Annotated in this window: 48 protein-coding genes and 3 pseudogenes (2 of these 51 running past the window's edge); 21 read left to right on the forward strand and 30 right to left on the reverse strand. The window is 71.4% G+C overall.

The window, feature by feature from the left end:
* Positions 1–1,323, forward strand: partial view of an HAD-IC family P-type ATPase gene (locus AS857_RS29470; protein WP_058046221.1) — the 3' end only. The gene continues 1,386 nt to the left of window position 1, outside the view; 1,323 of the gene's 2,709 nt are visible here — the last part of the coding sequence; the start codon falls outside the window, past its left edge; its stop codon occupies positions 1,321–1,323.
* 104 nt (positions 1,324–1,427) lie between these two features.
* Here the strand turns inward: AS857_RS29470 and sodN are convergent, their stop codons facing one another.
* Entirely contained in the window at positions 1,428–1,823 is a 396-nt protein-coding gene (gene sodN / locus AS857_RS29475) for a superoxide dismutase, Ni (RefSeq protein WP_058046222.1), read from the reverse strand.
* A 146-nt stretch (positions 1,824–1,969) separates the two neighbouring features.
* Here sodN and sodX point away from each other — a divergent pair, with 146 nt between their 5' ends.
* Positions 1,970–2,440 carry a nickel-type superoxide dismutase maturation protease gene (sodX, locus tag AS857_RS29480; RefSeq protein WP_058046223.1) on the forward strand — a complete coding sequence of 157 codons (471 nt, stop codon included), beginning with the start codon at positions 1,970–1,972 and terminating at the stop codon, positions 2,438–2,440.
* Here the strand turns inward: sodX and AS857_RS29485 are convergent.
* Positions 2,326–2,973, reverse strand: a complete 648-nt coding sequence (locus AS857_RS29485; protein WP_079110715.1) for a CGNR zinc finger domain-containing protein — start codon at positions 2,971–2,973, stop codon at positions 2,326–2,328. The two genes, sodX and AS857_RS29485, sit on opposite strands and share 115 nt — an antisense overlap.
* A 101-nt stretch (positions 2,974–3,074) precedes the next feature.
* Here AS857_RS29485 and AS857_RS29490 point away from each other — a divergent pair.
* Positions 3,075–3,449: pseudogene (locus tag AS857_RS29490) on the forward strand (class I SAM-dependent methyltransferase); the annotation flags it as partial.
* A 132-nt stretch (positions 3,450–3,581) separates the two neighbouring features.
* On the opposite strand, the gene AS857_RS29495 reads toward AS857_RS29490, so the two are convergent.
* The 4 genes from AS857_RS29495 to AS857_RS29505 form a co-directional block, all read right to left on the reverse strand.
* Positions 3,582–3,779: a hypothetical protein gene (locus tag AS857_RS29495; protein WP_058046224.1), complete on the reverse strand. Its 198-nt coding sequence runs from the start codon at positions 3,777–3,779 to the stop codon at positions 3,582–3,584.
* Positions 3,780–4,451: 672 nt separating this feature from the next.
* Positions 4,452–4,688 carry a hypothetical protein gene (locus AS857_RS39685; RefSeq protein ID WP_144440903.1) on the reverse strand — a complete coding sequence of 79 codons (237 nt, stop codon included), beginning with the start codon at positions 4,686–4,688 and terminating at the stop codon, positions 4,452–4,454.
* Between the two features lie 79 nt (positions 4,689–4,767).
* On the reverse strand, positions 4,768–5,040 hold the full coding sequence (locus AS857_RS29500) for a hypothetical protein (RefSeq protein WP_058046225.1): 273 nt from the start codon (positions 5,038–5,040) through the stop codon (positions 4,768–4,770).
* A gap of 205 nt (positions 5,041–5,245) precedes the next feature.
* Positions 5,246–5,464 carry a hypothetical protein gene (locus AS857_RS29505; RefSeq protein ID WP_144440904.1) on the reverse strand — a complete coding sequence of 73 codons (219 nt, stop codon included), beginning with the start codon at positions 5,462–5,464 and terminating at the stop codon, positions 5,246–5,248.
* A 281-nt stretch (positions 5,465–5,745) separates the two neighbouring features.
* On the opposite strand from AS857_RS29505, the gene AS857_RS38185 reads away from it, so the two are divergent.
* The gene (locus AS857_RS38185; RefSeq protein ID WP_245700569.1) at positions 5,746–6,717 is read left to right on the forward strand and encodes a helix-turn-helix domain-containing protein; all 972 of its coding nucleotides are present in this window, start codon (positions 5,746–5,748) and stop codon (positions 6,715–6,717) included.
* A 70-nt stretch (positions 6,718–6,787) separates the two neighbouring features.
* Here the strand turns inward: AS857_RS38185 and AS857_RS29510 are convergent, their stop codons facing one another.
* The 5 genes from AS857_RS29510 to AS857_RS29525 all read right to left on the reverse strand — a co-directional run bounded on the left by AS857_RS29510 (position 6,788) and on the right by AS857_RS29525 (position 12,840).
* Positions 6,788–7,285: a phage terminase small subunit P27 family gene (locus AS857_RS29510; protein WP_173864819.1), complete on the reverse strand. Its 498-nt coding sequence runs from the start codon at positions 7,283–7,285 to the stop codon at positions 6,788–6,790.
* A gap of 1,326 nt (positions 7,286–8,611) precedes the next feature.
* A complete protein-coding gene (locus AS857_RS39255) occupies positions 8,612–8,710 on the reverse strand; it encodes an HNH endonuclease (RefSeq protein WP_107105678.1) in 99 nt (32 codons plus the stop codon).
* A 347-nt stretch (positions 8,711–9,057) separates the two neighbouring features.
* On the reverse strand, positions 9,058–9,555 hold the full coding sequence (locus AS857_RS29515; protein WP_058046227.1) for a hypothetical protein: 498 nt from the start codon (positions 9,553–9,555) through the stop codon (positions 9,058–9,060).
* Between the two features lie 2 nt (positions 9,556–9,557).
* The gene (locus tag AS857_RS29520; protein ID WP_063804378.1) at positions 9,558–9,794 is read right to left on the reverse strand and encodes a hypothetical protein; all 237 of its coding nucleotides are present in this window, start codon (positions 9,792–9,794) and stop codon (positions 9,558–9,560) included.
* 1,462 nt (positions 9,795–11,256) lie between these two features.
* The gene (locus tag AS857_RS29525) at positions 11,257–12,840 is read right to left on the reverse strand and encodes a recombinase family protein (RefSeq protein ID WP_058047147.1); all 1,584 of its coding nucleotides are present in this window, start codon (positions 12,838–12,840) and stop codon (positions 11,257–11,259) included.
* A 59-nt stretch (positions 12,841–12,899) separates the two neighbouring features.
* Between AS857_RS29525 and AS857_RS29530 the strand changes: the two are divergent.
* Positions 12,900–13,301: pseudogene (locus AS857_RS29530) on the forward strand (SAM-dependent methyltransferase); the annotation flags it as partial.
* A gap of 63 nt (positions 13,302–13,364) precedes the next feature.
* Here AS857_RS29530 and AS857_RS29535 read toward each other — a convergent pair.
* The 3 genes and pseudogenes from AS857_RS29535 to AS857_RS29545 all read right to left on the reverse strand — a co-directional run bounded on the left by AS857_RS29535 (position 13,365) and on the right by AS857_RS29545 (position 16,582).
* On the reverse strand, positions 13,365–14,126 hold the full coding sequence (locus AS857_RS29535; protein WP_058046229.1) for an amino acid ABC transporter ATP-binding protein: 762 nt from the start codon (positions 14,124–14,126) through the stop codon (positions 13,365–13,367).
* Positions 14,123–15,088, reverse strand: a pseudogene (locus AS857_RS39260) (amino acid ABC transporter permease); the annotation flags it as partial. The gene AS857_RS29535 and the pseudogene AS857_RS39260, both read right to left, overlap by 4 nt.
* 528 nt (positions 15,089–15,616) lie before the next feature.
* Positions 15,617–16,582, reverse strand: a complete 966-nt coding sequence (locus AS857_RS29545; RefSeq protein ID WP_058046230.1) for an ABC transporter substrate-binding protein — start codon at positions 16,580–16,582, stop codon at positions 15,617–15,619.
* Positions 16,583–17,201: 619 nt separating this feature from the next.
* Between AS857_RS29545 and AS857_RS29550 the strand changes: the two genes are divergently transcribed.
* Complete coding sequence (locus AS857_RS29550) at positions 17,202–18,413, forward strand: NAD(P)-dependent malic enzyme (RefSeq protein WP_058046231.1); 1,212 nt, start codon at positions 17,202–17,204, stop codon at positions 18,411–18,413.
* 71 nt (positions 18,414–18,484) lie between these two features.
* On the opposite strand, the gene AS857_RS29555 is transcribed toward AS857_RS29550, so the two are convergent.
* A complete protein-coding gene (locus AS857_RS29555; RefSeq protein ID WP_144440905.1) occupies positions 18,485–19,915 on the reverse strand; it encodes a TolB family protein in 1,431 nt (476 codons plus the stop codon).
* 213 nt (positions 19,916–20,128) lie between these two features.
* On the opposite strand from AS857_RS29555, the gene AS857_RS29560 reads away from it, so the two are divergent.
* Entirely contained in the window at positions 20,129–21,091 is a 963-nt protein-coding gene (locus AS857_RS29560; RefSeq protein ID WP_058046233.1) for a zinc-binding dehydrogenase, read from the forward strand.
* A gap of 30 nt (positions 21,092–21,121) precedes the next feature.
* Here the strand turns inward: AS857_RS29560 and AS857_RS29565 are convergent, their stop codons facing one another.
* On the reverse strand, positions 21,122–22,312 hold the full coding sequence (locus AS857_RS29565; RefSeq protein ID WP_058047148.1) for an RNA-guided endonuclease InsQ/TnpB family protein: 1,191 nt from the start codon (positions 22,310–22,312) through the stop codon (positions 21,122–21,124).
* 159 nt (positions 22,313–22,471) lie between these two features.
* Here AS857_RS29565 and AS857_RS29570 point away from each other — a divergent pair, with 159 nt between their 5' ends.
* Positions 22,472–23,914, forward strand: a complete 1,443-nt coding sequence (locus AS857_RS29570; RefSeq protein WP_058047149.1) for a cellulase family glycosylhydrolase — start codon at positions 22,472–22,474, stop codon at positions 23,912–23,914.
* Positions 23,915–23,997: 83 nt separating this feature from the next.
* On the opposite strand, the gene AS857_RS29575 is transcribed toward AS857_RS29570, so the two are convergent.
* Positions 23,998–25,005, reverse strand: a complete 1,008-nt coding sequence (locus AS857_RS29575) for a PadR family transcriptional regulator (protein ID WP_058046234.1) — start codon at positions 25,003–25,005, stop codon at positions 23,998–24,000.
* Positions 25,005–25,889 carry a DUF4097 family beta strand repeat-containing protein gene (locus AS857_RS29580; RefSeq protein WP_058046235.1) on the reverse strand — a complete coding sequence of 295 codons (885 nt, stop codon included), beginning with the start codon at positions 25,887–25,889 and terminating at the stop codon, positions 25,005–25,007. The genes AS857_RS29575 and AS857_RS29580 overlap by 1 nt, the downstream gene beginning before the upstream one ends.
* Before the next feature lie 120 nt (positions 25,890–26,009).
* On the opposite strand from AS857_RS29580, the gene AS857_RS29585 reads away from it, so the two are divergent.
* Positions 26,010–26,828, forward strand: coding sequence for a hypothetical protein (locus AS857_RS29585; RefSeq protein WP_058046236.1), 819 nt, complete (start codon positions 26,010–26,012; stop codon positions 26,826–26,828).
* Between the two features lie 109 nt (positions 26,829–26,937).
* Here the strand turns inward: AS857_RS29585 and AS857_RS29590 are convergent, their stop codons facing one another.
* The 5 genes from AS857_RS29590 to AS857_RS29610 form a co-directional block, all read right to left on the reverse strand.
* Complete coding sequence (locus AS857_RS29590; RefSeq protein WP_004937694.1) at positions 26,938–27,117, reverse strand: DUF6104 family protein; 180 nt, start codon at positions 27,115–27,117, stop codon at positions 26,938–26,940.
* A 133-nt stretch (positions 27,118–27,250) separates the two neighbouring features.
* Positions 27,251–31,030: a multifunctional oxoglutarate decarboxylase/oxoglutarate dehydrogenase thiamine pyrophosphate-binding subunit/dihydrolipoyllysine-residue succinyltransferase subunit gene (locus tag AS857_RS29595; protein ID WP_058046237.1), complete on the reverse strand. Its 3,780-nt coding sequence runs from the start codon at positions 31,028–31,030 to the stop codon at positions 27,251–27,253.
* A gap of 240 nt (positions 31,031–31,270) precedes the next feature.
* Positions 31,271–32,461 carry a HAMP domain-containing sensor histidine kinase gene (locus tag AS857_RS29600; RefSeq protein ID WP_245700571.1) on the reverse strand — a complete coding sequence of 397 codons (1,191 nt, stop codon included), beginning with the start codon at positions 32,459–32,461 and terminating at the stop codon, positions 31,271–31,273.
* Positions 32,458–33,195, reverse strand: coding sequence for a response regulator transcription factor (locus AS857_RS29605; protein WP_030366311.1), 738 nt, complete (start codon positions 33,193–33,195; stop codon positions 32,458–32,460). The genes AS857_RS29600 and AS857_RS29605 overlap by 4 nt, the downstream gene beginning before the upstream one ends.
* Before the next feature lie 92 nt (positions 33,196–33,287).
* Positions 33,288–34,001, reverse strand: coding sequence for a spermidine synthase family protein (locus AS857_RS29610; protein WP_058046238.1), 714 nt, complete (start codon positions 33,999–34,001; stop codon positions 33,288–33,290).
* Positions 34,002–34,196: 195 nt separating this feature from the next.
* Here AS857_RS29610 and AS857_RS42145 point away from each other — a divergent pair, with 195 nt between their 5' ends.
* Entirely contained in the window at positions 34,197–35,249 is a 1,053-nt protein-coding gene (locus AS857_RS42145; protein ID WP_216824016.1) for a rhomboid-like protein, read from the forward strand.
* Between the two features lie 542 nt (positions 35,250–35,791).
* Positions 35,792–38,191 carry an endopeptidase La gene (gene lon / locus AS857_RS29620; RefSeq protein WP_058046239.1) on the forward strand — a complete coding sequence of 800 codons (2,400 nt, stop codon included), beginning with the start codon at positions 35,792–35,794 and terminating at the stop codon, positions 38,189–38,191.
* A gap of 74 nt (positions 38,192–38,265) precedes the next feature.
* On the opposite strand, the gene AS857_RS29625 is transcribed toward lon, so the two are convergent.
* On the reverse strand, positions 38,266–38,691 hold the full coding sequence (locus tag AS857_RS29625) for a MarR family winged helix-turn-helix transcriptional regulator (RefSeq protein WP_079110869.1): 426 nt from the start codon (positions 38,689–38,691) through the stop codon (positions 38,266–38,268).
* 122 nt (positions 38,692–38,813) lie between these two features.
* On the opposite strand from AS857_RS29625, the gene AS857_RS29630 reads away from it, so the two are divergent.
* Positions 38,814–39,671, forward strand: coding sequence for an MBL fold metallo-hydrolase (locus tag AS857_RS29630; RefSeq protein ID WP_173864820.1), 858 nt, complete (start codon positions 38,814–38,816; stop codon positions 39,669–39,671).
* Between the two features lie 194 nt (positions 39,672–39,865).
* On the forward strand, positions 39,866–42,739 hold the full coding sequence (locus AS857_RS29635) for a M4 family metallopeptidase (RefSeq protein ID WP_420823976.1): 2,874 nt from the start codon (positions 39,866–39,868) through the stop codon (positions 42,737–42,739).
* A 102-nt stretch (positions 42,740–42,841) separates the two neighbouring features.
* On the opposite strand, the gene AS857_RS29640 is transcribed toward AS857_RS29635, so the two are convergent.
* On the reverse strand, positions 42,842–43,717 hold the full coding sequence (locus AS857_RS29640; protein WP_058046241.1) for a lysozyme: 876 nt from the start codon (positions 43,715–43,717) through the stop codon (positions 42,842–42,844).
* 290 nt (positions 43,718–44,007) lie between these two features.
* Here AS857_RS29640 and AS857_RS29645 point away from each other — a divergent pair, with 290 nt between their 5' ends.
* Positions 44,008–44,439: a MarR family winged helix-turn-helix transcriptional regulator gene (locus AS857_RS29645; protein WP_058046242.1), complete on the forward strand. Its 432-nt coding sequence runs from the start codon at positions 44,008–44,010 to the stop codon at positions 44,437–44,439.
* A gap of 30 nt (positions 44,440–44,469) precedes the next feature.
* Here the strand turns inward: AS857_RS29645 and AS857_RS29650 are convergent, their stop codons facing one another.
* Positions 44,470–45,234 carry a protein phosphatase 2C domain-containing protein gene (locus AS857_RS29650; RefSeq protein WP_058047153.1) on the reverse strand — a complete coding sequence of 255 codons (765 nt, stop codon included), beginning with the start codon at positions 45,232–45,234 and terminating at the stop codon, positions 44,470–44,472.
* Between the two features lie 248 nt (positions 45,235–45,482).
* Here AS857_RS29650 and AS857_RS42010 point away from each other — a divergent pair, with 248 nt between their 5' ends.
* From AS857_RS42010 to AS857_RS29675, 5 genes are all read left to right on the forward strand, one after another.
* Positions 45,483–48,128: a sensor histidine kinase gene (locus tag AS857_RS42010; RefSeq protein ID WP_063804380.1), complete on the forward strand. Its 2,646-nt coding sequence runs from the start codon at positions 45,483–45,485 to the stop codon at positions 48,126–48,128.
* The gene (locus AS857_RS29660; RefSeq protein WP_058046244.1) at positions 48,125–48,634 is read left to right on the forward strand and encodes a roadblock/LC7 domain-containing protein; all 510 of its coding nucleotides are present in this window, start codon (positions 48,125–48,127) and stop codon (positions 48,632–48,634) included. Before AS857_RS42010 ends, AS857_RS29660 begins: the two co-directional genes overlap by 4 nt.
* The gene (locus AS857_RS29665; protein WP_058046245.1) at positions 48,631–49,026 is read left to right on the forward strand and encodes a DUF742 domain-containing protein; all 396 of its coding nucleotides are present in this window, start codon (positions 48,631–48,633) and stop codon (positions 49,024–49,026) included. Before AS857_RS29660 ends, AS857_RS29665 begins: the two co-directional genes overlap by 4 nt.
* A gap of 340 nt (positions 49,027–49,366) precedes the next feature.
* Complete coding sequence (locus AS857_RS41680; RefSeq protein WP_245700734.1) at positions 49,367–49,894, forward strand: GTP-binding protein; 528 nt, start codon at positions 49,367–49,369, stop codon at positions 49,892–49,894.
* A 10-nt stretch (positions 49,895–49,904) separates the two neighbouring features.
* Complete coding sequence (locus AS857_RS29675; RefSeq protein ID WP_058046246.1) at positions 49,905–51,158, forward strand: styrene monooxygenase/indole monooxygenase family protein; 1,254 nt, start codon at positions 49,905–49,907, stop codon at positions 51,156–51,158.
* Positions 51,159–51,180: 22 nt separating this feature from the next.
* Here AS857_RS29675 and AS857_RS29680 read toward each other — a convergent pair whose 3' ends face one another.
* The 4 genes from AS857_RS29680 to AS857_RS29695 all read right to left on the reverse strand — a co-directional run bounded on the left by AS857_RS29680 (position 51,181) and on the right by AS857_RS29695 (position 54,665).
* On the reverse strand, positions 51,181–52,347 hold the full coding sequence (locus tag AS857_RS29680) for a C40 family peptidase (protein WP_079110719.1): 1,167 nt from the start codon (positions 52,345–52,347) through the stop codon (positions 51,181–51,183).
* A 192-nt stretch (positions 52,348–52,539) separates the two neighbouring features.
* Positions 52,540–52,827, reverse strand: coding sequence for a hypothetical protein (locus AS857_RS29685; protein WP_058046248.1), 288 nt, complete (start codon positions 52,825–52,827; stop codon positions 52,540–52,542).
* A gap of 48 nt (positions 52,828–52,875) precedes the next feature.
* Positions 52,876–53,628, reverse strand: coding sequence for a TetR/AcrR family transcriptional regulator (locus AS857_RS29690; protein WP_058046249.1), 753 nt, complete (start codon positions 53,626–53,628; stop codon positions 52,876–52,878).
* A 104-nt stretch (positions 53,629–53,732) separates the two neighbouring features.
* Positions 53,733–54,665: an AurF N-oxygenase family protein gene (locus AS857_RS29695; RefSeq protein WP_058046250.1), complete on the reverse strand. Its 933-nt coding sequence runs from the start codon at positions 54,663–54,665 to the stop codon at positions 53,733–53,735.
* Between the two features lie 126 nt (positions 54,666–54,791).
* Here AS857_RS29695 and AS857_RS29700 point away from each other — a divergent pair, with 126 nt between their 5' ends.
* Both AS857_RS29700 and AS857_RS29705 read left to right on the forward strand, forming a co-directional pair.
* Complete coding sequence (locus tag AS857_RS29700) at positions 54,792–55,919, forward strand: ferritin-like domain-containing protein (RefSeq protein ID WP_058046251.1); 1,128 nt, start codon at positions 54,792–54,794, stop codon at positions 55,917–55,919.
* Between the two features lie 155 nt (positions 55,920–56,074).
* Positions 56,075–56,897 carry the 5' portion of a polysaccharide deacetylase family protein gene (locus AS857_RS29705; protein ID WP_245700573.1) on the forward strand. It continues 5 nt past the right edge of the window, so only the first 823 of its 828 coding nucleotides appear in the window; it begins with the start codon at positions 56,075–56,077; its stop codon lies beyond the right edge, outside the window.

Here is a 56,897-nt window from a genome sequence, read left to right on the forward strand (position 1 = left end):
CCGGACGCCGCCGCCCCCGCGGGCCGGTACGTGCTCGTGGTGAAGGGCGCCGCGGAGGACGTCCTGGAGCGGTGCACGCGCGTGAGCGAGGGAGGTCACGCCCGGGTCATCGGCCCTGCCGACCGCACCCGCCTCGCAGCCCGGGCGGACGCCCTCGCCGGGAGCGGCCTGCGGGTGCTCGCCGTCGCCCTCGCCGAGCGGCCCGCGAGCGCGAGCCCGTACGCCCCCGAGGACGAGCAGGAGCTCACCCTCGTCGGCTTCGTCGGACTGCAGGACGCCCTCGCGCCCACCGCCGAGGAGGCCCTGGCCGTTCTCGCCGGCCGCGGCGTGACCGTCAAGGTCCTCACCGGCGACCACCCGGGCACGGCCGCCCGGGCCTGCCGGGACCTGGGGCTCGACCCCGGCGAACCCCTCACGGCCGCCCGGATCGACGCGGCCGACGACGCCGAACTCGCCCGGCTCGCCGCCCGCACCACCGTCTTCGCCCGCTGCGCACCCGAGCACAAGGCCCGCGTCGTCCGCGCCCTGCGCACCTCCGGCGCCACGACCGGCTTCCTCGGCGACGGCGTCAACGACCTCGCCGCGCTGCACGCCGCCGACGTGGGCATCTGCCCGCGCGACGGGGTGGCCGTGGCACGCGAGGCGGCCGACGTCGTGCTCGCCTCGAAGGACCTCACCGCCCTCGACCGGGCCGTCGTCGCGGGCCGCCGCAGCACCGGCAACATCGCCGCCTACCTGCGCATCACGCTCTCGTCCAACCTCGGCAACGTCATCGCGATGCTGGCCGCGGGCCTGCTGCTGCCGTTCCTGCCGATGCTGCCCGCGCAGGTGCTCGTGCAGAACCTGTGCTTCGACGCGGCCCAGCTCGCCCTCGCCTTCGACCGGCCCGGAGCCACGGCCCACCTGCGCCCCGTGGTGCTGCGCCCGCGCGCCCTGTTCCGCTTCATGACGGGCTTCGGCCTGCTGAACGCCACCGCCGACCTCGCGACCTTCGGGGTGCTGGCCCTGACCGTGCACCCCGGCGGCGGCGCCGGGGGACAGGCCGCCTTCCACGCGGGCTGGTTCACGGAGAACCTGCTGACCCAGGCCCTGGTCATCCTCCTGCTCCGTGCCGGCAGGGACGCGGCCGAGCGCCGGGCCCCGATACCGGTCCGCCTGGCGGCCGCCGCCCTCGCCGTCACGGGCCTGCTCCTGCCCTTGTCCCCCCTGGGCCCCGCCCTGGGCATGACGGCCCTGCCGCCGCTCTACTACGGCCTGATGACCGTCGTGCTGACGCTGTACGGGGCGGCGTTGGTGCTAGCACGCAGGAAAGCCCGTACGTAGCGCAGCCCGTACGCGGAAGAGCCCGTAAACAGCAGCGCACCCGGTCCATCCGGCCTCCCTCACGGGGGCCGGGGACCGGGTGCGGACAGCGCCATGCCGCCTGATCAGGCCTTCTTCGTCTCCCAGAAGATGCGGTCGATCTCGGCGATGTAGTCCAGCGCCTTCTGGCCCGTCTTCGGGTCGTTGGACGCCTTGGCCGCGCTCAGGGCCTTCAGGGTGTCGTTGACCAGCTGGTGCAGCTCGGGGTACTTCTCGAAGTGCGGCGGCTTGAAGTAGTCGCTCCAGAGCACCGAGACGTGGTGCTTGGCGAGCTCCGCGCGCTGCTCCTTGATGATGAGCGCACGGGCGCGGAAGTCCGCGTCCTCGTTCGCCTGGTACTTCTCCTGGACGGCCTTGACCGACTCTGCCTCGATGCGCGCCTGGGCGGGGTCGTAGACACCGCAGGGCAGGTCGCAGTGGGCGCTGACTCGCACCTTGGGTGCGAACAGGCGGGAGAGCATAAGAGCTGTCCTTCCTCGTGATCGTCTTCTCAGGTGCGAGATTACTCGGTGTGGGAAGGCTTTTCTCGGGTGCCCCGGGGGGCTTAGGACAAAAGTCCGGTGTCAGTCTGGGACTGGTGGAGGATTACGGACCGGGAGGTGCCGCGGTGCAGGAGCAGGTGGACGAGCGCGGGCAGGAGCTGGACCGTGAGCGTCGCGGACTGCTGCGGATCGGGCTGGCGGAGGTCTACAACCCGTCGATGGTGCCGACCCTGAACCCCGGGGACCAGCTGGTCGTCCAGTACGGAGCGGTGGTGCGGCCGGGTGACGTGGTGGTGCTGCGCCACCCGTTCCGGCAGGATCTGCTCATCGTCAAGCGCGCCGTGGAGCTGCGCGAGGGCGGCTGGTGGGTCCGCGGGGACAACCCGCTGGTGGAGAACGACAGCCGGGAGTTCGGGGTGGTGCCGCAGGAGCTCGTCGTGGCCCGCGCGCTGGTGCGGCTGCGGCGGCCCCCGCAGGCGGGTCAGCGCTCGGCGGGCGCGCTGCTGTCGTGGCTGGCCTCGGCGCTCAGGCCGGTGCGGTCGCTGCCCGCCGGGGCCTCGGCCGCGCGGCTCTCCAGGCGCTTGCGGGCGCGGTAGGCGGCGACGTTGGCGCGGGTGGCGCAGCGGTCGGAGCAGTAGCGGCGCGAGCGGTTGGTCGAGGTGTCGAGGTAGGCGTGGCGGCAGGGCGACGCCTGGCAGATGCCGAGCCGGTCGACGCCGTACTCCGTCAGGTGCACGGCGAGGCCCATGCAGGCGGTGGCGGCGTACGAGGCACCGGCGTTGGCCGCGTGGTCGGCGATGTGCATGTGCCACTTGGGGCGGCCGTCCTCGTCGCGGTACTCGTGCCCGGAGACCTGCGGGCTGACCGGGTACTCCATCAGCAGGGCGTTGAGCAGGTCCACGGCGCGCACTTCGTCGCCCTCGGCGGCGGCCTCGAAGACGGCGCGCAGCCGGGCCCGGACGGCCCTCAGCCGGGTGACGTCGCTGTCGCCCGCCCGCCGGGCCCCCTGGGCGCTGGGCCCGAAGAGCTCGCGCACGGCTTCGACGGAGGTCAGCGTGTCCGTGCCGCGGCCGGGCTCCTCGCTGTTGACCAGCCGCACAGCGAAGTCCGAGTAATAGGCCAGTTCCACTTGTGGTCCTTACGCAGGGCGGTCTAAGGTCGGCGCACCGGCCTGTAATGGTCGGTGTAGGACCGAGGGTATTACACGGTATGACCCGTTGGAGGAACCTCATGACCGAGGCCGTCGTCGGCACGGACTGGAACGCCTGGCAGGACAGCTGGGACCGGCAGCAGGAGTGGTACCTGCCCGACCGCGAGGAGCGGTTCCGGGTGATGCTCGACATGGTCGAGGCCCTCGCGGGCCCCACGCCCCGCGTGCTCGACCTCGCCTGCGGCACCGGCACCATCACCGCCCGCCTGCTGGACCGCTTCCCCGGAGCCGTCTCCACCGGCGTCGACCTGGACCCCGCCCTGCTGACCATCGCCCGCGGCACCTTCGCCGGCGACGACCGCGTCCGGTTCGTCACCGCGGACCTCAAGGACCCGGACTGGACCGCACGGCTGCCCCACGAGCACTACGACGCCGTACTCACCAGGAACTCCCTCTAAACACACACCCTACCCACGGGGACCAGGTGGCAGAAGGGTCCTCTTCGGATGCGTGATCTAGGTGGACGTGCGGAAGCCCCGCCCGCACGCCTCGAAGTGAGGGCACGGACGGGGCGTGAGTGCGGCTGACTACGGCTGGTTCTTGCTCTCTTCCCGCACGCAGTCAAGACAGACCCATCCCTTGCGGACCACGAGCTGAGTCCGTTCCTTCGGGTGCTTGCCGCACCACTCGGAGGGTCCGGGCTGGTCGGGTAGATCGCGCTTGATCAGCATGCCGATCCGGGCCCGGTTGCTCAGCGGCTCGTCCGGGAATGGGGTGTCACTCATCAGTCATCGTCGCCTTCCTGAGTGTCCGGCTCCGGCTCCGACGCGGTGACGATCTCCTCTTCGAACACGTCGTATCCGTTGACTTCATCCTTGCCACCCATGGTGGGACTCCATTCGTCGGGTGTTGCGGGAACCCGCCGGGCTGCTGACCTTCGTGGGCCTAGCACTGGGGCGACCGGGCGGGGGTCCGGGTGCCTCAGTACCTTCCGGCCCTGCGGCTGATGCCGCTCTTGCTGACGTGCCAGTAGGGACACCAGTTGCAGTCGTAAGCGCGGTACGGCAGCGGCCTGTCGGCAGGGGCGTCGCGCCCGACCGTTGCGATGAACAGCCGCGCGTCGCTCTCGTCTTCAAAGCTGGCTTTGCGGGTGCGTGGACAGCGCGGTAAGTCGTGGTGGGTCACTTGTTCTTACGCTCTTCCTTCGCAGCCTTGCGACGCTCCGCCCGGTTCCCCTCGGGGTCGGCCTGCGTCGGTCGGTTCGGCACCTTGACGACGTGAGACCCGCCCTGCGGGGTTCTGGCGCCCTTTTTGACCATGTCGTGTCCTTTCTATGGCGGTGGTACACCCGCCCGGCCGCCTCACATCGGGCGGTGTCCGTCACTCAGACGATCGGGCGGAGGTTCGGCCTGCCCCCACCGACTGGCGGAAGGGCAGGAATCTGGGGCCCTAGCGATCTACGGTTTGCGCTCGCGTTCCTGCTTCCTGCGCCATCGAATGACGGCAGCCTCCGACCGGCCGCGGATGCGTACGCCGCGCTCAACCAATGCTGCGCGTAGCCAGATGTGACCGACACCGAGGCTGGCGGCAAGATCGCTCATGGACTCTTCACCGTCGTTGTAGCGATTTATGACGGTGGGCATCTGCGAGAGAACCCGGGCTCGGGCTTCCTCCGCCGCCGCACTGGGCTTCATGAACCTGTCTCCTGGTAGGGCCCGCCCCTGTGCTAGGCCCCTCGGGGGTGCGGGGTCGTCTGGCAGAGGGGCGGACGGTCTAGGGGGTGCCCTGCCGAGGCGGCATGCAGGATGCCTTGAAGTACTCGGTAGCGGCGAGCAGAGCGGCGGCGTCCCGGGTCTCTTGCCGCAGCTCTTCTATGCGCTCGTCAACCGCCGCCCTCAGCACGTCCCGGAACTGCGGCGTGCGGTACACGGCCGGGTTATAGGCGGGTACCAGGGCCTCAGGCCTCGGCGAGTTCGAAGCGGCAGCCCCGTCCGGGGTGATGACCAGGACCGGGCGTACGTCGTCGGCGGGGTGCTGCTCGATCACGCGACCACCACCCATCGGCGGCACTTCGCGAGGTGCCGCAGGAGTCGGGCGCGTGCCACGAGCATCCCCAAGTCGTCGCCACCGTCGTGGGCCTCGCGTAGATCAGCGCCCAGTGCAACGCATTCACGGCACGGGGGCGACGAGGGAGGGTCGGGCGCCATCCACTTCCCGGCGCAGTGCGGTAGGGAGAACGGAGGAGTGGGCATTAGTCCACGCTCCGGGGTCCGAGCCCGAGCGCCCGGCGCTCCTCATTGGTCGCGATACGCAATCGGTCCATGCTGCGGACCGTCCACCGGCCGCCGCTCCCGTCAACCGGCGCGATCGGGTAGCCGTCCTCTGTGCGCGCCTGCATCACGCCCATGCGGTCGGTGTCCCTGTCCACAACCAGGGCACCGGAGCGGTAGCCGGCCCAGTGCGTTGCCATCGTCTCCACGATGGTGTGCCGCACGGGGGGCAAATCCCGGGCGGGCGCGTGATCAGGCCCGAATCTGCCTAGATCGATTCCTGCACCAGCGCCTGTCCTGGACTGCTCCCGCCTATGCTCTCTCATGGCTGCCTGCCTCTTTCAGGTGGTCCACGGCCCCCGGACGTTCACCGCGTCGCGGGGGTACTTGCATCGGTCCATACTTCGACGTGCAGTGCTAACACGGGAGTTGACCAGGGTTGACTACTCTGGAAGCACCACCAGTCAACCCTCAGAGGTTCATGATGAGTGACTTTGCTGATCTTGCCCGCAGGGCGCTCCGGGATAGCGGCTATTCCATGAAGGCTGCCGCACGCGCCATGGAATACGACGTCGCCTACCTCTCCCGAGTGCTCAACGGCAAGCAGAACCCGTCGGCGAAGCTCGCAGAATTGATGGATGATCTCGTTGGGGCGGGAGGTGCATTGGCCGCGACCGTGCTCAGCGACGACGAAAAGTCGAGGGTTTCCCGCAGTGCCGCCAACCCTTCCCGTCTGGACGCCGGAACTGTGGACGCACTTGCCGATGTCTTGGCCGCTTACCGGCGGCTGGACGATACGGCGAAGCCAGAGTCGGTGATCCCGGCAACCGTGGCGCAGACGAAAGAGGTCACCCGAATGCTCAGGGGTGCCCGGGGGCCCCACAGGGACCGATTGGCGGAAGTCGCCTCCGAGTGGGTTCAATTCTCGGGATGGATGCTCGCCCAAGTCCGCAAGGACAGCCAAGCGGTCGGACTTCTCAACGATGCTTTAGAGTTGGCAGACGAAATCGGTAACGGCACCCTTGCGGCCCAAGCCTTGAATTTCAAGGGCTACATTGCCCGACAGCAAGGCAGGCCTCAGGGCATTGCTCGATGGTTCCTTGCCGCAGCCACCGCACCAGGTGCACACCCCGCCCAGCGAATCGGAGACCTCCTCCAAGCGGCAGCGGGGATGGCGGCTATGGGCGAACTCGACGCGGCATTGCGTATGGTGGAGAAAGCTGAAGGATTGACAGATAAAGCGGCCTCCCTCCCTCCGCCGGACACGGCCTACTGGTTGACTCCCGCGTTCAACCGCCTGAATATGGGAATTTGCACACTCGCACTCGGGCGTTACAGTGAAGCTGTCGACCATTTGACCTCCGGGCTCGCCGGACTACCGGAGGAACTGCGAGACGCCCCCTGGTCATGGGAACACAAGGATGCGCTACGCCGGGCCGTAGAGGCTGCCTAGAGCGCACAGGAACCCGCCAGTTCCCTGCCTTATTCCCTTGCCCGGAAGGCACGGAAGCAGTCGAGCTGCGTCAGTCCCATATATCCGAGTCTTCATCCTCGGGCCCTGACACTGAGATTGCTGCGCGGGCGCTCGGAGATAGCCCCAACTCTCGGATATACCGGGCGAGCTGTGTGCGGTACTGCCCCGCGATCGTGGCGGCCCCGTTCTTCACAGTGCCCCGCTCGGCAGTGACCATCAGCCCACGTTCGGACAGGTCCCGCTCGGCCTGGTCGATGCGAGCGACACACACGCACAGATCCTTGACCGTGGCGTGATCCACGTCGCCGATACCGGCGGACACCTCCAGAACAGGGACGACGCGCCGCCACTCTGTTGACGCAACCTCCCGACACCGAACGTTCGCCGATTCAACGGCGGGATCGGGTGAAGTCTTGAAGATCTCGGACCATTCCGGCTCGGCGAGAATCGCGCGCGGCACGATCACCCCCTCTCGGATTGCGGTCTTCGAAGGGTTACCTTCGCGCGCCCGCTGGATTGCAGGTTTAGGCCTATATCTGTCTGCCATGCATTCTCCTACCTGGAATTCGAACCTGCCCGAGGGATCCCAAACTCTGCTCCAGCCCCGGCGCGTTTTTCTAATCTCCCTGCCGCTCAGCGTCGGAGGGGGCAGGGGGTACCCCCCTGGTCAGAACGGCGGACGCTCGGCCTCACGCCGTGATCGAGCCTCAGCGGCCCATCCACCCGGTTGCCGCTTGGCCGTCTCCCGGTTGTGGCAGCCGACGCACAGCGGACGCAGATGCTTCGCCGCATCAGGATCCGTCTCGCCCCGAGCGAGCAACTCCCGTCGACTCAGAGGGAAGTGATCGGCAACACGAGCCGCTCGACCGCACAGCACGCACCAGGGATGGGCGTACAGGTAGGCCCGTCGGCGACGCTGCCAACGGGTGTCATACACGGCACCACCACCTGAAGCACGGTCCCGCTCAGCCTCACGCTGGTGCCGCTCACAGCGCCCGCCGGCACGGGTCAGCTCAGGACACCCGGGGGTAGAGCACGGGGGGCGGGGTCTTCGAGGCACGGGGGATCACCTCACGGGGATCGGGCTTGTTGCTACTCCATAGGCGTGCAGAACTGAGGCCAACGCCTTCATGGCCGGAAGCCCGGATAGCTTGCCAAGTAAAGCGCCCTACCTGCACCGATTCCCCTCAGCATGGTTCGGGCCAGAATCGCCCAAGAGTGGACAATCGTTCCGTCAGACTTCGTATGAGTGACGCGATGCGTCAGAGCAGGAAGGTGTGAGTAGATCCCCTCCGGTTCAACACCCAGCAGCGAATAGGAGGAGGCCCCAGATGCGTGCTCGTTGCCGAACTGCCGCCATCACGGCAGTCGCCGCCCTTACGTTCTCCCTGACAACCCCGGCTCAGGCGGATACGCCGAAGCCAGGGCAGGTACTTGCCGATCTGATTGGCGCTATCGAGAGGGGGGCGGCGCGCAGTACCACTGTCATCGTCGTTAACGACACGGACTGCGAATTTGCCGACCTTGACTTTAAAGCCTCACCCGACGGAAATCTGCCTGCAGGCGGGCTCGTCTCTCCGAGGAGTACCTCCGTATTCGCCTACAGTAGGTCAAGCGGGCTTTCAGGAACGCGTGGCTCAGTAACACTTGGGGTCGCAGGCACCGGTGGGACCTGTCCTGACCATCTTCGCGGTGAAGATGACCCAATCACTACAGGCGTCTCAATCTCCTGGGGTAACCCTCTGGTTGGCTCTAACAAGTACAGCATTTCATCAAGCGATAGAGCGCTCGTCGCTTGGCAGGTAGGAGACGGGAAAGGTAATAACGCCCGATTTACGGTCCGTATCGTAACTGCTATCGAATAGACAGCCGATCACGGCACGGCAGCAGCCCCAAACTCCGTGCTCGTCTTCAGCGCGTGGCACTCGCGGCACAGCACCTGAACGTTGCTGTCCGTGTCGGGCCCTCCCATCGCGGGGGCCGCACATGATCCACGTCGACCAGGCCCGCGGGGCGAGCCTCCTCAAATGAGACGACACGCCCCGCACTGGCCTGCTACGCAGCCACTACCGCTCTGGCGGGACCACCGGAGGAACAATCGGCGTCCCGTCAGGCAGCCGCGGAGTCGCGTCCACGAGCACCAGCCGACCGGGGTCTGCAGGGTCTCGCATCTGCTGAACCCCACGCGGCATGGGCGCCCCACCATTCATCACGGGAAGACCAGTAGGGGAGTCGGCCCACACGGGCCGCCCCATGGCATCCCGAGGGAAGTACGGGTAGTCCCCGTTCGGCCCGGGGTCGAGTGCATCCACAGCCATGTCAGTCCGTCCCTGAAATGTAGGCTTCCCGCCGGTCGTACAGCTCCTGGTCGAACTCGGTAGCGAGCTCGGCCGCCATCCTGTCAGCGTGCGCCACGATGTCTTCCAGCAGTAGGGCGTCATACCAGCGCTGCTCAGGAACAGTGACCACTTCACCCAACGCATTCTGTGCCCGGTGCGCCTCAGTCAGCACATGACCGCGCTTGTGCCGCGCTGCCCGGTACTCGACATACGCGGCAAACCACGGCTCCGAAGCAAGGGCCTCATGGAACCGTTCCCGTGCGGCGTCACCGGAGTCTCCCGCCTCTTCAGCCCGTTCCTGCCACGTCTCGACAACCTTGCGGTTGTACGTCTCTGCACGCGCGGCACGTCGCGCCGCTTCCGCCTCTTCTGCAGCCTGCAACTGGGCCTCTGCGTCAGCGAGTGGACCCGATGCCTTCACCACCTGCGCCCGCAGCTTCGCAACCCGCTCGGCAGCCTTTTCAATCTCAGTAGCCATCGTCACTTACCACCCTTGTTGACGTTGCGCCCGTACTTCGCGGCGGCGGTCTTGTCGTTCTCGTAGTAGCCAAGACTCATGCGGGTAGTGACCCCTATGCGCTCGAACATCTCAGGGTTGGAATCCCGGAGGGCGGCAAGGCGCTCCATGCCCTCGTCCCACTTCCACGCCTCTGCGCGCATGCGTTCCTTGTCGCGTCGTCCATCCAGGAAGGACGCTCGGTTCAAGCTGTCACTCATGATCGCTCCATCTGTCGCTGTGTTCAGATACGAAAAAGCGCCCCGATGAGTCATCCAGGGGCGCAAGTGGGGCAGTGTTCTGCTGGTGCAGTATCAGCAGGAAGTCTGTCGTCCGCGCGCAAACCTCCCCTACTCATACGTGGAGGGCGAACCTATCCCGCAACAGAGCCTTCGCGGGTGGACCGTGCCTGAACCGCGAGGACACGGCTGACCCTCTCCCTGGTTGTAGTGGAAGGCGGAGGTTTCCCGGCCGTTGCCGGACGGCTGTCCTTCTCTGTCCTCCCCAGTAGTGGGGGGCGAAGGTTTCCCGGACCACGCTCGGTGGCGCAGTGCCGCTTGAGACGCCAACCTCTCTTCTTCTTAGTTTTTTTTATGTGTTTCTAAAAAAGCGGTGTAAACCGTCACCCCAACACTGCTTCGGTCCGCTGTAGGACGCCCAGCCGACGGGTAGCTAGGCGCCCGTGCACGGGCAACGCTCGTTCCGAGAGTCGGGCACTCAGTCCGCCGATGTCCCATCCGGAGGTGCGCGGTAATCCCGCTCTCTGTGCTGTGAGCAGTAGGGACCGACGAGTTCCCGAACCGGAAGGACTGTAAGGATCACTGTTCCTGCGTTCGCAAGTGGTAGGGGAGGACGAGTTCCAAGCCAGTCACCGTGGCTGCAGTGCCCGGCGCGGTCTCGTCGCGCCCCGCTTCCGGGATCTGTAGGGACGGACAGATTCCTGCCGGGACTGCTCCCAGGTGGCGCGGTGCCGTTTGGGGTAGCGATCTCTCTTTCTCTGTATTTTTTCTATGTGTTCTAAAAAAGTGGTGGTAACCACCACTCCAACACCGCTTCGGTCCGCTGTAGGGCGGTCTCGGCCTGAGCTCGGGGCCCGTGGAGAGGCAGAAAAGCTCTGTAAGTCCATCTGCAGGCATGGGGTCGCCCCTAGAGGCAGGAGCTATCCGGGCCGCTGCCATGACGGCAGAGAGCTGTTACGCGGTTTCAGTGATGGCAGGTTGAGCGATGCGGACACGGGCACCCGGGGCAGGAGCGGTCTCCGGCCGGTCCTCTGTAGCAACGTCGTCCGCAACGCTGCTGTTCTCCTCGATCGTGGGGTCAAGCCCCCCCGTGATCGTGAACTCGACGCGCCGGACATCGAGCGTGCGCCATCCGCCGCGGGTGCCGCACTTGAAGGGAGCAGCTTCTCTCCCGGGATATAGGGGAGAGCAAGCCTTGCCCACGGGACTGTCCGATGACGCAGTGCCGTTTGAGACACCAACTTCCTTTCCTCTTAGATTTTTCGATGTGCTCCTAAAAGAGTGTTGTAAACCGTCACCCCAACACCGCTTCGGTCCGCTGTAGGGCACCCGGTCGGCGGGTGGCTGGCGTCGGCTCCCAGCGATGTCCTGCAAGCCCGCGTGCGGGCATGGGAACGCCCCGGTCAGTCTCATTGACTAACCGGGGCGTGGCGTACTGATCAGCTCATCGGAGCGCCTCTGCGTCCTCCTCCAAGGAAGCTAGGGCATTTGCTTCGGCATGCTCCTCCGCGGCCCTTTGGTTCGCTGCACGGTGCTCCGGGTTGAGCCCGGTCCTATGGACGCGCTGTTTGGCGCCCTGAGGATGGAGCGTTACTCGCACGTCGAACTCGGTAAGGATCTCTCGGCGGGCAGCGTCGTCCGGGGCTGCCGTCCAGCTGGCCTCAATGGTTCGACCGATCGGCACCAATCGCATCCCGGCCGGTCGCTCGGGGAGCTTCTTCAGCTCCTCGATTTCCCGCGTCATCCGGGTGTACTCGGTCCGGTACCACTCAGTATCGGCCTCGGATTCGTAGAGGCCCGCCTGACGGTCTCCTCGGAGGCGCGTACGGTCTGCGTCGATTTCAGCGATGCGAGCGGCGTACCCCGTGCCAGGGTCGAATTCCTTGCGCATGACTTGATGACTTCCGTACTCGTCGAGAAACCAGTCCGTCACCTCCTTGTCCAGCCGAGGAACGGACATGCTGGGGGCGGGCTTGCACTTGGCCGATGACGGGATGCCGCGTGTACGCGCTGTGCAGCCGTAGGAGGGGTTCTGGCCGGTTCGAGCCATCATGTACAGCCGTTGTCCGCACACGCCGCAGAACGCGATTCCTGAGAGCAGACGGACGCCCTTGGGAGCGCGCTTTCCGGTCCACTGCGGGGCCGTCTTCTTGACCAGCGCATCGCGGGTTGCGTGGTCCCATAGTGGCTCAGCGATGCGTACAGCGTGTCCGTCCGCGCCGATGACAGGCCGCTCGTCGTGCATCAGATAGCCCAAGGACGCTTCGCTGACCAACATCCGCTTGAGGGCTTTAGCGTTCCAGAGCGTCCCCTTGGGCTTGCGTCCGTACATCACGGAACGGTGATCGGCGGGCGACAGTACCCCCGCGCGGTTGAGGCGTGCTGCCTCCGTGTGCACGGTCACCGTGCCCGTCTCGTCGGCGAGGATGCGCTCCGCCACGTCGCGGAGGATGAGGGACGCCACAGGGTCCAACTCGACGTGATCCACCTTGCCGGTAGGGATCAGCCGGACGAACCGGTATCCGTACCGGTTCTTCTGCTTGGGCTGCCCGGCGTCCCGCGCCCGCTTCGTCTCGTCGCGGTTGCGCTTCTGGATCGCGCGCAGCTCCATCTGTGCGCCGAAGGATTCCATGGACAACCGCATCTCGTCGGCCGGGTCATCCAGGTTCCATGGCCCGGCGTGCCCGTACGTGATGAGTAGACGGCCGGACTCGTGGACCAGGTACGCCGTGTTCAGGACGTCACGCTGATTGCGGCCGATCCGGTCCACGGCCGATCCGGCGATGCCGTCGTACGGCCCCATCTCGTTCCGGAGCCACGGGCCGAGCTTCGGGCGGGTCATCGGGTCGGTAGCGCCGGAGACCTCCCAGTCGTCCGCCCACGCGATGACGTGCCCGCCCACCGCCTCAACGGCGCTGAGCACCTGGCCCAACTGCTTCTCGGGGCTGTTGGTCGAGTCTGTCTTTCGAGAGAGGCGACGCACCCCCACCAGGCACTTTCCGCACCCGTCGTACTCACTCGTGATCATGTGATCCATCTTGCGTGAACTCCGCTCTCGCACGCATGTGCGTTTAGCGGGAGTTCCCGACCGCCACCGCCCTCCACTGGCTGCACTCGGACTCCCTGCACACCCTCTACGGGCAGCTTGCCGGAGTCGTCCGCGAGGGTGGTGTCTTCCTCAACGCCGACCACATGCCGGACGCCGGCACGCCCCGCATCAACGAGGCCGAACGCGCGCTGCGCCACGCGCGCATGGACCGCGCCAAGGCAGAAGGCGCGCTCGACTGGCGCGCGTGGTGGGAGCTCGCCGCCGCCGACCCGGTGCTCGCCGGGCCGACCGCCGAGCGCTTCGAGATCTACGGGGAGCACGCCGACGGCGACACCCCCTCCGCCGAGTGGCACGCGCGGACGCTGCGCGAGGCGGGCTTCGCCGAGGCCCGGACGGTCTGGAGCTCGCCCTCGGACGCGATGGTGCTCGCGCTCAAGTAGCAAGCGGCAGGGGGCGGTACGGGTCCCGGACCCGTACCGCCCCCTGCGCAGGGATTCGATTCGCTACAGCACCTTCGACAGGAACGCCTTCGTCCGGTCGTGCTGCGGGTTGGTGAGCACGTCGCGCGGGTTGCCCGACTCGACCACCACGCCCTGGTCCATGAAGACCACCGAGTCGCCGACCTCGCGGGCGAAGCCCATCTCGTGGGTCACCACGATCATGGTCATGCCGTCCTCGGCCAGGCCCCGCATGACGTCCAGGACGTCACCGACGAGCTCCGGGTCGAGCGCCGAGGTGGGCTCGTCGAAGAGCATCAGCTTCGGCTCCATCGCCAGGGCCCGCGCGATCGCGACGCGCTGCTGCTGGCCGCCGGAGAGCTGCGTGGGGTAGTTGTCGGCCTTGTCGCCGAGGCCGACCCGGTCGAGCAGCTTCTTCGCCCGCTCCCGGGCGACCGCCTTCGTCTCGCCCTTGACCTGGACCGGCGCCTCCATGACGTTCGCGAGCGCCGTCATGTGCGGGAAGAGGTTGAAGCGCTGGAACACCATGCCGATGTCCCGGCGGTTCTTGGCTACCTCGCTGTCCTTGAGCTCGTAGAGCTTGCCGCCCTGCTCGCGGTAGCCCACCAGGCGGCCGTCGACGTACAGCCGGCCGGCGTTCACCTGCTCCAGGTGGTTGATGCACCGCAGGAAGGTGGACTTGCCGGAGCCGGAGGGGCCGATGAGGCAGAACACCTCGCGCGGGGCGACCTCGAGGTCGATGCCCTTGAGGACCTGCACGGCGCCGTAGGACTTGTGGACGCCCTCGGCCTTCACCATCGCGTTCATGCGCTGACGCCTCCCTTGGGACGGTTGCTGAAGGAGGACAGGTTGGCCTTGACCTTCTGCCACGGGGTGAGCGGCAGGGTCCGCAGGGAACCGCGGGCGTAACGCCGCTCCAGGTAGAACTGGCCGACGCTGAAGATGCTGGTGAGGATCAGGTACCAGGTGGCCGCGAGGAAGAGCATCTCCACCGGGGCGCCGGTGGTCTGCCCGATGTCGGAGGTGGAGCGCAGTAGCTCCAGATACTGGGCCGCCGCCGCTGCCAGCGACGAGGTCTTGAGCATGTTGATGAACTCGTTGCCGGTCGGCGGCACGATGACCCGCATCGCCTGCGGCAGCACGATCCGGCGCAGCGTCCGGGCCTGGCTCATGCCGAGCGCGTGCGCGGCCTCCGTCTGGCCCTCGTCGACCGACTTGATGCCGGCCCGCACGATCTCGGACATGTAGGCGGCCTCGTTGAGCCCCAGGCCGAGCAGCGCGGCCATGAACGGCGTCATGAAGTCGCTCATCTCGTCCCGGTAGATGGGGCCGAGGTTGATGTACGGGAAGATCAGCGCGAGGTTGAACCACAGCAGCAGCTGGACGTAGACCGGGGTGCCCCGGAAGAACCAGATGTAGGCCCAGGAGACCGATGACGTCACCGGGTTCTTCGACAGCCGCATCACCGCGAGCAGGATGCCGCCCACGAGGCCCAGCACCATGGCGAGCACCGAGATCAGGACCGTCTTGCCGAGGCCCTCGACGACCGTCGAGTCGAAGAGGTAGTCCGGGATGGTGCTGTAGTGGATCTTCGCCGAGGCGAACGCGTTGACCAGCAGCCCGAGGAGGGCGAGGACGACGACGCCGGAGATCCAGCGGCCGTAGTGCCGGACGGGGATGGCCTTGACCGCCTCGGGGACGGTCGCGGTGGCGGTCGCGGCCTTCTTGGCGGCGTCCTCGCCCTTGGCGGGACCGGCCGGCTTGTCGTCACCGGCGCCCTTGTCGGCCTTTTCGGCCTTCTCGGCCTTTCCGGAGTCGCCGGACTTGGCGAGCTTGTCGGACTTGTCCGCGCCCGCGGACTTGTCGGCGCCGTCGGCCTTTTCGGCGTCGGCGTCCTTACCGGCCGCGGCGGCGCCGGCGGCCTCGTCGGCGTCCGAGGGCTTGTCGGTCTTGCCGGCGTCGGCCGGCTCGTCCGAGTCGGCAGCCTTCGCGTCGTCGGCGGGCTTGTCCGCATCCGACGGCTCGGCGGCCTCGGAGGCCTTGTCCGCGTCCGCGGACTCCGCGGCCGCGTCCTTGCCGGTTTCGGCGGCCTCGGCCGCCTTCGCCGACTTCGCGGCGTCAGCCGACTTCGCGGCCTCGGCCGCCTCCGCAGGCTTGGTGGGTTCCTTCCCGTCGGGCTTGTCGGGCGACGGGGAGTCAGGGGAAGAAGTCACGGGGAGTGCCTTTCAGCAGATCCGTACGAGGGTGAGGGGGACGGGGGAAGCCGCGGCGGGACGCGCCCGCGCGGCGGCGACTCGTCAGGAACCGCCGTTGATCCTGGCTTCCTTGACCGCACCTGCGTCGACGCCCCAGGTCGTGATGACCTTCTCGTACGCACCGTTCTTGATGATCGCTTCGAGCGCCGCCTTCAGGGCGTCCCGCAGCTGGGTGTTCTCCTTCGCAACGGCGATGCCGTACGGCGCGGCCTCGACCTGGTCGCCGACCGTCTCGAAGTCGTTGCCGCCGCCCGAGGTCTTGACCGCGTACGCCGCGACCGGGAAGTCGCTGGAGACGGCGTCGACGCCGCCGGCCTTCAGCCGGGTCTGGGCCTCGAGGTCGGTGTCGAAGGCCTCGATGGAGATGGAGTCCTTCTCGTCCTTCTCGCACTTCTCGGACTGGGACTTGCCCAGGTCGTGCGAGACCGTGCCGCGCTGGACCGCGATCTTCTTGCCGCAGAGGTCGTCCCAGCCCTTGATGTCCTTGGTGTCGCCCTTCTTGGTGTAGAGCGAGACGCCGGCGTTGAAATAGTCGACGAAGTCGACTCCCTCGCCGACCTTCTTCTTGGTCTTGGGGTCCACGCCGTCCTGGCGGTCCTTGGTGTCGGTCATCGCGGACATCGCGATGTCGTAACGCTTGGATCGCAGACCGGTCAGCAGCGCGTCGAACGTGCCGTTGTTGAACTCGACCCTCACGCCGAGTTCCTTGCCGAGGGCGGCGGCGATGTCGGGGTCGATGCCGACGACCTTGCCGTCCTTCTTGAATTCCACCGGCGGGTAGGCGATGTCCGAACCGACCTTGATGACGCCGGAGTCCTGGATCTTCTTCGGCAGCTTGTCGAAGAGGGGGGCCTTGGAACCCTGGGCGCTCTGGCCGGCCTCGTTGCCGGTCTTGTCCCGCTGGTCGCCGCAGCCGGTGAGCAGCAGGGCGCCGGCGACCGCGATCGCGCCGGCGGCGGCCAAACGACTCCTGGCGGCAGCCGTGCGAGGGGTGGTGCTTGCGGTCATTGCTGGTTCCTCCTGCGGGTGAGGGGGTGGCCCAAGGAGCCGACTGTTGGACAGACACAGAACAAACACAGGAAAACGCTGATGACGCACGAGGCCCGGAGCACACACCCTTGGATGTCGCGACCTCGTGTGATTGGGGCATCTTGCCATCCGGACTGCACCATTCGGGGGCCTCGCTATGTCAAAATCGGATAACGGGCGATCCCCGTGCCGCATCGGGTCGGTACCAGGTCGGTCCGGAGTAACGGACTCAAGGGTTCCTCTTCTGTGAGCCGCCGGGCGAGACGTATGTCACGCGCGCTCTGTCTCAGTCCGTGGACTTATGCCCCCAGTTGACACCGTTCCGACCCGCGAACGGGGCCCGCTCCCGGCCGTGCCGCGACAAGTCAGCGGGAACTCACTCGTAGGCCGTAGCGCTCATTTGATAGAAATGCCAGCCACACCCCGCACCAGGGGCGAGGGCGCGTGTGCGGCGCGCCCGGCATACGGATCCGTAACGCGCGGCACCACCCCCCGCGCGCAGGTCATCTCGGTGGCCGGACACGGACGTGAAGCCCGACCCGCCCCGCAACCCAGGGCGGATACCCTCGACGGACATTCGACAAAGGGGTCAAATAAAGTGGCAGCGGAGATCGTGAATCCTCGCAGCGACAGCGGTCCGGACGATACTCGCGACGAGTTCTTCGATCCGGCGTTCGCGCTGCACCGGGGCGGCAAGATGGCCGTCCAGGCGACCGTGCCCGTGCGCGACCGGGACGATCTGTCCCTCGCCTACACGCCCGGCGTGGCCAAGGTGTGCAGCGCCATCGCGGAGCAGCCGGAGCTCGTCCACGACTACACCTGGAAGTCCCAGGTCGTCGCCGTGGTCACGGACGGCAGCGCGGTGCTCGGGCTCGGTGACATCGGCCCGGAGGCCTCCTTGCCCGTGATGGAGGGCAAGGCGATCCTCTTCAAGCAGTTCGGCGGCGTCGACGCCGTCCCCATCGCCCTCGACTGCCGCGGTGTCGACGAGATCGTCGACACCGTCGCGCGCCTCGCGCCCTCCTTCGGCGGCATCAACCTGGAGGACATCTCCGCGCCGCGCTGCTTCGAGGTCGAGCGCAAGCTCCAGGAGCGGCTGGACATCCCCGTCTTCCACGACGACCAGCACGGCACCGCCGTCGTCACCCTCGCCGCCCTGCGCAACGCGGCCGAGCTCACCGGCCGGACGCTCGGCGAGCTGCGCGCCGTGATCTCCGGCGCGGGCGCGGCCGGCGTCGCGATCGCCAGGTTCCTGGTGGAAGCGGGCATCGGCGACGTGGCCGTCTGCGACCGCAAGGGCATCGTCTCCGGCGACCGGGAGGACCTGACCGAGGTCAAGCGCGACCTCGCCGGCTTCACCAACAAGGCCGGGCTCACGGGCCCCCTGGCCGTGGCCCTGGACGGCGCGGACGTCTTCATCGGCGTCTCCGGCGGCACCGTCCCGGAGGAGGCCGTGGCCACGATGGCGAAGGACGCCCTGATCTTCGCGATGGCCAACCCCACCCCGGAGATCCACCCGGACGTCGCCCACAAGTACGCGGCCGTCGTCGCCACCGGCCGCAGCGACTACCCGAACCAGATCAACAACGTCCTGGCCTTCCCGGGCATCTTCGCGGGCGCCCTGCAGGTGCGGGCCTCCCGCATCACGGAGGGCATGAAGCTCGCTGCCGCCGAGGCCCTCGCGGCCGTCGTCGCGGACGAGCTGAGCGCCGAGTGCGTCATCCCGTCGCCGTTCGACGAGCGGGTCGCCCCGGCCGTGACGGCCGCCGTCGCGGCCGCCGCGCGCGCGGAGGGCGTGGCCCGGCGCTGACGCCGGCGCCCGACGCCGTACGCCTATGAGGGCCGTACGCCGTACGCCTACGAGAGCCGTACGCCGCACGCCTACGAGACCGGGCCGCACCTCCTGCCGGGGGTGCGGCCCGGTCGCCGTATCAGCCGAGCCTCAGCCGAGCCTGAGCCGAGCCGCCGGACGAACACGTCGCCCGTGCCGTTGGTGTCGCCGGGCACCAGGTTGCCGCCCCAGCTGTTGAAGACGGCGGTCCGGCCGAGCAGGTCGGTCCTGACCTCGCCCGCGTTCCCGTCGTCCTGGGTGCCGTCGGCGGCGACGTTGAGCCGCTCCACGGCGCCCGTCCGCAGGTTCCGTACGAACACGTCCTGCCGGTCGTTGGTGTCCCCGGGCACCAGGTTGCCGGCGTCGGAGGCGAAGAACACCCGCTCGTTGTCGACGCTCATCGCGGCACCCCCGTAGGAGGCGCCGTCGGCCTGCGAGCCGTCGGCGGCGAGGCTCAGGCGCCGGGTGGTCCCGGTCCGCAGGTCCTTGGCGTAGACGTCCTGGGCGCCGTTGGTGTCGTCCGCCACGACCTGCTCGGGGCTGGAGAAGAGGGCGTAGCGGCCGTCGGGGCTGAGCCCGGTGCCGCCGGTGACCAGCGCCTGCAGGCCGTCGTACGTCTCGGCCGCGCGCTCGGTGCGCCCCGTGCGCAGCTCGTGCACGTAGAAGCCGTAGAGGCCGGGCCGCGCGAGCTCCCCGGCGGACTTCCGCGACCCGGGCTTCTCCGGCTTCCCCGCCGTCTGCGGGGCCAGGTTCCGGGCCGCCGTCCGGAAGCCGATCCGGCTGCCGTCCGCGCTGATCACGGGGTGGCCGGACATGCCGTCGGCCTCGGTGCCGTCGCTCGCGACGCTCACCCGCTGCGTGGTGCCGCGCCGGCGGTCGAGGACGAAGACGTCCTCCCGCTGGTTGGTGTCGCCGGGCACGAGGTCGTCGCGGCCGGAGACGAAGGCGACGTAGCGGCCGCTGGTGCTGATGGCGGCCGAGTGGTTCGAGCCGCTGCCGCCGGTGCGGTTCGCGACGAGCACCTCGGTGCGCCCGGTCCGGCGGTCGCGGACGAAGACGTCGGAGCCGTTCGGGTTGCTGCCGGGAGCGAGGTCGGCCCCCGAGTCGAAGACGACGTACCGCCCGTCGCCGCTGATCGACGGCGACGAGGACCAGGTGTCGGCCGGGGTGCCGTCGCTCGCCGCGCTGATCAGCTCGGTCCTCCCGGTCTGCAGGTCCCTCACGAAGACGTGCCCGGTGGGCCCGGCGCCGGGCGCGAGCGTTCCGGCCCGGGACAGGAAGACCACGGTGCGGCCGTCGGCGCTGAGCGAGGCGCCGTGGGACTCCGCGTCTGCCTGGGTGCCGTCGCTCGCGACGCTCACCCGTTCGATGCGCGGGGCGGGGCGCGGGGCCGCCGCGGAGGCGGCTCCGGCTGCGGGCAGGAGGGCTGCGCAGGTTCCTGCGACGGCCGCGGCGACGACGGCCCGTCTGAGATGACGCATGATCGTCTGAACCCCCTCGGTGACGGCCCGCGCCGGCGCGGCACGGGGCAACCGAAGCCAACCCCCGGGCCTCACGCCTGGTCAACGAGGAGGCGCAGTCTCCGCCGCGGATACGGCCGTTGCGACAGGGGGGACTGGACGGGAAGCGCGGCGCGGCGCGCGTCACACCGCGGCGTGGTTTCGCCCGGCAGGCGGCGGGGCTAGGTTCGGATCATGTTCGCCGCCTACGCCGCACGCATCGACCGTGACCAGCCGCTCACCGGACTCGAGTTGGGCCAGCGCCCGGAGCCGGAGGCGCCTCCGGGGTGGACGGTCGTCCACGTCAAGGCCGCCTCGCTCAACCACCACGACCTGTGGTCGCTGCGCGGGGTGGGCCTCGGCGAGGAGACGCTGCCGATGATCCTCGGCTGCGACGCCGCCGGGGTCGACGAGTACGGCAACGACGTCGTCGTCCACTCCGTCATCGGCCAGACCGGCCACGGCGTGGGCCCGACGGAGCCGCGCTCCATCCTCACCGAGCGCTACCAGGGCACCTTCGCCGAGCGCGTCGCCGTGCCCGCGTGGAACGTGCTGCCCAAGCCCAAGGAGCTCAGCTACGAGGAGGCAGCCTGTCTGCCGACCGCGTGGCTGACCGCGTACCGCATGCTGTTCACCAACGCGGACGTGCGCCCCGGCCAGAGCGTCCTGGTGCAGGGCGCGGGCGGCGGCGTGGCCACCGCCGCGATCGTCCTCGGCGCCGCGGCCGGCCTGCGCGTCTTCGCGACCAGCCGCGACGCGGCCAAGCGCGAGCGCGCCGTGGAACTGGGCGCCGAGGGCGCGTACGAGCCGGGGGCGCGGCTGCCGCACCGGGTGGACGCCGTCATCGAGACGGTCGGCGCCGCCACCTGGTCGCACTCGGTCAAGTCCCTCAAGCCCGGCGGCACCCTGGTGATCTCCGGCGCGACCAGCGGGCCGAACCCGCCGGCCGCCGAGCTCAACCGCATCTTCTTCCTGGAGCTGAAGGTCGTCGGCTCGACGATGGGCTCCAAGGAGGAGCTGGCGGACCTGCTGAGCTTCTGCGCGGCGCACGGCGTACGGCCCGTGATCGACTCGGTCCTGCCGCTGGACCGGGCGCGCGAGGGATTCGAGAAGATGGCCGGTGGCGACCTGTTCGGCAAGGTCGTCCTGACGGTTTGACCTCCTCCCCCTCGTAAACGAGGGGGAGTCCTACGGCTCGCGCCGTGGGGTTTTCTGCTTCGTCGCCGATGGCCCGCCCGGAGTTCTCCGTTGAGGTCTTACGCCGGCTCCACAGACAGACACCGCCAGCCCGGCGGCCCGAAGGTTCTTCGCTGCATTCATGTCCCGGTCGTGGGTCATCCCGCAGCTTTGACATGTCCAGGTTCGGACGCTGAGCGGCATCCTGTCCTGCAAGGTGCCGCAGGCGGAGCACAGCCTGGAGGAGGGGAAGAAGCGGTCCACCGCGATCACTTCCCGCCCGTACCAGGCGGCCTTGTACTCCAGCATGCTCCGGAACTCCGACCACGCGGCGTCGCTGATGGCGCGGGCCAGGTTCCGGTTCTTGACCATGTTGCGTACGGTCAGGTCCTCGATGACGAGCGTTTGGTTTTCACGCACGAGTCGGGTGGTGAGCTTGTGGAGGTGGTCCCGCCTGCGGTCGCTGATCCTGGCGTGGATCTTTGCGACCTTCAACCGGGCTTTGCGTCGGTTGGCGCCGTCACCCTTGGCCTTACGGGACAGCTTTCGCTGTGCCTTGGCGAGGCGGGCACGGTCGCGGCGTTCATGCCTCGGGTTGGCGATCTTCTCTCCGGTGGAGAGGGTCGTCAGGTGGTTCAGGCCGACATCGATCCCGACCGCCGAATCGGTGGCGGGGAGAGGCTTTATGCCGGGATCCTCACACGGCATCGAGACGAACCAGCGACCCGCCGCATCCTGCGACACGGTCACCGTGGTTGGCTGCGCCCCCTCAGGGAGAGGCCGCGACCATACGATGTTCAGCGGGTTTTTCATCTTGGCCAGATACAGACGGCCGTCCCGGAACCCGAACGCCGACCTGGTGTACTCGGCGGACTTCCGCGACTTCTTCCGGGACTTGAAGCGCGGATACTTGGCCCGCTTCTCCCAGAACGCCACGAACGCCCCTTGCAGGTGCCGCAGGCACTGCTGCAGCGGCACGGAAGACACCTCGGACAGATAGGCCAGTTCCTCGGCCTTCTTCCAAGCCGTCAGCATCGCCGAGGTGGCGTTGTAGTTGACCCGCTCGCCTCTCGCCCATGCTTCGGTGCGGGCAGCGAGCGCCATGTTGTAGACCTTGCGCACGCACCCGAACGTCCGGGCAAGCTCAGCAGCCTGCTCGGACGTCGGATAGAAGCGGTACCTGAAGGCCCGCTTCGCACACATGGCCACGAGCCACAAGCCAGCACCTCAACTTGTGAGTCTTCACGGATAGTTGGCCGCCTGGATCGATCCACCCCTTGCGGCCGGTTCGTTTGACCTGCCGCGCCGGAGTTTGATTCCCTCCCCGCCTCAGGCGGGACTCCTCGGAGGTACCGGATGATCATGTGCTCACCGAAGAGACGCTTACGCAAGGCGGCGTTCCTCGCCGCTGCCGCCCTCCTGCTGCTCCTGACGCCCGGGGCCCCGGCGGAGGCCCGTACGGACCCGGGCGCCGCCCCGGGCCCGGGCACCCCGGCCGCGGGCATCCCTCCGCTGACCGACGAGCAGGGCCGGGCCCTCACCCTGCGGGGCTGGAACCTCGCGGACAAGGAGCACCGCGGCGACGAGGCCCTCGCGGACATCACGGAGCGCTCCCTGCGCGACATGGCCGCGCAGGGCTTCAACCTCGCCCGCCTCGCGGTCTTCTGGGACGACCTGGAGCCGCGGCCCGGCCACTACAGCACGTCCTACCTCCGCAAGATCGAACGCGTGCTGGACTGGGCGCACAAGTACCGCGTGCGCGTCGTCATCGACGCCCACCAGGACGTCTACGGGCCCGCCTTCGGCAGCCACCGCGGCATCCCCGCCTGGGCCACCCGCACCGACGGCCTGCCCTACCGGCCCCACCCCGACGACTGGTTCGCCGAGTACTTCGAACCGGCCGTCCAGGCCGCCTTCGAACACCTCTACCAGGACGAGGACCTGCGCCGCGCCCAGGCCCGCATGTGGCAGGTCCTCGCGGGGCGGCTCGCGGGCCACCCCGCCGTGTTCGGCTACGACCTGATCAACGAACCGATGGGCCGGATGCGTCCTGGCGAGAGCATCCCCGACGCGGCCCGCCGCATCGAATCCACGCAGATCACCCCCATGTACCGGCGCATCGCCGAGGCGATCCGGCGCGTCGACCGCCGCCACTGGCTGTTCGTCGAGCCCACCCCCGCCGCCGGCGAGGGCGTCCCCACCGGCCTCGGCCGCATCCACGACCCCAAGGTCGTCTACGCCCCGCACTTCTACAACGCCGCCATGGAGGCCGGGCGCGACTACGACCCGGGGGCAGGCTGGCTGACCGCGTACGAGGCCGCCGTCGTCCACTACCCGCGCGCCATGGGCATCCCCGTCTTCATCGGCGAGTGGGGCCCGCTCGACAGCTCCCTGCCGAACATGGGCCGCTTCTACGAGGACGCCCTCACCTCCATGTCCCGCTACGCGACCGGCTGGGCGAGCTGGCAGTGGTGCTACGGCGGCGGCTACTGCGCCCTGGACGAAAACGGCATCTTCCAGGCCAACAAGTCCCGGACGGCGGAGCCGTACGCGGCGGCCGTTGCGGGGACGGTGCGGTCCGCGTTCTACAGCCCGGTGGTGGGCGTCTACCGCCTGACGTACGCGCCGACGCGGCACGGCACGACGGAACTGGTCCTGCCGCCGGCGCCGCGCGGCTGGCACGTCAAGGTGACGGGCCCGGCCCGGGCGGACACCACGCGGGTTCCGGCGGCGGAGCGGGCTACGGTGCGGGTGACGGCGGGCGCCGGAGTCGGTGAGGCCGGGGTGACGGTGACGGCGGACTGACGCAGGCGCCGCGCGCCGGGCCCGTCCCCGCCGGGGGGCGTAAGAGGATGGCCAGCCACCAAGCCGTGGAACTTGTCGGCACCTCAGCCCCCCGGGCGCAGCAGGGCCGTGATGCGGGCTGCGGCGTCGGCCAAGTGGTTGCGGGACGCGTCCAGTTGGGACTGGGTCACGCCGTGGTCGCGGGCCGCGTCGCGGATGTCGTCGCGGAAGCGGTCCAGGAGGCGGTCCAGGTCGCGGGCCGGGTCCGCGGAGGGGGTGTCGCCGGCCTCGGCCCACTCGGGGGCGGGGCCTGCGGGCGGCTCGGGGTGCCGGGTGCCGGCCGCGTCCCTCGTACCGGCCGCGTCCCTCGTGCCGGCCGTGCCCTCCCGGCCCGCCGCGCCGGCCGGGCCTGTGGCGCCCGTCGTGCGGGCCGTGAACGCGCCGAACTCCTTCGCCAGGGCGCTGACGCCTTCCGCGACGCCCGTCGGCCAGTCGCCGCGGCGCAGGTGTTCCTCCACCTGCTCCTGGACGTGCCGGGTGGCGCGCCGAACCTCCTCGTGGGCCCACTGCTGGGCCTCCCGGGCCTGGTGGCGGGCCTGCTGGGCGTCCTGGCGGGCGCGCCGGCTCTCCTCCTTGGCCCGCCGGGCCTGTTCCTTCCACTGCTCCTTCGCCCGGCGGAAGTCCTCCCTCGCGCTGTCGAAGGAAGTCGAGTCTCCCGTCGCCGCCCGGGTCTGCCGGGCGGCTTCGCGCACCTGCCGCCGCAGGTCGCCCGCCGCGCCCCGGACCTCCTCGCGGATGTCGGCGGCGAGCGCGGCGACGGACTCGCGGATCTCCAGTTCCAGCTCGGCCAGTTCGCCCTGCCGGCCGGCGAGTTCGGCCCGCCCGGCGGCGGTGATGGCGTAGACCTTGCGGCCGCCCTCGGTGGTGTGGGCGATCAGGCCCTCGGCCTCCAGTTTGGCCAGGCGCGGGTAGACGGTGCCGGCGGAGGGCGCGTACAGGCCCTGGAAGCGCTCCTCCAGCAGCCGGATGATCTCGTAGCCGTGGCGGGGCGCCTCGTCGAGCAGCTTGAGCAGGTAGAGGCGGAGCCGGCCGTGGGCGAAGACGGGGGGCATCAGAGGACCTTTCCCTGGGCGGGGGCTTCGGCGGGGCCGTCGGCCCGGTCGTCGTCGGCCCAGTCGTCGGCGTCCGGGCCGCGCAGCAGGGCGACGGCGCCGGAGACGGTGGTGATCTTGATCCGGCCGTGGCCGCTGCCGAGCCGGCCGGTGATGTTCCGCGCACCGAACTGGTCCTGGACCTGCAGCTCGCCGAAGGCGCAGGAGACGGGGCCGACCGTGGTGCCCGCCTCCACCGTCGCGTCCGCCGTGTCGGGCAGCCGGACGGCGATCTCGCCGGAGACGGAGGTGACCGCGAGGTCGGTGCCCGGCGCGGCCGGCGACAGGTCGATCACGACGTTGCCGTTGACCGAGTCGGCCTTGATCCGGCCGCCCGTGCACTCGACGAGCGTGAGGTCGCCGGAGACGGTGTTGCAGCGGACGTCGCCGCCGAGGTGCTGGGCCTCCACGCGGCCCGAGACCGTCTCGGTGCTGACGTCTCCGGTGAGGCCGACCAGCGTGGTGTCGCCGGAGACGCCCTGGACCTTCGCGCTGCCCGCGATCCCGGAGACCACGGTGACCGCCCCGACGACGGCGACCGTGACGCCGGCCGCCGTGGGCACGGTGAGGGTCACGTCCGCCGAGCGGTTCCAGTCCTTGCGGGAGAACCAGTTGCGGAAGGTCTTCGGCGACAGGTCCTCGTACCCGACGGTCAGCGTGCCGCGCAGGTGACCGACCTTCAGCGGCGGCCCCTCGATCGCCGTCAGCTCCAGGCGGGCCGGGCCGCCGTCCGCGCCGACGACGTTGACCGTGCCGTTCACCAGGCGCACGTCCAGCGAGACGACCGCCTCCTCGAAGGTGATGTTCCGTGGTGCGGACAGTGACCATTCGGACTCGACGGGCATGCCGGGACCCCTTCTGCATCAGGACGGCGGAACGAGACGCAACCTATCGCGTCTTCCGTGAAACACGATATATCGCGGTCCGGCGAAGTCAAGCACTCCCGGTTGGCATAGCGTTGTCGCATGTCCGCTACTGATCACAGCCGCGCGGCGGGGGTCCTGCTGCTCTGCCGGGCCGAGCCCGGCCGCGTCCGGCCCTCCGCCCAGCTCCTGAACGAACCGCTCCTCCTGGTCCCGGCCGGGGAGGGCTGGAGCGCGCTGGTCCCCGGCAAGGACTCCTGGCGCACCGAGGGCACCGACCTCGCCACCGCCGCCGCCGGCTGGGCGCACGCCCTGGCCGTCGCCGAGCAGTGGCCCGTCGTGGGTCTGTGGTGGGATGCGCGCGGGGCGGGATTCGTGGTCGCGGCGGGCTTCCGGCGGACCGTGGGGTACGCATGGCTCGGCGACGGCACCCCGCTCGGCGAAGAGGCGGCCATGACCGCGCTGCGGGCCCGCACCGGACTCGACCCGGTGCTCGACGGGGCCGCGCTCGACGGGCTCACCCGGCCGGATGCGGACGCCGACGCCGCGTCCCGGGTCCTCGGGCTGATCGCCGTCCTCTCCCGGACGGGCCTGGATCTCGCGCCGGGCCTCGCCCCGGGCGTCCCGGCCGACGGGCTGCGCGCCGCCGCGGGCGCGCACCCCCTGGCCGAGGCGGTCGACTGGCCGGGCTGGCGCGAGGCGGTGCGGACGGGGCTGCTGGAGGCGGAGAGCGGGCGGCTCGGCGGCTGGACGCGCGGGCCGCGCGCCCGCGCCCTCGGCGCCGCGGAGATCGCGGCCGGGGCGTCGCTGGCCCTCTGGGGGCGGCGCAGCGGGCGGCGGGGCGTGACGGCTGCCGGGGTCACGCTTCTCGCGGACGGTGTGCTGACGCTCGCCTACGACTGGTGGCGGGCTCGCGGCTGAGCGCCCCTGCGGGCCGTCGGGGGCTCGTCGCGCCCACGCGGCGGAGCCGCGGATCGACACTGCCCCGCGCCCCTGACGGGGCGCAGCGACCCGCGCTTCCGGCGGAGGACTACTCGTCGTCCTCGTCGTCCAGTCGCGCCAGCCACGTGGCCAGGCGCTCGACCGGGACCTCGAAGTCCGGGTTCAGGTCGACGAAGGTCCGCAGCTGCTCGGCCACCCAGCCGAGCGTGACCTCCTCCTCGCCACGCCGGTTCTCCAGCTCCTCGATGCCGCGGTCGGTGAAGTACAACGTTCTCTCCGTTGGATGAAGGGTGCGGACGCCGGTGGATGCGCCACGCCAAGGATAGGCCGGGCACGGATACGGGAACGGGCCCCCTCCGCCTCGCAGCGGTGGGGGCCCGTTCCCGTACGGGACGCGTCCGTCAGGCGTCGAACACCTCGTTGATCAGCGTCTGCTGCTCGGCCTGGTGGCGCTTGGCCGAGCCGACCGCCGGGGACGAGGAGTGCGGACGGGAGATCCGCCGCAGCCGCTCGCGGGCCGGGACGTCGGCGCCGACGGCCAGGTCCAGGTGGTCGATCAGGTTCAGCGCGATGAACGGCCAGGCACCCTGGTTCGCCGGCTCCTCCTGCGCCCAGATGTACTTCTCGGCGTTCGGGAACTTGGCGATCTCGGCCTGGAGCTCCTCGCCCGGCAGCGGGTAGAGGCGCTCGATGCGGACGATGGCCGTGTCCGTGGCACCGCGCTTGGCGCGCTCGGCGGCCAGGTCGTAGTAGACCTTGCCGGAGCAGAAGACGACCTTGCGGACGTCCGCCGCGGCGACGGTGTCGTCACCGATGACCGGACGGAACTCGCCGCTGGTGAACTCCTCCGCCTTCGACGCCGCGGCCTTCAGACGCAGCATCGACTTCGGGGTGAAGACGATCAGCGGCTTGTGGTGCGGGTTGTGGACCTGCCAGCGCAGCAGGTGGAAGTAGTTCGACGGCAGCGTCGGCATGGCGACCGTCATGTTGTTCTGCGCGCAGAGCTGCAGGAAGCGCTCGACGCGGGCCGAGGAGTGGTCCGGGCCCTGGCCCTCGTAGCCGTGCGGCAGGAGCAGCGTGACACCAGAGGTCTGGTTCCACTTCTGCTCGGAGGAGGAGATGAACTCGTCGACGATGCTCTGGGCGCCGTTGACGAAGTCACCGAACTGGGCCTCCCACAGCACCAGCGCGTCCGGGCGGGCCAGCGAGTAGCCGTACTCGAAGCCCATCGCCGCGTACTCGCTGAGGAGCGAGTCGTAGACGTTGAAGCGGGCCTGGTCGTCGGACAGGTAGAGCAGCGGGGTGTAGTCCTCGCCGGTCTCGCGGTCGACGAGCACCGCGTGGCGCTGGCCGAAGGTGCCGCGGCGGGAGTCCTGGCCGGCGAGCCGGACCGGGGTGCCCTCCATCAGCAGCGAGCCGAAGGCGAGGGTCTCGCCCATGCCCCAGTCGATCGTGCCGTCCTCGATGCTGGCGGCGCGGCGCTGCAGCTGCGGCACCAGGCGCGGGTGCACCGTGACGTTCTCGGGCGTGGTGACCTGCGACTCGGCGATCCGCTTGAGGACCTCCTGGGAGATCGCGGTGTTCACCGCGACCGGGAAGCCGCCCAGCGGGGCCGGGACGGCGGCCGGAGCCGTCGCCGCGTCCGCGTCGCGGACCTCGACGAAGACCTTCTCCAGCTGGCCCTGGTAGTCCTGCAGGGCCTGCTCGGCCTCCTCCAGGGTGATGTCGCCCCGGCCGATCAGCGACTCGGTGTACAGCTTGCGCACCGAGCGCTTCTTGTCGATCAGGTCGTACATCAGCGGCTGGGTGAACGAGGGGTTGTCCGACTCGTTGTGCCCGCGGCGGCGGTAGCAGATCAGGTCGATGACGACGTCCTTGTTGAACGCCTGGCGGAACTCGAAGGCGAGCCGCGCGACGCGGACCACGGCCTCCGGGTCGTCACCGTTCACGTGGAAGATCGGCGCCTCGATCATCCGGGCGACGTCGGTGCAGTACATCGACGAGCGCGAGGACTCCGGCGGCGCGGTGAAGCCGACCTGGTTGTTGATGACGATGTGCACGGTGCCGCCGGTGCGGTAGCCGCGCAGCTGCGACATGTTCAGCGTCTCGGCGACGACGCCCTGGCCCGCGAAGGCCGCGTCGCCGTGCAGCTGGACCGGCAGGACGGTGAAGTCCGTGCCCGCCTTGCCGATGATGTCCTGCTTGGCGCGGGCGATGCCCTCGACGACCGGGTCGACCGTCTCCAGGTGGGAGGGGTTGGCGGCCAGCGAGACCTTGATCTGCTCGCCGTCCAGGCCGGTGAAGGTGCCCTCGGCGCCCAGGTGGTACTTCACGTCGCCGGAGCCGTGCATCGACTTCGGGTCGAGGTTGCCCTCGAACTCGCGGAAGATCTGGGCGTAGGACTTGCCGACGATGTTCGCGAGGACGTTGAGGCGGCCGCGGTGGGCCATGCCGATGACGACCTCGTCCAGACGCGCCTCGGCGGCGGCGTCCAGCACCGAGTCCAGCAGCGGGATGACGGACTCGCCGCCCTCCAGGGAGAAGCGCTTCTGGCCGACGTACTTCGTCTGCAGGAAGGTCTCGAAGGCCTCGGCGGCGTTCAGCCGGCGCAGGATGCGCAGCTGCTCCTCGCGCTCGGGCTTGGAGTGGCCGCGCTCGACGCGGTCCTGGATCCACTTGCGCTGCTTGGGGTCCTGGATGTGCATGAACTCGATGCCGGTGGTGCGGCAGTACGAGTCGCGCAGCACGCCGAGGATGTCGCGCAGCTTCATCATGGACTTGCCGGCGAAGCCGCCGACCGCGAACTCGCGCTCCAGGTCCCACAGGGTGAGGCCGTGCTCGGTGATGTCGAGGTCGGGGTGCTTGCGCTGGCGGTACTCCAGCGGGTCGGTGTCGGCCATGACGTGGCCGCGGACCCGGTAGGAGTGGATCAGCTCGAAGACGCGGGCGGCCTTGGTGACGTCGTCGTCGTGCGAGGCGTCGATGTCCTTGAGCCAGCGGACCGGCTCGTAGGGGATGCGCAGCGCCTCGAAGATCTCGTCGTAGAAGCCGTTCTCGCCGAGCAGCAGCTGGGCCATGATCCGCAGGAACTCGCCGGAGGCGGCGCCCTGGATCACCCGGTGGTCGTACGTCGAGGTCAGGGTCATGACCTTGGAGATGCCCATGCGGTTCAGGGCGTCCTGCGAGGTGCCCTGGAACTCGGCGGGGTAGTCCATCGCGCCGACGCCGAGGATCAGGCCCTGGCCGGGCATCAGGCGCGGCACGGAGTGCACGGTGCCGATGCCGCCGGGGTTGGTCAGCGAGGCGGTGACGCCGGTGAAGTCGTCCATCGTCAGCTTGCCGACGCGGGCGCGGCGGACGATGTCCTCGTAGGCCTGCCAGAACTCGAAGAAGTTCAGCGTCTCGGCCTTCTTGATGGCCGCGACCACGAGCTGGCGGTCACCGTTCGGCTTGACCAGGTCGATCGCCAGGCCGAGGTTGACGTGCTCGGGCTTGACGAGGGTCGGCTTGCCGTCCTTCTCCGTGAAGGAGTGGTTCATCGACGGCATGAGCTTCAGCGCCTGCACCATGGCGTAGCCGATGAGGTGCGTGAAGGAGACCTTGCCGCCGCGGGCGCGCTTCAGGTGATTGTTGATCACGATGCGCTGGTCGAAGAGCAGCTTCACCGGGACGGCGCGGACGGACGTGGCCGTCGGCAGCTCCAGGGAGGCGTTCATGTTCTTCGCGACCGCAGCTGCGGGACCGCGCAGGGTGACCAGCTCGGGGCCGGCGGCCGGCTCGGCCGGCTTCGCGGCGGCCGCCGGCTTGGCGGGCGCGGCCTTGGCGGGCGCGGCCTTCGCCGGAGCGGGGGCCGCCGGGGCGGCCGCAGCGGCGGCGGGCTGCGCGGCGGCGGCCGGAGCTGCCGGGGCCGGTGCGGCGGGCGCCGCGGGCGTGGTGGCGGCCGGGGCGGGGCCGCCCGCGGCTTCGATCACCTCCTGCGGCGGCGCTGCCGCCGCGGTGCCCGGCTTGTAGTCGGCGAAGAAGTCCCACCAGGCTCGGTCGACCGAGTTCGGGTCCTGGAGGTACTGCTGGTAGATCTCGTCGACGAGCCACTCATTGGGACCGAAGACGTCCGCAGGGCTCTTGCCCTGCCCGTCTTGGTCGGTCGAGATGCTCGAGGTGTTGGGGGACTGTGGCGACACGGCGGCAACCGCCCTCTTCCGCTTCACAAGGTGATGGACAGCGGGAATAAAGGCTACGCCTGTCTGCAGGGTTGATGCAGGCCACCCGGGCCAGCAGTCGCGCAAGTCACATTCGCTCCGGGGTTTCGGGGCATGACTTGGCGGGAAACACACGGGGTTCTGCTGGTCCCAGGGGTCTCAGGGTTCGCTCAAGCGCGCCCCACACTCCCTCGAATGTGTGCCTCCGCCACCGACCATACGTCAAACGTGATCGCGCGGTACGCCCGGAAGAGTGACCTGAATGCGGCACCCATGGGGGGATTCGGCCACCCCGATGCTCCCTCCGTGCAGATCCACCGCCCAGCGGGCGATGGCCAGCCCCAGCCCCGTGCCGCCGTCCGTGCCCGGGCCCTGCTGCCCGGAGCCGCCCCGGTTGAACCGCTCGAAGACCCGGTGCCGCTCGGCCTCGGGGATGCCCGGGCCCTCGTCCAGCACCTCCAGGGCCAGCGACTGCGGCCCCTCGCCGCGGCGCGCCCGCACCGTGACCCGCCCGTGCGGGGGGCTGTGCTTGACCGCGTTGTCCACCAGGTTCGCCACCACCTGGTGCAGCCGCTCCGCGTCCGCGTGGGCCGTCAGCTCCGGCGGGGACACGTCCAGGTGCAGGTGCACGTCCTTGCGGGCGTGCGGAGAGGAGCCGGAGCCGTTGGCCATGCTCGCCTCCTTCAGGACGCCCGCCAGATACGGCCACACCTCGAAGCGCCGCGCATGCAGCGGTACGACCCCGTTGTCGAGCCGGGACAGGTCCAGCAGCTGCTCCACCAGGCGGCCGAGCCGCTCGGTCTGGCGCAGCGCCGTCCGCATCGTCTCCGGATCCGCGGCCGACACCCCGTCCACCACGTTCTCCAGGACCGCCCGCAGGCCCGCGATCGGGGTCCGCAGCTCGTGCGAGACGTTGGCGACGAGCTCCTTGCGGTGGGTGTCCACCGCCTCCAGGTCGGCGGCCATGCGGTTGAAGGCGTTCGCCAGGTGCCCGAACTCGTCCCGCCGCCCGGCGCCCACCCGGCGCGTGTAGTCGCCCTGCGCCATCGCCCGGGTGACCTCGGTCATCTCGTCCAGCGGCGCGGTCAGGCCCTGCGCCACGAACTGCGTTATCAGCAGCGAGGCGATGATCGAGAAGACGGTGATCACCCGGAGCTCGGTCGCCGAGTGGATCGCGACGAAGACCAGGAAGGTCGTTATCACCACCGAGCCGATGACGAGGGCGCCCAGCGCCGCCTTCACCGACCGGTAGGGGTCCAGCGGGCGCAGCGCCTCCCAGACGCGGCCCCCCAGGCCCGCCGGGACCGCCGCGCCCCTGCTCCGCCCGTCCTCGCGGGCCCGCCTGCCCTGGCCCGCGCCCCGTGCCGCGCCCTGGCCGGTGCCGCCCCCGGGGCCGGCCGTGCCGCCGGTCATGCCGCCGGGGTCTCCAGTGCATAGCCGACGCCGTGCACCGTACGGATCCGCTCCGCGCCGATCTTCCGGCGGAGCGCCTTGATGTGGCTGTCGACCGTGCGGGTGCCCGAGGCGTCGGCCCAGTCCCACACCTCCGCGAGCAGCTGCTCGCGGGAGAGGACGGCGCGCGGCGTGTTCGCCAGGCAGACCAGCAGGTCGAACTCGGTCGGCGTCAGGTGCACGTCGGCGCCTCTGACCCGCACCCGGCGCTGGGCGTGGTCGATCTCCAGCTCGCCCAGGCGCAGGATGCCGCTGCGCGGGGTGTGCGCGGCGAGGGCCGCCCGCTCCACGCGCCGCAGCAGCACGTGCACCCGGGCCGCCAGCTCGCGCATCGAGAACGGCTTGGTCATGTAGTCGTCGGCGCCGACGCCGAGGCCGACCAGCATGTCCGTCTCGTCGTCGCGCGCGGTGAGCATCAGCACGGGCACCGGACGCTGCGCCTGCACCCGCCGGCACACCTCCAGGCCGTCGAAGCCCGGCAGCATCACGTCGAGCACGAGCAGGTCGGGCTGCCACGCCTCCGCGGTGTCGACGGCCGCCGGCCCGTCGCCCGCGGTGCGGACCTGGAAGCCCTCGGCCCGCAGCCGCGCCGCGATGGCGTCGACGATGGTCCGGTCGTCCTCGACCACCAGCACCCGGCGCTGCGCCCCGGCGGAGGCTGCGGCGCCGTTCGGGCCGATGTGTGTCTGCTCCATGCGCGCCCCGCCCCTAGCGTCTTTCCGTCGCGTCGTTCTCTGCCGGCTCTTCAGCTGTGGCAAGCAGGGTACGGGCAGGTGGCGGGCGACGGCTACGCGGCACGTTGCGCGAGGTGCACTACGTCCGGTACGCCCCGGGCAACCGCGATCTCTTCGGTCCGTACCCCTTCGAAACCGGCATTCCGGAGGGCTCCCTCGAATTCGGCCGACGGCTCGGCCGACCACACGGCGAGCACGCCGCCGGGCGTCAGGCGCTCGCGGCAGCCCGCCAGGCCGGCGGGGGAGTAGAGGCCGCCGTTGTCCTCCGTGACGGTCCAGCCGGGGCCGTTGTCGATGTCCAGGCACAGGGCGTCGTAGCGCACGGGGGCGGTGCGCAGGTGGTGCAGCAGGTCGCCCTCGGCGACCTCGGTGCGAGGATCGGCCAGCGCCCGCGCCGAGATGGTGCCCAGCGGCCCGGCCCGGTGCCAGTCGATCACCGCTCGCTCCCGCTCGACGACCGTGATCCGGCCCCACCGGGGCTCCTCGGCGGCCCGGGCGAGGGAGAAGCCGACGCCGAGCCCGCCGATGAGGACGGACGGCCCCGGGCGGTCCGCGGGGAGGGCGGCCAGCGCGGCGTCCACGAGCAGCCGCTCCGAGCGCCCGTCGGAGGTGTCCATCAGGAAGCAGCCGTTCGCGATGATCTCGTGGACCGCGCCGTCCCCGGTGCCCCGGCGACGCAGGACCACCTCGCCGTACGGGCCCTCGCGGCGGTCCAGGGTGACGGGCCCCCCGCCGGTGTCGTACGGGTCGCGCTGGAGGGTGGTCATCGGGTGGCCTCCGTGTCGGTCGGTACTCGGCGGACGCGGCAGGCGGGTGCGGGGTTGAGCGGCGTGACAGGAGTCACGGTCTGTGGTTGATTCGCCTGCCCTCGATGGACCTTAATGTCGGAGGGAGCCGGAGCGGGGTCGCTTTTCGCTCCGCCGGGTGCCGTGACGGACCCCGCGAGGAAGGGGCTGGGCCGAGTGAGTGTGGTGGATCCCGACGGCGAGTCCCTGCGGCGCCGGCGGCGAGCTCTCCGGGCCCCCTCGCCCGGCCGGATGCTGCGGGCGCTGCCCACCCCCCTCGGCACGCCGTTCACGTTCTTCTACGGCCTGGTCCTGCTGGCCACCGCGCTCTACACGCACTACGGCGACGAGGCCACGGTCGACGAGCTCCTGCGCGCGTCCAGCACCGACGCCGCGCACCTGGCCGAACAGCCGCTCGTCGTCCTGCTGGCGAGCGCCCTGTGGATAGCCGGCGGCCTGTACTCGCTGTTCGGGATCCTCTTCGTCCTCGTCGTCTCCGCGCTGGAGCGCCGGATCGGCGGGGCCCGCACCGCCGGCGTCTTCCTCCTCGGCCACGTGCTGGCCACCCTCGCCACCGAGCTGCCCGTGGCGGGCGCCGTGGCCGCGGGGCGGCTGCCCGAGGCCTCGCTGCACCGCCTCGACTACGGCATCAGCTTCGGCGTGATGGCCTGCATAGGCGCGCTCGCCGGGCTGCTGCGGCAGCGCGGGAAGCGGATCGTCCTCGGTCTCTCGTTCCTCATGTGCGCCCAGGACCTCGTCGAGTTCGCCGACCCGCTCGCCAGCTGGGGCCACCCCATAGCCCTGCTCACCGGCATGGCCTGCTGGAGCCTCCTGCGCGACAAGGGGCCGGCGGCCGGATCGGCCGCGGACGGTGCCGTCCCAGGCCCGCTGCGTGCGCCGCGGGAGGCCGGGCAGGGCGGTCCGGCCGGTGCACCACAGCAGAGTCTCCGCGGGGGAGCGGCCGGCCGGGGCGTCCGGGAAGAGCCGCTCGACGGCGGGCGCGCAGAGCCCGTCGGGCAGGTCGTGGCCGCCGGGGCGGACGGGGGTGAGCCCGAGGCCGCGCGCGATGTCGTCCGTATGGAGTACGAGTTCCCTCACGCCCATGGCGGCGAACCCGGGCGCGTCGGAGCGGCCCCACGGGTGCCAGGCGCGATCCCCCTCCCCCGCGCCGCGGACGGTCGCGGCGAGCAGCGCCGCAGCGATGCGGATGCCCTCCAGGCGGGCCGGTAGCGGCGCCTCGGGGTCGAGCGAGGCGAACAGGGCGATGCAGCGGTCGGCGGGCCGGGCCGTGAGCAGGCCCGCGTAGCCGACGAGACCCAGCGCGAGGTGGTCGAGCGTCGCGGCCGCGGACCACTCCAGGCCGGCCGCGGGCCGGGACCAGTCGTGGCCCGCGCCCGCCTCCAGGACCGCGGAGCAGTGCCCGGCGGCGTCGGTGACCGGCGCGGCCCAGGCGTCGGCGGTACGGGGCGCGGCGGGGCCGCCGGACGGCGCCGCTTCGGCTGATCGCCGCGGCGGCGGGAACAACAGGGACGAGCCCCCTGCTTGGCAGGACGAGCCCTGCCCGCGATCCGCTGCGGCGCTGCCGAGCAGCACGACCCCGCCGCGGCGGCGCGTAACCCCCACCGGTGTATCCGGCGGTGCCGGACCCGCAGGCGGCCCATCGGTCCCGCCCGCCTGATCGCTCAGAGCGAACGCCGGACAGGCCGGGGAACATCCACGGAGCGGCACGCATTGAGTCGGCATAGCTCAACTTGCCTGCCTAAGGGGAGATCATGGCTTCGACGTCCACATCGCTCACCCTGCCCGTGCTGCCCCTCGACGACGAGGTCGTCCTGCCCGGCATGGTGGTGCCCCTCGACCTGTCCGACACCGAGGTGAGGGCGGCCGTCGAGGCCGCCCAGGCCGCCGCGCGGGGCGGCGACAAGCCGCTCGTGCTGCTCGTGCCGCGGGTGGACGGCACCTACGCGGGCGCCGGCACGCTCGGCAGCGTCGACCAGGTGGGGCGGCTCTCCGGCAGCGGCGACCCCGGCGCGCTCATCCGCGGCGTCCGCCGCGTGCGCATCGGCGCGGGGACGACCGGCCCCGGGGCCGCGCTGTGGGTCGAGGGCACCGCGATGGAGGAGATCACCCCCGACCCGCTGCCCGGCGCCGTCGCCGAGCTCGTCAAGGAGTACAAGGCGCTCGCCACCAGCTGGCTGCGCAAGCGCGGCGCCTGGCAGGTCGTCGACCGCGTCCAGCAGATCGAGGACGTGGGCCAGCTCGCCGACAACTCCGGCTACTCGCCGTTCCTGACGGTCCAGCAGCGCGTCGAGCTCCTGGAGACCGCCGACCCGGTGGCCCGGCTCCGGCTCGCCGTCGGATGGCTCGGCGAGCACCTCGCCGAGCAGGACGTCGCCGAGTCCATCGCCAAGGACGTCCAGGAGGGCGTCGACAAGCAGCAGCGCGAGTTCCTGCTGCGCCGCCAGCTGGAGGCCGTCCGCAAGGAGCTCGCCGAGCTCAACGGCGACCCGGAGAACGAACCGGACGACTACCGCGCCCGCGTCGAGGCCGCCGACCTGCCGGAGAAGGTCCGCGAAGCGGCCCTGAAGGAGGTCGGCAAGCTGGAGCGGTCCTCCGACCAGAGCCCCGAGGGCGGCTGGATCCGCACCTGGCTGGACACCGTCCTGGAGATGCCCTGGAACGAGCGCAGCGAGGACGCGTACGACATCCCCGGCGCGAAGGCCGTCCTCGACGCCGACCACGCGGGCCTGGAGGACGTGAAGGAACGGATCACCGAGTACCTGGCGGTGCGCAAGCGGCGCGCCGACCGGGGGCTGGGAGTGGTCGGCGGGCGGCGCGGGGGCGCGGTGCTCGCGCTCGTCGGCCCGCCCGGCGTCGGAAAGACCTCGCTGGGCGAGAGCGTCGCCCGCGCCATGGGGCGGAAGTTCGTCCGCGTGGCGCTCGGCGGCGTCCGCGACGAGGCCGAGATCCGCGGCCACCGGCGCACGTACGTCGGCGCGCTGCCCGGCCGGATCGTGCGGGCGGTCAAGGAGGCCGGCTCGATGAACCCGGTCGTCCTCCTCGACGAGATCGACAAGGTCGGCTCGGACTTCCGCGGCGACCCGGCGGCGGCCCTCCTGGAGGTCCTGGACCCGGCGCAGAACCACACCTTCCGGGACCACTACCTGGAGGTCGAACTGGACCTGTCGGACGTCGTCTTCCTGGCGACGGCCAACGTCCTGGAGGCCATCCCCGAGGCGCTGCTGGACCGCATGGAGCTGGTCCGCCTCGACGGCTACACCGAGGACGAGAAGGTCGTCATCGCCCGCGACCACCTGCTGCGCCGCCAGCTGGAGCGCGCGGGCCTGGAGCCCGGCGAGGTCGTCCTGGAGGACGCCGCCCTGCGCAGGCTCGCCGGCGAGTACACCCGGGAGGCGGGCGTCCGGAACCTGGAGCGCGCCGTCGCCCGGCTGCTCCGCAAGGTCGCGGCCCGGCACGAACTGGGCGAGCAGGAGCTGCCGTTCACCATCGGCGAGGAGCAGCTGCGCCCGCTGATCGGGCGGCCGCACCACACCCCGGAGTCCGCGCAGGACCCGGCCGAGCGGCGCACGGCGGTGCCGGGCGTGGCGACGGGGCTCGCGGTCACGGGCGCGGGCGGCGACGTGCTGTTCGTCGAGGCCTCCCTGGCCGACCCGGAGACGGGCGGCGCGGGCCTGACCCTCACGGGCCAGCTGGGCGACGTGATGAAGGAGTCGGCGCAGATCGCCCTGTCCTTCCTGCGCTCCCACGGCGCGGAACTGGAGCTGCCGGTGGGCGACTTCAAGGAACGCGGCGTGCACCTGCACGTGCCGGCGGGCGCCGTCCCGAAGGACGGACCGAGCGCGGGCGTCACCATGACGACGGCGCTGGCGTCGCTGCTGTCGGGCCGCCGGGTGCGGCCGGAGGTGGCCATGACCGGCGAGGTGTCCCTCACGGGGCGGGTCCTGCCCGTCGGCGGCGTCAAGCAGAAGCTGCTGGCGGCGCACCGGGCGGGCGTGACGACGGTGATCATCCCGAAGCGGAACGAGCCCGACCTGGACGACGTGCCGGCCGAGGTGCTGGCCGAGCTCGCCGTCCACCCGGTCTCCGACGTCCGCCAGGCGCTGGAGCTGGCCCTGCAGCCGGCCGGGGCGGAAGTGGCCGTGGCGGCGTAGCGCTCGCAACGGCGCGGGGCCCGTACCTCTTCACCAGAGGTACGGGCCCCGCGCCGTTTCGCGTCGTTCCCGGTTCAGGTGTGGGTGACGGCCTTGTGCAGCAGGCCCTGCAGGGCGTCCTGCTCGTCCTGCGACAGCCCGGCCAGCGGCGACTCCCGGGCGAGGAGCTCCATGAGCCGCTCCCGCAGGGCCGCGCCCTCGTCCGTCAGGACCAGCTGCTTGGCGCGGCGGTCCGTGGGGTGCGGGTGGCGCTCCAGGAGCCCGCGGCCCTCCAGCTTGTCGATGACGAAGGTCGCGTTGGAGGGCTCGCAGGCCATGCGGTCGGCGAGCTCGCGCATCGTCATCGGGCCGGTCAGCTCCCGCAGGGCCGTGGCCTGGGGCGCGGTGAGGTCCAGCACCGCCGCGCGGTCGCGCACGTGGTCCGCGATCCGGCGGGCGAGGCCGTTCACCAGGCCGCAGAGCCGCCGCTCGGCGATGACGTGCGCTTCCGGGGTGGTCATGACCGCCATCGTAATCGGAGCCAACTTCATCAAGCAGACAATTTTGCAGCTTGAATCATTCAAGTTAGAAGCTTATTGTCGTCGATCAAGGAACCCCTGCGCCACGAAGGACGGAACCACCCATGACCGACGACGCCCGCCTCCACCGCCCGGCCGGCATCCGCTCCCTGCAGCTCGGCGACATCAAGGTCACGTACGTGCCGGACGGCGCCGGGCAGCTGAGCCCGCGCGGCTGGCTGCCGGACACCACCGACGAGGTGTGGGCGGAGCACCCCGAGTACCTCGACGCGACCGGCAACCTCGTGGCGAGCATGGGCGGCCTCCTCGTCGAGCACGGCGACCGGGCCCTGCTCATCGACGCCGGGTTCGGCCCCGGCCACCACGCGGCCGAACCCGGCGCCCCCGTGGGGGAGATCAACGGCGGCGCCCTCCTCGACAACCTCGCCCGGCTCGGCCGCACCCCCGCCGGCATCGAGGCCGTGGCCATAACCCACCTGCACGGCGACCACATCGGCTGGTCCGGGCAGCTCGCCGACGCCGGCGCCGTCCACCTCATGAGCGAGCCCGAGTGGGAGCACCGCCACCTCTCCGCGCAGCACGGCGTGCCCGAGGAGCTCCTCGCCTCCCTGGAGCCCCGCCTGCGCACGGTCGCCGACGGGGAGGAGATCTTCCCCGGCGTCCGCGTCATGCTCACCCCCGGCCACACCGCGGGCCACTCCGCCTACGTCATCACCGGCGGCGGCCGCCGCCTGATCGCCTTCGGCGACGCCCTGCACTCGCCGGTCCAGATAGCCCACCCCGAGTGGTCGGCCGTCGTCGACCACGACGCCCGGCAGTCCGCGGACTTCCGCCGGCGCCTGGTGGAGGAGATGGCGGAGCCCGGCACGATCGGCTTCGGCATCCACTTCGCGGACGTGGTGTTCGGGCGGGTGCTGCGCGACGCTGCGGGGGTCACGTCGTGGGAGCCCGTCGACGCGTAGGCACGTGAAGGCGGGCAGGCGCGTAAACACGCGTAAACACGCGTAGGCACGTGAAGGCGCGCAGGCACGCAAACACGCGTAGGCACGTGAAGAGGCCCCTGCCCCCTTTGCCCCGTTGACGGACGCGAACCCCACCGCTTGCATGGTCCCCGACCAAGCTCCGTGACCGACCAGTCACGTTCGGAGGGGGACCTTTGCGCAAGACGAAGGCACGTTCGGGCAGAGCAGGAAGACGGACCATCAAGAGCGGAATACCGGGCGCGGCGGCACTGATCGGTGCCGCCGCGCTCATCGTTTCCGGGGCACCCGCCCAGGCGGCGGGCGGTGCCGACGGCGGCCCGGCGGAGGTGATCCCGGGCAAGGGAACCGCCACCCCGGCACTCGTGGACGGCATCCGCGAGGCGGCCGCCTCCTCGGGCAGCGCGGCCGACGCGGCCCGCGGCCACCTCGCCGGCAAGCCCGGCCGCTACCGCATCGCCGAACCGGCCCGCGATCTGAAGCCCGTGCAGACGCTGAACGCGGGCGCGGCCGAGACCGTGCGGCTGCAGCAGAAGCACCGCGGCGTCGACGTACTGGGCGGCCAGTACGTCGTGCGGATGGAGAAGAAGAACGGCAAGCGCGTCGTCACCGGCACCTCCGGCAAGTACTTCACCGGGCTCAAGGCCGGCACGCAGGCCGAGGTCGGTGAGCAGCTCGCCGTGGAGCGGGCCGTCGCCGCGACCCTGCACGACCTCGCCGGCAACCGCCTCGCCAAGAGCGACGCGGCCCGTGCGAAGGGCGCGGCGCCGCAGCAGGCCCGCTCGCTGTCGGGCACCGCGCGCGGCCTCGTCGTCGTCCCCAAGGGCCCCGGCGTCCTCACCCAGCACGTCACCGTGCGCGGCACCGACCCGGCCACCGGCCGCCCCGTGCTGCGCGAGGTCTACATCGACGCCAAGGCCGGCTACCCGGTGCTGCAGTACAGCGGCCTCAAGTCGTTCGGCACCGGCACCGGTGACGCGGCCGCGCTGCGCGACCGGGCCCGGGGCGCCGCCGCCGGCACGTCCGGGGCCGCCGCCCGCGCCGCCGCCGGCCCGCTCAGCCCCGGCGTGACCGGCTCCGGCGTCAAGTACGACGGGACGACCGTCGAGCTCGGTCTGTACAAGGACACCGCCCGCAACGAGTTCGTCATGACGGACCACGCGCGGATGTGGGACTCCAGCAAGAACCTGCTCTCCACCTGGGACGCGCGCGGCAAGGACGTCGGCGAGGCCAGCGGCCGCTGGCCCGACGGGATCAAGGAGTTCGGCTCCCCGACGCCCTCCTTCGGCAAGGAGGCCACGGAGGCCGGCGCCGTCGACGCCCACTGGGCCGCCGGCAAGGTCTACGACTACTACAAGAAGGTCCACGGCCGCGACAGCCTGGACGGCCGCGGCATGGCCATCAACTCCCTCGTGGGCGTCACCGAGTTCGGCGGGCCGCTGATCAACGCCTTCTGGGACGGCACCAAGATGGTGTACGGCGGCGGCGACGAGGAGTACAAGACGCTCTCCGCCGACCTCGACGTCGTCGGCCACGAGATGACGCACGGCGTCGTCGAGAACAGCGCCAACCTCGTCTACGCGGGCCAGTCCGGCGCCCTCAACGAGGCCGTCGCCGACTACTTCGGCAACGCCATCGACGCCGACGCCGCCGGCAAGGCCATGGACGACCCGTCCGTGGGCCTGCTCGGCGAGGACCTGTGCCGGACGAAGTCCCCGCGCGAGTGCGCCTTCCGCGACCTCAACGACGGCCACACCACGTCCAAGAACTTCATCGGTGTCGGCTTCGGCTCCGACGGCGGCGGCGTGCACCTGAACTCCACCATCTTCTCGGGCGCCCTGTGGGACATCCGCGAGGACGTGGGCCGCACCCTCGCCGACAGGATCGTCTACAAGGCGCTGACCGAGTACATGACGCCGCTCGACGGCTTCACCGAGGGCCGTGACGCGGTGATCGCCGCCGCCAAGGCGCTCGGCGTCTCCGGCAAGGACCTGGGAACCGTCCAGCGCTCCTTCAACGCCCACGGCATCGTGGCCAACTGGGAGCAGGCCCTCGGCGTCGACACCGACCTGCTCTCGCCCAGGCTCAACACCGCCGGCACGGGCACGGGCGCGGGCGGCGGCTGGTGGGCCGCCTCGCGGTCGAACGACGACGGCTCCGAGGCGTACTCCGTCTGGGCCGGCCGTACGGACGGCAGCGGCTCGCCGAAGCTGATGAGCCCCAACGACGGGCGCTACCACGTCTACCCGGCCACCGACGGCAAGACGGTCGCCTGGGTCGCCTACAGTGCGACCGGTTCCGACGTCCTGACCCGGCCCCTGGCGGGCGGACCGATCAAGAAGGTGTACGGCACCACGACCGGTGGGGTCAACGGCGTGCGCGTCGAGGGCGGCACGGTCGTCATCGACATGGCCGACCCCGTCGGCGGCCGGCACGTCGGCTACGTCCGCACCGGCGACAAGCAGCCCACCTGGGTGGACGGCGGCCGCGCCGAGCTGGCCACGGCCCTGCCGTCGCTGAGCGGCGGGAAGGTCGCCTACGCCAAGCTCTACCCCGAGGGCGACGACTACGGCGTCGGCACCGAGGTGCTGGACCTCGGGACCGGTACCAAGACCCTCATGGGACAGCTGGGCAAGCCCGAGTCCATCGGGCAGACCGGCATCAACGCGACCGGCGTCTTCTGGCTGGCGGACGAGGCGGCCGGGGACCAGGGGCAGGTGGCCGTGCGGCGCGCCGCGTTCGACGGCACCGGCGTCAAGGACCTCAGCAAGGAGACGGGCGCGGACGCGCTGCACGCCTCCGACCTGACGGTCTCCGAGAGCGCGGTGACGGTGACCGCCGAGGTGCCGGACATGACGTACCGCAACGAGACGCTGGCCAAGCTCTGGCAGTTCGCGGCCGACGGCTCGTCCCGGGCGCGCGTCTCGTGCAACCGCGGCGAGCAGACCTCGGCCGCCGCGGCCGGCGGCAAGCAGGTGGTCTGGATCGACGGCACCACCGGCACCACCGACCTGGTCACCCGCACCCGCCCGGCGGGCACCTGCGGCTGACCCGCACGGCCGGCTCCATCCCCGCGTGACAGCAGTACCGGCCCCCCGGCGCCGATGTGCCGGGGGCCCGGCGTCTTTCCTTGCGGTCCGGCGGGGCGGCCCCTAGCCGCTGGCGAGGGCCTGGAGCCGGCTGTACGCGCCGTTGAACCGGTTGTGGTCACCGACGGTCGGTCCGGTGTCGGTGTACTGCCAGAAGGTGTGATAGCCCCAGCCGGACGGGAGTTCACCGGCGGAGGAGCCGTAGCGCGGCACCCACAGGGGGTGGGCGGAGCCGAATCCGCCGTAGTTGCCGGTGCACTGCTTCCACCAGTTGGCCGAGGTGTAGACGACCGCGTCGCGCCCCGTGCGCGCCTTGTACGCGGAGAAGAAGTCCCTGATCCAGCCGACGAGTGCGCTCGCGCTCATCCCGTAACAGGTGGGGCCGTACGGGTTGTACTCGATGTCCAGGACGCCCGGCAGCGTCCTGCCGTCCTTGGACCAGCCGCCGCCGTGCGTGGCGAAGTAGACGGCCTGGGCGGCGCCGCCGGAGTTGTCGGGCAGGGCGAAGTGGTACGCGCCGCGGATCATGCCGGCGGCGTACGAGCCGTTGTACTGCTGCGCGAAGTACGGGTTGGTGTAGCTCGTGCCCTCGGTCGCCTTGACGTAGGCGAAGCGGTTCCCGGCGTTCCAGAGGGTGGCCCAGGGGACGTTGCCGTTGTGGCTGGAGACGTCGACCCCTTCGACGGAGGCGGCGGCCCGGGGCGGGGGAGGGGTGCCGGGACCGGGGTCCTCGTGGGCCCGCAGGGTGGAACCGAGCCAGTCCCGCTCGGGGTGCGCGGGAGGTTTCGCCTCCTGCGCGGCGGCGGGCAGGGCGAGGAGGCAGAGGGCGGACAGCAGGCCGGACAGGAGGAGGGAGAGAACGGAGAGGGGGGAGGGGGCGCGTAACGCCGTGGGGGATCTGCGGCCCGTGCGGCCGGATCTGCATCTGAACGCGACCATGGCGTGCCTTCCAGAAGGGTCCGTGGGGGGGGAGTACCGATGACGCGTCGGCGACGCGAGACATTGGTATGGCCATGTCATAAATGACGTTATGGGGACGGACGCGCCAGGCATAGGGGGACGCGGTGCTGCCGTTGGTCTAATCCTGCGAAATACTGGCGGAGCTGCGGTGAAGACCGCGAACGGGAAAAACTTTCAACAACCGGAAACCCGGAGAGGGCCCTGACGTGCACCAGACGACTACCCCGCCCCCCGAGGAGGGCGGGCCGGGCGCCGCGGACAGCAGAGGTATGGACCAGGCCTACCTCTCCCTGGAACGCGAGCTGGCCGTCTTCCTGCGCCGGGCCCGGGCGTCCTCCGGTGAGATGGCCCGCGCGGTCCACCCCGAGCTGGAGGCGGCGGCCTACGGCCTCCTCGTCCGCCTGGAGGACGCGGGACAGCAGCGCGCCACGGACCTCGCGGCGTACTTCGGCGTCGGCAAGGCCACGATGAGCCGCCAGCTGCGCGCCCTGTGCGACCTCGGCCTCGTCACCCGCGAACCGGACCCGGCCGACGGCCGCGCCTCCCTGGTGCGCATCACCGACGAGGGCCGCGCCCGCTTCACGCGCGTCCGCGACGCCCGCCGCGCGCAGTACGTACGCAAGCTGGCCGACTGGGACCGCGGCGAGGTGGCGGAACTGGCCCGGCTGCTGCACCAGCTGAACGCGAGCGCGGAGCAGTAAGCCACCGGCTCCGGCCGGGGCGGAGGCCCGTCAGAGTTCCGCGTACACGGCCGCCGCGTCGTCGTGCCGCTTGCCCGGCCGCTCGCCCCGCGGGCCCCTCTCCGCGGTCCGTACGCGGTCGATGAGCGCCTGCGGGCCCTCCTTCGCCAGGACCGCCAGGCAATCGGTCCAGTCCCCTTCCCGGAAGACCTCGACCCACCGCGCCGCGCCGTCCGTGAGCGCGGCCAGCGCCCGCACCTCCGCCCGCGCGAGCGAACCCGTCACCGCCCGCGCGGCCACGTCCGGATCCGCCGCCGCCGTGAAGAAGCCGCCCTCCGCGTTGCGCGCGGCATCCGTCACCGGCCCCAGTGCCCGCAGGTGTTCGATGCGGTCGTCCAGCACGGCCGTCACCGTGCGGGCGGGCGACTCGACGAGCAGTGCGGAGTCGGAGAGTACGAGGTACTCCACGCGCGCGTCGTCCCACCGCGCCACGACCACCGTGGCCTGCGGCGTGCGCCGGTGCGCGAGGTCGCAGGAGTCGCGGTGGGCGTCCGCCGTACGGGAGATGGCGGCCGAGAGGCAGCGGGCCAGCGTCAGCTCCCGTTCGGACACGGCCAGTTCGAGGAGCGCACCGCCCAGCCGGGCCGTGAACCAGGGCACTCCGTGCACGCATCCGGTCCCTCCGGAGGGCGGCGGCGTCACCCCGTCGAGCAGGACCAGCGCACCGCCCTTACCCGAGGCCGGCAGGGCCACGGATACGAAGTCCTCGTTCGGGTGCCGGATATCCCCCGGCAGGGTGGCGAGTTCGATGCGCATGGGGCCAGTGTGCCGGATGCCGGAAATCGACGGAGGCACGTGCGCATCCTGTCGGCGACCTCCGCGTTGCTTCAGGTGACGTGCTGACCTGGCACGTGTGCGATGAGTGAAGCAGGCCGATTGTCAATCTCCCATAGAGATTCACTCCTTCGAGTGGCCGGGCGGTCGATGGGCACCCCCGCCCCGCAGAGGTGCTGAAAGGGTCAAATCAGTACCAGGGGTGGGACGAGAAAAGATTGTGAGCACCGGTGCGGAAGAAGCGGCTTGGGGGCGGCGGCGGACGGAAGCCGCGGGCCACGGCGGTGCCGGAGCGCACCGCCCGCGTACGTAACCGACTGACCGCCTCCGTCGCGGTCATCGCCATCGCCGTGCTCGGCGCGAGCGCCTCCGGCGTCCGCGAGGCCTGGCGCGACCTCACCGAGGCCCGCCGCCTCGCCGCCCTCGCCACCGCCGACGGGTCGGCCCTCGCCCTCGCGCACTCCCTGGCCGACGAGCGCGACGCCATGGTGCAGTACGTGGCGGGCGGGCGCGCCGACTCCACCGGCGCGGGGCTCTCCGACCGCCAACGGGTCGCCCTGGACCGGCAGATCGAGCAGTTCCGGCCCGATGCGCCCGCGCCCGTCCGCGAACTCCTCGACGCCCTCCCGCACACCCGCCACGAGGCCTACTCCGGCAAGGGCGACGCCATGGCCGCCTTCACCGCCTACACCCCCGCCGTCCAGGCCCTCCACGGCCTCGCGGACACCCTCGACCGGCAGGCCGGCGGCGGCGACTCCGCCGCGCTGCCGCCGCTCGCCCGCGCAACCGAGGCCGCCTCGGCCGGGCGCGGCCTGCTCCTGGGCGCCCTGGCCGCCCAGGGCCGCAAGCCCGAGCTGGCCGCCGCGGCCCAGCGCGCCGACACCCGCACCCAGGACGCCCTGGCCGACTTCCGGCGCCTCGCCCCCGCCGCCGCCCGCGACGCCTACGCCGAGGCCGTCACCGGCCCCGACGTCACCGCGGCCCAGGGCCACCTCGGCCGCCTCGCCAGGAGCCAGGCGGCCGGCGAGCTCGCCACCCAGCCGGCCGAGCCCGTCCGCTCGGCCCTCACCACCCGCCTCCAGCGCATGCGCGGCGTCGAGACCGCCCTCGCCGAGAACGAGGCACCCCGCCTGGAGGCCCTGCGCCACGAGGCCATGACCGAGCTGGAGCGGCGGGTGATGACCGCCGCGCTGTGCCTGTTCGTCGCCCTGCTCACCGGCATCTGGTCCACCCGCTCGGTGACCCGCCCGCTCGGCGCCGTGCGGCTGGGCACCCGCCGCGTGAGCACCGACCCGGTGACCGAGGAGCCCATCGCCTTCAAGGGCCGCGACGACGAGTTCGCCGAGACGGCCCGGGCCGTCAACCACCTCCAGGGCAAGTTCCGCCGCCAGCAGGGCCGCATCGCCGCCCTCGAAGGCGAGCGCACCCGCCTGATCGCCGCCCGCCAGGACGCCGCCGACGAGCGCGACTCCCTGCGCGCCGAGCAGCAGCGGCTGACCGAGCGGCTCGCCGCGCTGCCCGCCGAGCAGCCCGGCGGCCGGGCGGGCGAGACGGGCATCCTCGTTGGCCTCTCGCTGCGCACTCTCGGCCTGGTCGAGCGCCAACTGGCCGTCATCGAGGGCATGGAGGCCCACGAGGCCGACCCCGAGCGCCTCGAAACGCTCTTCAAGCTCGACCACCTCGCCACCCGCATGCGCCGCAACAGCGAGAACCTGCTCGTCCTCGCCGGCGCCGAGAGCGGCACCGGCCGCGCGGGCCCCGTCCCCCTGCTCGACGTCCTGCGGGCGGCCGTCGGCGAGACCGAGCGCTACCAGCGCGTGCGCATCCAGTCCCTGCCGCCGCACGCCCGCCTCGCCGGCTTCGCCTCCGAGGACGTGAGCCACCTCGTCGCCGAACTGCTGGAGAACGCCACCGCGTTCTCCCCGCCGGACGCCCAGGTCCAGGTCTCCGCCTGGCACCTGGAGGGCGGCGAGATCGTGCTCTGCGTCCAGGACGAGGGCATCGGCATGGCCCCCGAGCGGCTCGCCGAGGTCAACACCCTGCTGGCCGACCCCGACCCCGCCTGCCCCCCGCTGCCGGCCGCCGACCACGCCGGCCGGGCCGACGGCGCGGGCCGCTCCGGGCGTGCGGCGCAGTCGCCGCTCGGCCTCGGCCTCTACGTCGTCGCCCGGCTCGCCCTCCGGCACGGGGTGCGCGTCCAGCTGCGCGAGCAGACCACCGGCGGGGTCGCCGCGGTCGTGGTGCTGCCCGTGAGCCTGCTGCCCGCCGGCCCCCCGGCCGTCACCGGCCTGGGCGACACCCCGCCCGTCCCGGGCGCCGCGGCCGTCCCGCAGGTCCACCTCCCCGGCTCCATCGCCGAGGCCAACTCGCATACGCTGCGCGGCCGCCCCCAGCAGGGCCACCGGCCGCCCGGCGCCCACGCGGCACCCGGGCCCGTCCACCCGGCGGACCCGCCCGCCGCCGCGCCCGGCGGCCCCGTGGAGCCCGTGCCGCCCGCGGAGTCGACGATGCAGCTCACCGGCTTCACGGAGGCGCCGCCGTCCGTGCCGTCGCCGCCCGCGTCGACGGGGCGCCACGCCCGCCCGGCCGCGCCCCCCGCGGCCGCGGCCCCACCCGCCGACGGCCCCGGCACCGGACTTCCCAACGGCACCGCCCTGCCCAAGCGCACCCCCAAGGTCGTCGCCCAGCGCCCCGCCCCCCAGCGGGTGCGCCAGGGCGTGGACGCGGAGGCGCTGCGGCGCAAGCTGGCCGGCTTCCAGCGCGGCGCGGCCGACGGACGGCGGGACGCCCGGGCCGAGCTGGCCGGGCGCGAGACACAACGGAATCAAGCGGGCCCGCCGGACGCCGGCGGCACCCCCGAGGAGGCACGCGGTTGACTGCATTCCCCCGGGGGGCGACCCCCGTATCCCCCGTCGGCCCCGTCTCCTACGGACTGAGCCACGAAGCCCGCAACCTGCACTGGCTGCTGATCAACCTGGTGGAGGAGGTGCCCGGAGTGCGGTCCGTCGCCGTCGTGTCCTCGGACGGGCTGCTGCTGCTCTCCTCCGACCCCCGCATGGCCCACCGCGGTGAGAGACCGGAGAGTCCGCGCGGCTCCACCGCCGACCTCGCCACCATCGTCGCGGGCCTGGGCAGCCTGACGACCGGTGCGGCGTGCCTGATGGACGGCGGCTTCGTCAAGCAGACCATGGTCGCGATGGACGAGGGCAGCCTGTTCGTGATGACCATCAGCGACGGCTCGCTCCTGGGCGTCCACGCCGAACCCGACTGCGACATGGGCGTCGTCGCCTACCACATGGCCCTGTTCGTCGGCCGGGCCGGGCACGTCCTCACCCCCGAACTCCGCAGGGAGCTGCGGCAGTCGGTGGAGGCAGTCGGATGACGGCCTCCACCGCCGCCTGCGGCAAGCCGGCGCGCGTCCGCCCCTACTCGCTCACCGGCGGGCGCCCCCGCCGGTGCCGGCTGCTGCTCGTGGAGACGTTCGTCGCGGCGCTCGACACCCCCGGGGACCCCGCGGGCACCGGACCGCACGGCGACGCCGGCCCCGGCGCCCGCGTGCCGCCCGAGGCCCGCGCCATCCTGGACCTGTGCCACCGGCTGCGGTCGGTCGCGGAGATCGCCGCCCTGCTGCGGATGCCGCTCGGCGCGGTCCGGGTCCTCCTGCTCGAACTGGCCGAGCAGGGCCGGGTGCGCGTCTTCGACACCGCGCACGGCACGGACCGGCCGGACCGCGCGCTGCTGGAGAGGGTGCGGGATGCACTCCACCGACTGTGACGAACGCCCGGAACCCCGGCGTCCGGAGCCTTGCCCCCCGGCCGCCGCCCCCGCGGGGGCGGCGGCCGGGGGGCAAGGCTCCGGACGCCGGGGTTCCGGGCGTTCGTCACAGTCGGTGGAGTGCATCCCGCACCCTCTCCAGCAGCGCGGGGGGGGGGGAGGAGGGGACCGGGGCCGACCGAAGGTGGTCTTGCCGACGCCGAAGCCGCCCGCCACGACGATCTTCGTGGCGAGGGGGGCGCGGGTACGGTCGGTCTGCCAGGCGCGCGGCGCGTCGTCGGCGGCGACGGCGCCGCGCGCCTGGCAGACCGACCGTACCCGCGCCCCCCTCGCCACGAAGATCGTCGTGGCGGGGGGGGTCGGGGGCGGCAAGACCCCCTTCGTCGGCTCGGTCTCCGAGATCACACCGCTGCGCACCGAGGCGGTGATGACGGCCGCGGCGGCCGGCCTCGACGACGCCACCGCCACCCCCGCCAAGCGCACCACCACCGTCGCCATGGACTTCGGGCGCCTCACGCTCGACGCCGACCTCGTGCTCTACCTCTTCGGCACACCGGGCCAGAAACGATTCTGGTTCATGTGGGACGACCTGGTGCGCGGCGCGATCGGCGCCGTCGTCCTGGCCGACACCCGCCGCCTCGCCGAGTCCTTCGCCGCCCTCGACTACTTCGAGACCGCCGGCCTGCCCTACATCGTCGCGGTCAACCACTTCGAGGGCGCCGACCGCTACGCTCCCGAGGCCGTGCACGAGGCGCTCGCGCTGCCGCCGCCCGTGCCGGTGGTGACCATGGACGCCCGGAAGCGGATCACGGTCGTCGACACCCTGCTGGCCCTGGTCGGCCGGGCGCTCGAGACCCTGCCCGAGTGAGGAGCGACCCGTGCGACGGATCCTCATCGCCGGGGCCGGCCAGTCCGGCCTCCAACTGGCCCTCGGCCTGCAGTTCCACGGCTACGACGTCACGCTGATGTCCAACCGCACGTCCGAAGAGATACGTTCCGGCCGGGTGACGTCCACCCAGTGCATGTTCGCCACCGCCCTGCGCCACGAGCACGAGCTCGGGCTCGGCTTCTGGGCCGCCGCCGCCCCGCGCATCGAGGGGGTCGGCGTCTCCGTCGCCGAGCCGGCCCCGGGCGGGCACCGGCGCGCCGTCGACTGGCTCGGCCTGCTCGACGGCTGCGCCCAGTCCGTGGACCAGCGGCTGAAGATGTCCGGCTGGCTGGACACCTTCGCCGAGCGCGGCGGCCGGCTGGTCGTCCACGCCGCCGCCGTCTCCGACCTGGACGCCCTCGCGGGCCACTACGACCTGGTGCTCGTCGCCACCGGCAAGGGCGAGCTCGCGGAGCTCTTCGACCGCGACCCCGCCCGCTCCCCGCACACCGTCCCGCAGCGGGCCCTCTCCGTCGCCTACGTGCACGGGCTCGGGCCCCGGCCCGAACACCCGGGCACCGAGGCGGTGCGCTGCAACCTGGTCCCGGGCGCCGGGGAGCTGTTCGTCCTGCCGACGCTGACCGTCTCCGGCCGCGCCGACGTCCTGTTCTGGGAGGCCGTCCCGGACGGCCCGCTGGACGTCTTCCAGGACCAGCCCGGCCCGGGCGAGCACCTGGCGCGCACCCTGGAGCTGATGGAGCACTACGTCCCGTGGGAGTACGCCCGCGCGACCCGCGTCGAGCTCACGGACGCCCACGCCACCCTGGCCGGCCGCTACACCCCGGCCGTGCGCGACCCCGTCGGCCGGCTGCCGTCGGGCGGCGTGGTCCTCGGCGTCGGTGACGCGGTCGTCGCCGACGACCCCGTCACCGGGCAGGGCGCCAACTCCGCCGCGAAGTTCGCCGCCGCCTACCTCGCGGCGATCGTGCAGCACGGCGAGAAGCCCTTCGACGCCGCGTGGATGCGCACGGCGTTCGACCGCCACTGGGCCACGGCCCGGCACGCCACCGCCTGGACCCACGCGATGCTCGCGCCACGGCAGCCGGCGCACGTACGGGAGCTGCTGGCGGCCGCGGCCGGCCTCCAGCCGGTCGCCGACCGCATCGCCAACGGCTTCGACGACCCTGCCGACTTCGCGGGCTACTTCTACGAGCCGGAGCAGGCGGCGGCCTACGTGGCGGAGGCGGAGAAGGCGGCCGGCTGACCGATCGCCCCGCCCCCCCGCGTCACGCCCTCGACGGCGCCTCCGCCGACCCGTAGCCGGTGTCGGAGCCGGACAGGGCGCCCTCCGGCATCGGCGGCGGCACGTACCTCCGCAGCGGCTCCTCGTCCGCGTCCGGCCGCACGGCCCCGAGCAGCGGGTTGGCGGCGATCGGCGAGACCTTCACGGTGCCGCCGGGCCGGGGCGACTGCATCACCAGGCCGTGGCCGATGTAGAGCGCGACGTGCGTCGCACCTTCGAAGTAGATCACCAGGTCGCCGGGGCGCAGCTCGTCCAGCGGGACCCTCGGCAGCGTCCTCCACTGCTCCTGGCTGGTGCGCGGGATGGTGTCGCCCGCGTGGGCCCAGGCCTGGGAGGTGAGCCCGGAGCAGTCGAAGGCGTCCGGCCCCTCCGCGCCCCACACGTACGGCTTGCCGAACTGCCGGAAGGCGTAGGCGATGGCCCTGCCGCCCGAGGCGGAGGGCCTGGACGAGCCGCTGAGCCGGCCCGAGGAGAGCAGCGTGCGCTGGGCCTCGCCGATGTTCTTCTGCTCCAGGTGCTGGACCTCGGCGAGCTGCGTGCCGGTCAGCGAGGCGAGCATCTTCTCGACCTCGCCGAGGCGCTTCCTGACGGCGTCGCGCTGCCGCTTCTGCCGCGCCGCGAGCACCTGCTGCTCGTTGAGGGCGGCCCGGGCCCGGGCCGCCACGTCCGACGCGTACTTCTCGCCCTTCGCGAGGCGGCCGACGGTGGCCGCCCGCTGCCCGGCGGCGCGCTGGATCCGGTGGCCCCTGTCGAGCGCCTGCTGCGGGTCGGAGCTGAGGAAGACGGAGACGTACGGGGCGAGGGTGCCGCTCATGCCCTGGTACTGCTCCCGGGCGAGCCGGCCGGCGGCGTCGCGGCTGCCGGTGAGGGCCACGCGGGCGGTGGCGAGCTCGTCGTTGAGCTCGTCGACCCGCTTCTGCTGGACCTTGAGCTTCTCCTCGGTCGCGTTGTAGGCCTCGGTGGCCTCCTCGGCCTTCCGGTAGAGGGACTGCAGCCGGGAGAGCAGGCTGCCGACGGACTGGCGGGACGGGCGGGACCGCTCGGGCGGCTCGCCGGGCGCGGCCGCGGACAGGGGCGCGGGCAGTGCGAGCGACACGGCGCCGGCCATCAGCGCCGCCGTGCAGACAGAACGCGCGAACCGTCCTGACACGAGCTCACCTCCGGTGTGGGGCGTGATCGTTTACCAGGTGAGGATCGTTCCACGTGCGGTCCTATTTATGTGGGCGATGTGGGCGAATCCGCCTAACCTGCTCACCCTTGGGTTGCCGGGCGTCACCCGGCCGGCGGCCCCGCGCCCGCCCGCGTGCCCCGGATGCCGCCCGCGGGCGCCCTTGCGGACGGCTCAGGCGTCCGCTCCGGGGCGCGGCCGCTTCGTCCACGGCCACTTCGGGCCGCGCTCCGGGCGGCGCCCCTCCGGGTCGTAGACGTACTTCCAGCCCTTGTGCAGCCCCAGGCGGCGCGTCGTGCCCGCCTGGACGCGGTGGTAGACGAGGACCGTCGGGGCCCCGCCGTGCTCGTCCGGCACCGGGACCTCGTAGACCTTGGGCGGGTGCCCGGTGTGTCCCAGCAGTACCGGCAGTACGCGCCCGTCCAGGGGGCCGCCCACGAAAGGCGTATCTTCGCTTCTCACGGGTCCAGTGTCCGTCAGGCCGGGGCGTCGGCCCGCGGACGTACCGCATCAGAGCAGGTGCGCCGCATCCGACACCACCGGAATGACCTGGCGGGCCAGGCGCCCCACGGGCCCTTCCGCACGCTCCAGCGCCAGCGCCGCACGGGTGACCTCGGCCGTCTGCGGGTCGCTCGCCGACGTGGCCGTCAGCAGCGCCACGAAGTGGTCGACGAGCCAGTCGCGCAGCTCCTCGACCGGGGGCTGCTTGCCCTCGTCCAGCCAGATAAGGGAGGCCGCCTCCACGGCCGTGATCCAGGTGCGGACCATCATGCGCAGCCGGGGGCCCGGCTCCGGCACCTGCAGGTGCTTGAGGATCTGCGCGGCGGCGGCCCGGCGCACGCCGTCCACGATCGCGCCCGTGCGGGAGGTCTCGGCGACGCTGCCGCCCTGCAGCAGCGCGCCGAACCCGGCGTCGTGCTCGTCCACGAACGTCAGGTAGCGGTCGAGGACGGCGGCCAGGCGGCCGGTGAGGGGGCCGGTCCGCGGCTCGGCGAAGCACAGCTCCAGGTCGTCGGCGGCGCTGCGCAGCGCCGTCTCGTACAGCTGGGGCTTGCCCCCGGGGAAGTAGCGGTACACGAGCGGCCTCGACACCTTGGCGGCCGCCGCGACGTCGTCCAGGGAGACGTCCTCCGGGGCGTGGTGGGCGAAGAGCACGAGGGCGGCGGCGATCAGCTGGGTGCGGCGTTCCTCGACGCTGAGTCTGCGGTAGGCGGGGCGGGCGGACGGAGTCGGTGCTGCCGGGGCGGTTCCGCTGCCGTTCATGCAGGGCAGCGTAACGGTGTCGCCGCGGGTGCTCCGCCCCCGCCGTCCGGGCCGGACCTGCTCGGGAAGGTTCGGGCCGGGAGCGCGGGCAGGGTCCGGGAGGGTCAGGCCAGGAGCCCGGAGGCGCGCCACAGCCGGCGGCCCACACCCCGCATCACGCCGATGTCGTCCAGGAAGTCCGTGAGCCGCTTGGCGCCCGCCTGCATCACCTCGCGCCGGTGGCCGCTGGCCCGCACCTGGGCGACGGCCTCGCGCCGGTCCAGGCCCACGTTCGTGTAGACGGCCGGGTTGACGAAGGCGACCGAGAAGACGCGGGCCGCCTCGCCGCAGCTGAGCCGGGTCAGGCCGGCCTCCCAGCGCGGGCAGTCCACCATCTGGCGGCGCAGCTCCTCGCGGGCGTACCGCACGTGGCGCGCCTCCTCCACGACGTGGATGCGCGTGACGCCGCGCACGAGCGTCTGCACCCGCTCGTCGGGGAAGGTCAGGCGCTGCATGTGGTCGAGGATCTCCTCGCCCAGCAGCGTGCAGGCGAAGGAACCGGGCGTGGTGGACACCGTCTTGAGGACGCGGGCCAGGTTGTGGTGCAGGGGCGTCACGGGGTACGCGGGGGCGCCGCCGTGCTTGATCAGCCGGGCGAACATCTTCGAGTGCCGGCACTCGTCGGCGATCTCGGTGAGCGCGTAGCGGACGTGGGAGCTGGTCAGGGGTTTGTCGTAGACGTGCCGGACCAGCAGCTGCATCAGGATGAGCTCGAACCATATGCCCAGGGAGGCGAGCGAGGCGGCCTCGTGCCGGGAGAGTTCGAGGCGCTGCTCCTCGGACATCGTGCGCCACAGCGGGGTGCCGTAGAGGGAGAGCAGCTCGGGCGGCCAGAACCACTTGCCGTCCTCGAGGGGTGCTTCCCAGTCGAGTTCCGTGTCCGGGTCGAAGGAGTGTCTGGCGGAGGACTCCAGCAGCCGCAGCGCGACCTGCTCGCGGTCCTTGAGCGGCCCGAGGGCGTCCCGGAGGGGGCTGGCTACAGGGTTACTTGGGGTCACACCCTTATGAGACTGCCTGTCAGCAAGGGCGTCAATCCTTCGGGGTGAGTTGATGAAGGGTCGTTGACCCGGCGGTAACCGGCGTGTGAGCCTGCCAACGAGAACGGGAGAGGACAGGAGACGTCGATGACGACGCGCAACCTCTACGCACACGACCCCGGCGACCCCGGATGGACGGTGCCCGCGACCGGAGCGGCCCGCTTCAGCTGGGAATACGATGACGGCCGCGACCGCCTGCTCGCCCTTTACCAAAAAGGCAAGGACAAGCAGTGGGACGCCGAGAAGCGCATCGACTGGTCCCTTCCCGTCGATCCGTACGACCCGCTCGGCCTGCCCGACGACAACATGCCCGTCCACGGCACCCGCTACTGGGGAAAGATGAGCGGGAAGGACAAGGACGAGCTGCGGCGCAATTACGCGGCCTGGCAATTCAGCCAGTTCCTGCACGGCGAGCAGGGCGCCATGGTCTGCGCGGCGCGCATCGTGGAATCCGTCCCGGACCTCGACGCCAAGTTCTACTCGGCCACCCAGACCATGGACGAGGCCCGCCACGCCGAGCTCTACGGCCGCTTCCTCCAGGAGAAGATCGGCCTGGTCTACCCCATCGACGACAACCTGCAGTCCCTGCTGGGGGACACCCTGCGCGACTCCCGCTGGGACATGCCCTACCTCGGCATGCAGGTGCTCATCGAGGGCCTGGCCCTCGCCGCCTTCGGCATGCTGCGCGACGTCACCGACAAACCGCTGCCCAAACAGATCCTCGCCTACGTCATGCAGGACGAGGCCCGGCACGTCGCCTTCGGCCGCATGGCCCTGCGGGACTACTACCGCCAGTTGTCGCGCGCCGAGCTGCGCGAGCGCGAGGAATTCGTCATCGAGGGCTGCTATTTGATGCGCGACCGGCTGCGGGGCGAGGTGGTGCTCACGGACTTCGGTATTCCGGAGGCCGAGGCCGTCGAACTCAGCGAGCAGTCCGAATACCTCCGCGTATTCCGGCAGCTGCTGTTCTCGCGCATCGTTCCGTGCGTCAAGGACATCGGCCTGTGGGGCGAGCGGCTGCAGCGCGCGTACGTCGACATGGGCGTCCTGGAGCTGGGCGACGCGAGCCTGGACCTGCTCATGGCCCAGGACGAGGAGATCGCCGAGAAGCTGGACGCGGAGCGCTTCGCGGAGGAGGAGGCGGAGCGCCGGGCCGAGGTCGCGGAGGCGATCGCGCAAGGTGCGGGAGGGGATTCCGGGACGCCTGAAATGTGAGGCCGGCAGGGGCACTTGAGTGGCTTGAGTGACTTGTGCCCTGCTGGAACCTTCTTTTCGGTATGGACGTCTTCGGGTGCACCTACGGGTAGGCCCCGCGGCGGACCCGTAGGCGGGTGGGGCACCGGGAGCACACACCGAGGGAGGGGACGCTCATGGCACGACCGACCGCTCGGAGGAGTCGGCATCTCCTGATCGCGACGGCGTCGGCACTGACGTTCTTCGCCACGATATCCGGTTGCGTGGCCATGGCCACGGAGGATCCGGGGACGACGGGTACGCCGGGCACGGGCCGGGGCGGCGACGACGGCAAGGGGCGGGGCGGGGCCTCGTCCCCGGCCGGGCCCGGGGGCGGCGCGAGCACGCCGCCGGCCCGGGTCTCGGCCGAGATCTCGCACGAGAGCGAGGACCCAGGAAAAACGGTCAACCTGACGATCGACGACGGACCCGAGCCGGGCTGGACGGTCAAGGTCCTCGACCTGCTCGCGAAGTACGACGCCAAGGCGACGTTCTGCATCATCGGGTCGCGGGCCCAGGAGTACCCCGACCTCGTGAAGAAGGTCGTCGCGGCCGGCCACCGGCTCTGCAACCACTCCGTCGACCACAACACCGCCATGGACAAGCGCCCCGAGTCCTACCAGGAGCGCCAGGTCCTGGAGGCCCGCACGATGATCGAGAAGGCGGCCGGCCCCGGCGTCCGGGTGTACTACTACCGGGCGCCCGGCGGCGCCTTCACCCCGTACAGCCGGGACGTCGCCGCCTCGCACGGCATGCGCCCGCTCGGCTGGAGCGTCGACACCCACGACTGGCGCAACCCCGGCGTCGGCCACATCGTCGACGCGGTCAAGAAGGGCATGAAGGAGGGCCCCGTGGTCCTCTTCCACGACGGCGGCGGCAACCGCGGCCAGACGGTCGCCGCCCTGGAGCAGCTCCTGCCGTGGTTCAAGGAGCAGGGGTACGCGTTCGCGTACCCGAAGA

The organism is Streptomyces roseifaciens (assembly GCF_001445655.1).
Taxonomy (GTDB): domain Bacteria; phylum Actinomycetota; class Actinomycetes; order Streptomycetales; family Streptomycetaceae; genus Streptomyces; species Streptomyces aureoversilis.

Bases quoted from the DNA above. Each gene is read 5' to 3' on its own strand.
- sodN (WP_058046222.1), bottom strand. From the start codon at position 1,823: ATGCTCTCCCGCCTGTTCGCACCCAAGGTGCGAGTCAGCGCCCACTGC.
- AS857_RS29495 (WP_058046224.1), bottom strand. From the start codon at position 3,779: ATGAGTGACACCCCATTCCCGGACGAGCCGCTGAGCAACCGGGCCCGG.
- AS857_RS39685 (WP_144440903.1), bottom strand. From the start codon at position 4,688: ATGAAGCCCAGTGCGGCGGCGGAGGAAGCCCGAGCCCGGGTTCTCTCG.
- AS857_RS29505 (WP_144440904.1), bottom strand. From the start codon at position 5,464: ATGGCAACGCACTGGGCCGGCTACCGCTCCGGTGCCCTGGTTGTGGAC.
- AS857_RS38185 (WP_245700569.1), top strand. From the start codon at position 5,746: ATGATGAGTGACTTTGCTGATCTTGCCCGCAGGGCGCTCCGGGATAGC.
- AS857_RS29510 (WP_173864819.1), bottom strand. From the start codon at position 7,285: ATGGCAGACAGATATAGGCCTAAACCTGCAATCCAGCGGGCGCGCGAA.
- AS857_RS39255 (WP_107105678.1), bottom strand. From the start codon at position 8,710: ATGGGAGGGCCCGACACGGACAGCAACGTTCAGGTGCTGTGCCGCGAG.
- AS857_RS29515 (WP_058046227.1), bottom strand. From the start codon at position 9,555: ATGGCTACTGAGATTGAAAAGGCTGCCGAGCGGGTTGCGAAGCTGCGG.
- AS857_RS29520 (WP_063804378.1), bottom strand. From the start codon at position 9,794: ATGAGTGACAGCTTGAACCGAGCGTCCTTCCTGGATGGACGACGCGAC.
- AS857_RS29525 (WP_058047147.1), bottom strand. From the start codon at position 12,840: ATGATCACGAGTGAGTACGACGGGTGCGGAAAGTGCCTGGTGGGGGTG.
- AS857_RS29535 (WP_058046229.1), bottom strand. From the start codon at position 14,126: ATGAACGCGATGGTGAAGGCCGAGGGCGTCCACAAGTCCTACGGCGCC.
- AS857_RS29545 (WP_058046230.1), bottom strand. From the start codon at position 16,582: ATGACCGCAAGCACCACCCCTCGCACGGCTGCCGCCAGGAGTCGTTTG.
- AS857_RS29555 (WP_144440905.1), bottom strand. From the start codon at position 19,915: ATGCGTCATCTCAGACGGGCCGTCGTCGCCGCGGCCGTCGCAGGAACC.
- AS857_RS29560 (WP_058046233.1), top strand. From the start codon at position 20,129: ATGTTCGCCGCCTACGCCGCACGCATCGACCGTGACCAGCCGCTCACC.
- AS857_RS29565 (WP_058047148.1), bottom strand. From the start codon at position 22,312: ATGTGTGCGAAGCGGGCCTTCAGGTACCGCTTCTATCCGACGTCCGAG.
- AS857_RS29570 (WP_058047149.1), top strand. From the start codon at position 22,472: ATGTGCTCACCGAAGAGACGCTTACGCAAGGCGGCGTTCCTCGCCGCT.
- AS857_RS29575 (WP_058046234.1), bottom strand. From the start codon at position 25,005: ATGCCCCCCGTCTTCGCCCACGGCCGGCTCCGCCTCTACCTGCTCAAG.
- AS857_RS29580 (WP_058046235.1), bottom strand. From the start codon at position 25,889: ATGCCCGTCGAGTCCGAATGGTCACTGTCCGCACCACGGAACATCACC.
- AS857_RS29585 (WP_058046236.1), top strand. From the start codon at position 26,010: ATGTCCGCTACTGATCACAGCCGCGCGGCGGGGGTCCTGCTGCTCTGC.
- AS857_RS29600 (WP_245700571.1), bottom strand. From the start codon at position 32,461: ATGACCGGCGGCACGGCCGGCCCCGGGGGCGGCACCGGCCAGGGCGCG.
- AS857_RS29605 (WP_030366311.1), bottom strand. From the start codon at position 33,195: ATGGAGCAGACACACATCGGCCCGAACGGCGCCGCAGCCTCCGCCGGG.
- AS857_RS29610 (WP_058046238.1), bottom strand. From the start codon at position 34,001: ATGACCACCCTCCAGCGCGACCCGTACGACACCGGCGGGGGGCCCGTC.
- lon (WP_058046239.1), top strand. From the start codon at position 35,792: ATGGCTTCGACGTCCACATCGCTCACCCTGCCCGTGCTGCCCCTCGAC.
- AS857_RS29625 (WP_079110869.1), bottom strand. From the start codon at position 38,691: ATGACCACCCCGGAAGCGCACGTCATCGCCGAGCGGCGGCTCTGCGGC.
- AS857_RS29630 (WP_173864820.1), top strand. From the start codon at position 38,814: ATGACCGACGACGCCCGCCTCCACCGCCCGGCCGGCATCCGCTCCCTG.
- AS857_RS29640 (WP_058046241.1), bottom strand. From the start codon at position 43,717: ATGGTCGCGTTCAGATGCAGATCCGGCCGCACGGGCCGCAGATCCCCC.
- AS857_RS29645 (WP_058046242.1), top strand. From the start codon at position 44,008: ATGGACCAGGCCTACCTCTCCCTGGAACGCGAGCTGGCCGTCTTCCTG.
- AS857_RS29650 (WP_058047153.1), bottom strand. From the start codon at position 45,234: ATGCGCATCGAACTCGCCACCCTGCCGGGGGATATCCGGCACCCGAAC.
- AS857_RS29665 (WP_058046245.1), top strand. From the start codon at position 48,631: ATGACGGCCTCCACCGCCGCCTGCGGCAAGCCGGCGCGCGTCCGCCCC.
- AS857_RS29690 (WP_058046249.1), bottom strand. From the start codon at position 53,628: ATGAACGGCAGCGGAACCGCCCCGGCAGCACCGACTCCGTCCGCCCGC.
- AS857_RS29700 (WP_058046251.1), top strand. From the start codon at position 54,792: ATGACGACGCGCAACCTCTACGCACACGACCCCGGCGACCCCGGATGG.